Origin of the sequence: Phycicoccus endophyticus, assembly GCF_011326735.1 — a bacterium.
In the GTDB taxonomy this organism is placed as follows: domain Bacteria; phylum Actinomycetota; class Actinomycetes; order Actinomycetales; family Dermatophilaceae; genus Phycicoccus; species Phycicoccus endophyticus.
This window is the reverse complement of sequence record NZ_JAANCN010000006.1, coordinates 1-56177: the sequence shown is the minus strand read 5'-3', so window position 1 is coordinate 56177 and position 56177 is coordinate 1. Positions and strand designations below refer to the sequence as shown.

The 56177-nt window shown below is 74.4% G+C and carries 53 protein-coding genes, 1 tRNA gene and 1 pseudogene (1 of these 55 running past the window's edge); 32 read left to right on the top strand and 23 right to left on the bottom strand.

Features of this window, described 5'->3' with window-relative positions; translation table 11 throughout:
• The 3 genes in view from G8D98_RS08365 to G8D98_RS08355 are tightly spaced (at most 3 nt apart) and all read left to right on the top strand, a layout consistent with a single transcriptional unit that may run on beyond the window.
• Nucleotides 1-536 carry the 3' portion of an ABC transporter ATP-binding protein gene (locus tag G8D98_RS08365; protein WP_308788816.1) on the top strand. It extends 178 nt beyond the left edge of the window, so only the last 536 of its 714 coding nucleotides appear in the window; its start codon lies off the left edge, out of view; its stop codon occupies nucleotides 534-536.
• Complete coding sequence (locus G8D98_RS08360; protein ID WP_166101633.1) at nucleotides 533-1759, top strand: ABC transporter permease; 1227 nt, start codon at nucleotides 533-535, stop codon at nucleotides 1757-1759. The genes G8D98_RS08365 and G8D98_RS08360 overlap by 4 nt, the downstream gene beginning before the upstream one ends.
• Nucleotides 1760-1762: 3 nt before the next feature.
• On the top strand, nucleotides 1763-2689 hold the full coding sequence (locus tag G8D98_RS08355) for a DUF5666 domain-containing protein (protein WP_166101630.1): 927 nt from the start codon (nucleotides 1763-1765) through the stop codon (nucleotides 2687-2689).
• 69 nt (nucleotides 2690-2758) lie between these two features.
• Here G8D98_RS08355 and G8D98_RS15715 read toward each other — a convergent pair whose 3' ends face one another.
• Nucleotides 2759-3910 carry a hypothetical protein gene (locus G8D98_RS15715; protein WP_229661840.1) on the bottom strand — a complete coding sequence of 384 codons (1152 nt, stop codon included), beginning with the start codon at nucleotides 3908-3910 and terminating at the stop codon, nucleotides 2759-2761.
• Here G8D98_RS15715 and G8D98_RS15450 point away from each other — a divergent pair.
• Entirely contained in the window at nucleotides 3885-4946 is a 1062-nt protein-coding gene (locus G8D98_RS15450) for an efflux RND transporter periplasmic adaptor subunit (RefSeq protein ID WP_229661841.1), read from the top strand. The genes G8D98_RS15715 and G8D98_RS15450 overlap by 26 nt on opposite strands.
• A 10-nt stretch (nucleotides 4947-4956) precedes the next feature.
• On the opposite strand, the gene G8D98_RS08345 is transcribed toward G8D98_RS15450, so the two are convergent.
• The 6 genes from G8D98_RS08345 to G8D98_RS08320 form a co-directional block, all read right to left on the bottom strand.
• The gene (locus G8D98_RS08345; protein WP_166101625.1) at nucleotides 4957-5694 is read right to left on the bottom strand and encodes a hypothetical protein; all 738 of its coding nucleotides are present in this window, start codon (nucleotides 5692-5694) and stop codon (nucleotides 4957-4959) included.
• Nucleotides 5695-5737: 43 nt separating this feature from the next.
• Nucleotides 5738-7660 (bottom strand): FtsX-like permease family protein, encoded by a 1923-nt coding sequence (locus G8D98_RS08340; RefSeq protein WP_166101623.1) that lies wholly within the window; start codon nucleotides 7658-7660, stop codon nucleotides 5738-5740.
• Complete coding sequence (locus G8D98_RS08335) at nucleotides 7657-8409, bottom strand: ABC transporter ATP-binding protein (protein ID WP_166101619.1); 753 nt, start codon at nucleotides 8407-8409, stop codon at nucleotides 7657-7659. The genes G8D98_RS08340 and G8D98_RS08335 overlap by 4 nt, the downstream gene beginning before the upstream one ends.
• A gap of 92 nt (nucleotides 8410-8501) precedes the next feature.
• The gene (locus tag G8D98_RS08330) at nucleotides 8502-9200 is read right to left on the bottom strand and encodes a response regulator (protein ID WP_166101615.1); all 699 of its coding nucleotides are present in this window, start codon (nucleotides 9198-9200) and stop codon (nucleotides 8502-8504) included.
• Complete coding sequence (locus tag G8D98_RS08325) at nucleotides 9197-10450, bottom strand: sensor histidine kinase (RefSeq protein ID WP_166101612.1); 1254 nt, start codon at nucleotides 10448-10450, stop codon at nucleotides 9197-9199. Before G8D98_RS08325 ends, G8D98_RS08330 begins: the two co-directional genes overlap by 4 nt.
• Entirely contained in the window at nucleotides 10447-11184 is a 738-nt protein-coding gene (locus G8D98_RS08320; protein WP_229661842.1) for a GntR family transcriptional regulator, read from the bottom strand. Before G8D98_RS08320 ends, G8D98_RS08325 begins: the two co-directional genes overlap by 4 nt.
• Before the next feature lie 80 nt (nucleotides 11185-11264).
• Between G8D98_RS08320 and G8D98_RS08315 the strand changes: the two genes are divergently transcribed.
• Genes G8D98_RS08315 through G8D98_RS08295 form a run of 5 tightly spaced genes read left to right on the top strand, consistent with a single transcriptional unit; the run spans nucleotide 11265 to nucleotide 15546 of the window.
• Complete coding sequence (locus tag G8D98_RS08315; protein WP_166101603.1) at nucleotides 11265-12500, top strand: NRAMP family divalent metal transporter; 1236 nt, start codon at nucleotides 11265-11267, stop codon at nucleotides 12498-12500.
• Nucleotides 12497-13264, top strand: coding sequence for a LamB/YcsF family protein (locus tag G8D98_RS08310; RefSeq protein ID WP_166101600.1), 768 nt, complete (start codon nucleotides 12497-12499; stop codon nucleotides 13262-13264). The genes G8D98_RS08315 and G8D98_RS08310 overlap by 4 nt, the downstream gene beginning before the upstream one ends.
• 10 nt (nucleotides 13265-13274) lie before the next feature.
• Nucleotides 13275-13892 carry a 5-oxoprolinase subunit B family protein gene (locus G8D98_RS08305; RefSeq protein WP_166101597.1) on the top strand — a complete coding sequence of 206 codons (618 nt, stop codon included), beginning with the start codon at nucleotides 13275-13277 and terminating at the stop codon, nucleotides 13890-13892.
• A complete protein-coding gene (locus G8D98_RS08300; RefSeq protein WP_188744896.1) occupies nucleotides 13889-14752 on the top strand; it encodes a 5-oxoprolinase subunit C family protein in 864 nt (287 codons plus the stop codon). The genes G8D98_RS08305 and G8D98_RS08300 overlap by 4 nt, the downstream gene beginning before the upstream one ends.
• The gene (locus G8D98_RS08295) at nucleotides 14749-15546 is read left to right on the top strand and encodes a putative hydro-lyase (protein WP_166101594.1); all 798 of its coding nucleotides are present in this window, start codon (nucleotides 14749-14751) and stop codon (nucleotides 15544-15546) included. Before G8D98_RS08300 ends, G8D98_RS08295 begins: the two co-directional genes overlap by 4 nt.
• On the opposite strand, the gene G8D98_RS08290 is transcribed toward G8D98_RS08295, so the two are convergent.
• The 3 genes from G8D98_RS08290 to G8D98_RS08280 form a co-directional block, all read right to left on the bottom strand.
• Entirely contained in the window at nucleotides 15531-16607 is a 1077-nt protein-coding gene (locus G8D98_RS08290) for an FAD-dependent oxidoreductase (RefSeq protein WP_166101591.1), read from the bottom strand. The genes G8D98_RS08295 and G8D98_RS08290 overlap by 16 nt on opposite strands.
• A gap of 107 nt (nucleotides 16608-16714) precedes the next feature.
• A complete protein-coding gene (locus G8D98_RS08285) occupies nucleotides 16715-17563 on the bottom strand; it encodes an aldo/keto reductase (protein WP_166101588.1) in 849 nt (282 codons plus the stop codon).
• Between the two features lie 105 nt (nucleotides 17564-17668).
• Nucleotides 17669-18064 carry a (R)-mandelonitrile lyase gene (locus G8D98_RS08280; RefSeq protein ID WP_166101586.1) on the bottom strand — a complete coding sequence of 132 codons (396 nt, stop codon included), beginning with the start codon at nucleotides 18062-18064 and terminating at the stop codon, nucleotides 17669-17671.
• Between the two features lie 166 nt (nucleotides 18065-18230).
• On the opposite strand from G8D98_RS08280, the gene G8D98_RS08275 reads away from it, so the two are divergent.
• Nucleotides 18231-18896 carry a TetR/AcrR family transcriptional regulator gene (locus tag G8D98_RS08275; RefSeq protein WP_166101583.1) on the top strand — a complete coding sequence of 222 codons (666 nt, stop codon included), beginning with the start codon at nucleotides 18231-18233 and terminating at the stop codon, nucleotides 18894-18896.
• Nucleotides 18897-18941: 45 nt separating this feature from the next.
• Here G8D98_RS08275 and G8D98_RS08270 read toward each other — a convergent pair whose 3' ends face one another.
• The 3 genes from G8D98_RS08270 to G8D98_RS08260 all read right to left on the bottom strand — a co-directional run bounded on the left by G8D98_RS08270 (nucleotide 18942) and on the right by G8D98_RS08260 (nucleotide 21449).
• The gene (locus G8D98_RS08270; protein WP_166101581.1) at nucleotides 18942-20489 is read right to left on the bottom strand and encodes a xylulokinase; all 1548 of its coding nucleotides are present in this window, start codon (nucleotides 20487-20489) and stop codon (nucleotides 18942-18944) included.
• Nucleotides 20490-20594: 105 nt separating this feature from the next.
• Nucleotides 20595-20813: a DeoR/GlpR family DNA-binding transcription regulator gene (locus tag G8D98_RS08265; RefSeq protein ID WP_229661843.1), complete on the bottom strand. Its 219-nt coding sequence runs from the start codon at nucleotides 20811-20813 to the stop codon at nucleotides 20595-20597.
• Between the two features lie 27 nt (nucleotides 20814-20840).
• Nucleotides 20841-21449 carry a TetR/AcrR family transcriptional regulator gene (locus G8D98_RS08260; protein WP_187566719.1) on the bottom strand — a complete coding sequence of 203 codons (609 nt, stop codon included), beginning with the start codon at nucleotides 21447-21449 and terminating at the stop codon, nucleotides 20841-20843.
• Between the two features lie 81 nt (nucleotides 21450-21530).
• Between G8D98_RS08260 and G8D98_RS08255 the strand changes: the two genes are divergently transcribed.
• Nucleotides 21531-23051 (top strand): MDR family MFS transporter, encoded by a 1521-nt coding sequence (locus tag G8D98_RS08255; RefSeq protein ID WP_229661844.1) that lies wholly within the window; start codon nucleotides 21531-21533, stop codon nucleotides 23049-23051.
• Here the strand turns inward: G8D98_RS08255 and G8D98_RS15445 are convergent.
• Nucleotides 23034-23921: pseudogene (locus tag G8D98_RS15445) on the bottom strand (ROK family protein); the annotation flags it as partial. The gene G8D98_RS08255 and the pseudogene G8D98_RS15445 sit on opposite strands and share 18 nt — an antisense overlap.
• Before the next feature lie 293 nt (nucleotides 23922-24214).
• Here G8D98_RS15445 and G8D98_RS08250 point away from each other — a divergent pair.
• From G8D98_RS08250 to G8D98_RS08220, 7 genes are all read left to right on the top strand, one after another.
• The gene (locus tag G8D98_RS08250; protein WP_166101578.1) at nucleotides 24215-25252 is read left to right on the top strand and encodes a sugar ABC transporter substrate-binding protein; all 1038 of its coding nucleotides are present in this window, start codon (nucleotides 24215-24217) and stop codon (nucleotides 25250-25252) included.
• A gap of 104 nt (nucleotides 25253-25356) precedes the next feature.
• A complete protein-coding gene (locus G8D98_RS08245; RefSeq protein ID WP_166101575.1) occupies nucleotides 25357-26379 on the top strand; it encodes a zinc-dependent alcohol dehydrogenase family protein in 1023 nt (340 codons plus the stop codon).
• Complete coding sequence (locus G8D98_RS08240) at nucleotides 26373-27467, top strand: zinc-dependent alcohol dehydrogenase (RefSeq protein WP_166101572.1); 1095 nt, start codon at nucleotides 26373-26375, stop codon at nucleotides 27465-27467. Before G8D98_RS08245 ends, G8D98_RS08240 begins: the two co-directional genes overlap by 7 nt.
• Before the next feature lie 80 nt (nucleotides 27468-27547).
• Nucleotides 27548-28528 (top strand): ABC transporter permease, encoded by a 981-nt coding sequence (locus G8D98_RS08235; RefSeq protein ID WP_205859734.1) that lies wholly within the window; start codon nucleotides 27548-27550, stop codon nucleotides 28526-28528.
• Complete coding sequence (locus tag G8D98_RS08230) at nucleotides 28525-29295, top strand: ATP-binding cassette domain-containing protein (protein ID WP_166101567.1); 771 nt, start codon at nucleotides 28525-28527, stop codon at nucleotides 29293-29295. The genes G8D98_RS08235 and G8D98_RS08230 overlap by 4 nt, the downstream gene beginning before the upstream one ends.
• Nucleotides 29296-29326: 31 nt before the next feature.
• Nucleotides 29327-30193: a sugar phosphate isomerase/epimerase family protein gene (locus tag G8D98_RS08225; RefSeq protein WP_166101564.1), complete on the top strand. Its 867-nt coding sequence runs from the start codon at nucleotides 29327-29329 to the stop codon at nucleotides 30191-30193.
• Nucleotides 30190-30891, top strand: coding sequence for a nucleoside/nucleotide kinase family protein (locus G8D98_RS08220; RefSeq protein ID WP_166101562.1), 702 nt, complete (start codon nucleotides 30190-30192; stop codon nucleotides 30889-30891). Before G8D98_RS08225 ends, G8D98_RS08220 begins: the two co-directional genes overlap by 4 nt.
• 56 nt (nucleotides 30892-30947) lie before the next feature.
• Here the strand turns inward: G8D98_RS08220 and G8D98_RS08215 are convergent.
• Nucleotides 30948-31019 (bottom strand) — tRNA-Arg (locus tag G8D98_RS08215).
• Between the two features lie 93 nt (nucleotides 31020-31112).
• On the opposite strand from G8D98_RS08215, the gene G8D98_RS08210 reads away from it, so the two are divergent.
• Genes G8D98_RS08210 through G8D98_RS08200 form a run of 3 tightly spaced genes read left to right on the top strand, consistent with a single transcriptional unit; the run spans nucleotide 31113 to nucleotide 36534 of the window.
• Entirely contained in the window at nucleotides 31113-32414 is a 1302-nt protein-coding gene (locus G8D98_RS08210; RefSeq protein WP_229661845.1) for an MFS transporter, read from the top strand.
• A gap of 60 nt (nucleotides 32415-32474) precedes the next feature.
• Complete coding sequence (locus G8D98_RS08205) at nucleotides 32475-36359, top strand: DNA helicase (RefSeq protein ID WP_166101559.1); 3885 nt, start codon at nucleotides 32475-32477, stop codon at nucleotides 36357-36359.
• Nucleotides 36352-36534 carry a hypothetical protein gene (locus tag G8D98_RS08200; protein ID WP_166101557.1) on the top strand — a complete coding sequence of 61 codons (183 nt, stop codon included), beginning with the start codon at nucleotides 36352-36354 and terminating at the stop codon, nucleotides 36532-36534. The genes G8D98_RS08205 and G8D98_RS08200 overlap by 8 nt, the downstream gene beginning before the upstream one ends.
• Before the next feature lie 84 nt (nucleotides 36535-36618).
• On the opposite strand, the gene mscL is transcribed toward G8D98_RS08200, so the two are convergent.
• From mscL to G8D98_RS08185, 3 genes are all read right to left on the bottom strand, one after another.
• Complete coding sequence (mscL, locus tag G8D98_RS08195) at nucleotides 36619-36987, bottom strand: large conductance mechanosensitive channel protein MscL (RefSeq protein WP_166101554.1); 369 nt, start codon at nucleotides 36985-36987, stop codon at nucleotides 36619-36621.
• A gap of 106 nt (nucleotides 36988-37093) precedes the next feature.
• Nucleotides 37094-37762 carry an SAF domain-containing protein gene (locus tag G8D98_RS08190; protein ID WP_166101551.1) on the bottom strand — a complete coding sequence of 223 codons (669 nt, stop codon included), beginning with the start codon at nucleotides 37760-37762 and terminating at the stop codon, nucleotides 37094-37096.
• Nucleotides 37763-37800: 38 nt separating this feature from the next.
• On the bottom strand, nucleotides 37801-38154 hold the full coding sequence (locus tag G8D98_RS08185) for an FmdB family zinc ribbon protein (protein WP_166101548.1): 354 nt from the start codon (nucleotides 38152-38154) through the stop codon (nucleotides 37801-37803).
• Nucleotides 38155-38468: 314 nt separating this feature from the next.
• On the opposite strand from G8D98_RS08185, the gene G8D98_RS08180 reads away from it, so the two are divergent.
• The 3 genes from G8D98_RS08180 (at nucleotide 38469) to G8D98_RS08170 (ending at nucleotide 42866) form a co-directional block, all read left to right on the top strand.
• Entirely contained in the window at nucleotides 38469-39950 is a 1482-nt protein-coding gene (locus tag G8D98_RS08180; protein ID WP_166101545.1) for a glycosyl hydrolase family 18 protein, read from the top strand.
• Nucleotides 39951-40032: 82 nt separating this feature from the next.
• The gene (locus G8D98_RS08175) at nucleotides 40033-41646 is read left to right on the top strand and encodes a beta-1,3-glucanase family protein (protein WP_166101543.1); all 1614 of its coding nucleotides are present in this window, start codon (nucleotides 40033-40035) and stop codon (nucleotides 41644-41646) included.
• A gap of 11 nt (nucleotides 41647-41657) precedes the next feature.
• Nucleotides 41658-42866 carry a carbohydrate-binding protein gene (locus G8D98_RS08170; RefSeq protein ID WP_205859733.1) on the top strand — a complete coding sequence of 403 codons (1209 nt, stop codon included), beginning with the start codon at nucleotides 41658-41660 and terminating at the stop codon, nucleotides 42864-42866.
• Nucleotides 42867-42939: 73 nt separating this feature from the next.
• Here the strand turns inward: G8D98_RS08170 and G8D98_RS08165 are convergent, their stop codons facing one another.
• The gene (locus G8D98_RS08165; protein WP_166101540.1) at nucleotides 42940-43509 is read right to left on the bottom strand and encodes a TetR/AcrR family transcriptional regulator; all 570 of its coding nucleotides are present in this window, start codon (nucleotides 43507-43509) and stop codon (nucleotides 42940-42942) included.
• 84 nt (nucleotides 43510-43593) lie between these two features.
• On the opposite strand from G8D98_RS08165, the gene G8D98_RS08160 reads away from it, so the two are divergent.
• Complete coding sequence (locus G8D98_RS08160) at nucleotides 43594-44484, top strand: SDR family oxidoreductase (RefSeq protein WP_166101538.1); 891 nt, start codon at nucleotides 43594-43596, stop codon at nucleotides 44482-44484.
• A 55-nt stretch (nucleotides 44485-44539) separates the two neighbouring features.
• Here the strand turns inward: G8D98_RS08160 and G8D98_RS08155 are convergent, their stop codons facing one another.
• The 3 genes from G8D98_RS08155 to G8D98_RS08145 form a co-directional block, all read right to left on the bottom strand.
• Nucleotides 44540-45358, bottom strand: a complete 819-nt coding sequence (locus G8D98_RS08155) for an ABC transporter permease (protein WP_166101536.1) — start codon at nucleotides 45356-45358, stop codon at nucleotides 44540-44542.
• Nucleotides 45355-46254: an ABC transporter ATP-binding protein gene (locus tag G8D98_RS08150; RefSeq protein ID WP_187566720.1), complete on the bottom strand. Its 900-nt coding sequence runs from the start codon at nucleotides 46252-46254 to the stop codon at nucleotides 45355-45357. Before G8D98_RS08150 ends, G8D98_RS08155 begins: the two co-directional genes overlap by 4 nt.
• 96 nt (nucleotides 46255-46350) lie before the next feature.
• Nucleotides 46351-47895: a potassium/proton antiporter gene (locus tag G8D98_RS08145; protein WP_229661846.1), complete on the bottom strand. Its 1545-nt coding sequence runs from the start codon at nucleotides 47893-47895 to the stop codon at nucleotides 46351-46353.
• 46 nt (nucleotides 47896-47941) lie between these two features.
• Here G8D98_RS08145 and G8D98_RS08140 point away from each other — a divergent pair, with 46 nt between their 5' ends.
• Nucleotides 47942-50623: a penicillin acylase family protein gene (locus G8D98_RS08140; RefSeq protein WP_166101530.1), complete on the top strand. Its 2682-nt coding sequence runs from the start codon at nucleotides 47942-47944 to the stop codon at nucleotides 50621-50623.
• A gap of 31 nt (nucleotides 50624-50654) precedes the next feature.
• On the opposite strand, the gene G8D98_RS08135 is transcribed toward G8D98_RS08140, so the two are convergent.
• Entirely contained in the window at nucleotides 50655-51227 is a 573-nt protein-coding gene (locus tag G8D98_RS08135) for a 5-formyltetrahydrofolate cyclo-ligase (RefSeq protein WP_166101529.1), read from the bottom strand.
• A 23-nt stretch (nucleotides 51228-51250) separates the two neighbouring features.
• On the opposite strand from G8D98_RS08135, the gene G8D98_RS08130 reads away from it, so the two are divergent.
• From G8D98_RS08130 to G8D98_RS08105, 6 genes are all read left to right on the top strand, one after another.
• The gene (locus tag G8D98_RS08130) at nucleotides 51251-52636 is read left to right on the top strand and encodes a UTP--glucose-1-phosphate uridylyltransferase (RefSeq protein ID WP_166101526.1); all 1386 of its coding nucleotides are present in this window, start codon (nucleotides 51251-51253) and stop codon (nucleotides 52634-52636) included.
• Nucleotides 52633-53853, top strand: coding sequence for a molybdopterin molybdotransferase MoeA (locus G8D98_RS08125; protein ID WP_166101523.1), 1221 nt, complete (start codon nucleotides 52633-52635; stop codon nucleotides 53851-53853). Before G8D98_RS08130 ends, G8D98_RS08125 begins: the two co-directional genes overlap by 4 nt.
• Nucleotides 53846-54340 (top strand): cyclic pyranopterin monophosphate synthase MoaC, encoded by a 495-nt coding sequence (gene moaC / locus G8D98_RS08120; protein WP_268238615.1) that lies wholly within the window; start codon nucleotides 53846-53848, stop codon nucleotides 54338-54340. The genes G8D98_RS08125 and moaC overlap by 8 nt, the downstream gene beginning before the upstream one ends.
• Complete coding sequence (locus G8D98_RS08115; protein ID WP_166101521.1) at nucleotides 54337-54834, top strand: MogA/MoaB family molybdenum cofactor biosynthesis protein; 498 nt, start codon at nucleotides 54337-54339, stop codon at nucleotides 54832-54834. The genes moaC and G8D98_RS08115 overlap by 4 nt, the downstream gene beginning before the upstream one ends.
• Nucleotides 54834-55559, top strand: a complete 726-nt coding sequence (locus tag G8D98_RS08110) for a GNAT family N-acetyltransferase (RefSeq protein ID WP_166101518.1) — start codon at nucleotides 54834-54836, stop codon at nucleotides 55557-55559. Before G8D98_RS08115 ends, G8D98_RS08110 begins: the two co-directional genes overlap by 1 nt.
• Before the next feature lie 19 nt (nucleotides 55560-55578).
• A partial coding sequence (locus tag G8D98_RS08105) for a hypothetical protein (protein ID WP_205859732.1) occupies nucleotides 55579-56177 on the top strand: 599 nt, incomplete at its 3' end.

The following is a 56177-nucleotide window of genomic DNA, read 5'->3' as shown; positions in this document are numbered from 1 at the left end:
TCATCGGCTGTCTCGACATCCCGACGGTGGGTCAGTACCTGCTCGCCGGCGAGGACGTGAGCGCGATGACCGAGGCGCAGCTGGCCGACGTCCGCAACCGCCGGATCGGCTTCGTCTTCCAGCAGTTCAACCTCCTGCCCGCGCTGTCGGCGTGGCGCAACGTCGAGCTCCCCCTGGTCTACGCCGGGGTGCCCCGGGCCGAGCGGCGCCGGCGGGCGGTGTCCGCCCTGGAGCGCGTCGGGCTCGCCGAGCGCGTGGACCACCGCCCGAGCGAGCTCTCGGGTGGCCAGCAGCAGCGGGTCTCGGTGGCCCGGGCCCTCGTGACCGACCCGCAGCTGATCCTCGCCGACGAGCCCACCGGCAACCTGGACTCGGTCGCCACGGCCGACGTCCTCGCCCTCTTCGACGACCTGCACGACCAGGGCCGCACCATCGTCCTGATCACCCACGAGCACGACGTCGCCGAGCGCGCCGGGCGCACGGTCCACATGCACGACGGACGGCTGCTCGACGCGGCCCCGATGGGGGCCCGGTGACCTGGTCGGAGACGCTGCGGACCGCACTCGAGGCCATCCGCACCCGGCGGATGCGCTCCGCGCTGACGGTGCTCGGCATCCTCATCGGGATCGGTGCCGTCATGCTCACCGTCGGGCTCGGGCAGGGGGCGCAGCAGGAGGTGGCCGACCAGATCGACAAGCTCGGCTCCAACCTGCTCATCGTCTCGCCGGGCTCGAGCACCAGCCTCAGCGGCGTCCGGGGCGGCCGTGGCTCGGCGACGACGCTCACCGCGACCGACGCCACGACGCTCGCCGACCCCGAGGTGGCGCCGGACATCAGCGGGGTGGCGCCGGTCTCGACGACCCAGGCCTCGCTCACCGCCAACGGGACGAACTGGACGACGAACGTCATCGGGACGACGGCGCAGTGGCCGGACGTGCGAGCCCGCACCCTGGAGTCCGGGCGGTTCTTCACCGAGGACGAGCTCGTCAGCGCCCAGGCCGAGGTCGTCCTCGGGGCGACGACGGCCGAGGAGCTGTTCGGGGTGGAGGACCCCGTCGGCTCGAGCGTCACCATCGGGTCGCAGCCGTTCACGGTCATCGGCGTGCTTGCGAGCGTCGGCTCGACGGTCGGCGGCGACGAGGACGACCAGGCGGTCGTGCCCTCGACGACGTTCGCGACCTCGGTCTCCCCGGACACGGGCACGAGCATCGGGACGATCTATCTCGAGGCGCAGGACGGCGAGAGCCTCTCGGCGGCCTACCAGGAGGCGACGAACGCGCTGCTCACCGCGCACGGCGTCACCGCCTCGGACGCGGACTTCTCGGTGAGCAGCCAGGAGTCCATCGTCGAGACGGCGACGAGCACGACCCGCACCCTCACCGTCCTGCTCGGGGGCATCGCCGCGATCTCGCTGCTCGTCGGCGGCATCGGGGTCATGAACATCATGCTCGTCTCGGTCACCGAGCGGGTCCGTGAGATCGGCCTGCGCAAGGCACTCGGGGCGACACCGCGGGTCATCCTGCGGCAGTTCCTCACCGAGGCCAGCCTGCTCGGGCTCACCGGTGGCACGCTCGGCCTCCTCCTCGGGGTGGCCGGCGCCGCGGTCCTGCCGGCCCTCCTCGACCAACCGGTCACCGTCTCGGCGGCCGCTGCCGTGCTGGCCCTCGGCATCTCCCTGCTCATCGGCGTCGTCGCGGGGGTCTACCCGGCGAGCCGCGCCGCCCGACTGTCCCCGATCGACGCCCTGCGAAACGAGTGATCCGTGCGCGCTTCCCGTCCCACCAGCCCCTCCGCCCTCCTCGGCCTCGTCGTCGCGGCCGGCGCCGTCCTGGCCGTGACCGGCTGCGGCAGCGACAGCGACGCCGGGGCGACTCAGGCCTCGACCTCGGGCGCGGCCACGAGCCCCTCCGCGCCGGGGGGCCAGGGCGGGGTGCCGGGCGTCAGCGGTCTCGTCGCCGCGGTGGACGGGCGCACCCTCCAGGTCCAGAGCGAGACCGAGCAGACCGCCGTGACGGTCACGAACGACACGACCATCACGACCCAGAAGGAGGCCTCGGCCTCCGCACTGGCGGTCGGGGACTGCGTCAGCGCCCGGTCCGCGAGCTCGTTGTCGGACGCCAACGGCACGGCGACCCCGTCGGCGTCGTCGTCGGAGGCCGGCGGGCTCCCGACGTCGGTGGACGCCGCGTCGGTGTCCATCCTCAGCACCGACGGGTCCGGGTGCTCGCAGGTCTCGGCCGGTGGGTTCGGCGGAGGTGGCGGGGGCTTCCCCGGTGCCGGCGACATGCCCAGCGGGGCGCCCTCCGACCTGCCGAGCGGCGCCCCCTCGGGGATGCCGAGCGGCGGCACGCCCGGTGGGGGGCGAGGATTCGGGGGCTTCGGCGCCATGGGGGAGGTGACGGCACTCGGTGACGGCTCGTTCACGCTCGCCTCGTCGCTGGCCCAGCCCGGCACCGGCGCGAGTGCGGACTCGTCCACCTCCTCCTCGGCCGACACCGAGGAGGTCACCGTCTCCTTCGACGACTCGACGACCTTCACGACGACGGCCACCGCGAAGGCATCGGCGATCCGCGTCGGGCGCTGCGTGCGGGCTACCGGCGAGACCGACGACACCGGTGCCCTCACGGCGACATCGGTCGCGCTGAGCCAGGCAGTCGACGGCTCGTGCTCGGAGGTGCGTGGTGGCTGAGCGTCACACGCCGCGCTGGGTGCGCTGGGTCGCCGTCGGATGCGGTGTCGCCGTCGTCGGCGCCGGCACCTACCTCGCGGTCGACCTGTCCTCGAGCGCGGCGGCCGACGGGCTGCGGACCGCCCGGGTCTCCTCGGGGTCCGTGACGCAGTCGGTCGACCTCTCGGGGTCCGTCGAACGGGTCGACCAGGTGGCCGCCGCCTTCCGGACGGCCGGCACCGTGACGTCGGTGCGGGTCGAGGTCGGTGACACGGTCTCCAGCGGCCAGGTCCTCGCGACGATCGACGCGGCCGCGCTGAGGCGCGCGGTCAGGGTCGCCCAGGCCGACCTCGTCGCCGCCCAGGCGGACCTGGACGCGGCGGAGTCGGGGACCTCCACGACCTCGGAGTCGGGGACCTCCACCACCTCGCAGTCGGCGTCCGGCGGGTCGGGGAGTGGGTCGACCACCGCGTCGTCGGCCGCACCCTCCGCCTCCGCTCCCTCCTCCTCGGGCACGTCGGGTACCGCAGGCTCGAGCTCCGAGGGTGCCGGCCAGCGGTCCTCCGGAGGCTCCTCCGGCTCCGGCACGGGCGCTCCTGGTGGGACGAGCGGGCAGGGTGGTGCCTCGGGCGTGGACATCGGCGCGCTCGACGCGGCGACCAGCGAGACCGAGCGGCTCCTCGCGGCCGCGAGGACGGCGTGCGAGCCGGTCGTCGGGGAGACCTCCGAGGACAGCGGGTCGTCGGCCTCACCGACGCCGACCGCGACGGCCACACCCACGCCGACGCCGACGCCGACCGAGTCGGCCACCGCGACGCCGACGCCGACCGAGACGGCCACCTCGACACCCACCGAGACCGCGACGCCGACGCCGACCGAGACGGCCACCTCGACACCCACCGAGACCGCGACGCCGACGCCGACCGAGTCGGCCACCGCGACGCCGACGCCGACCGAGACGGCGACCGCGACGCCGACGCCGACGCCAACCGTGACGGCCACCGCGACGCCGACGCCGACCGAGACGGCGACCGCGACGCCGACGCCGACGCCAACCGTGACGGCCACCGCGACGCCGACGCCGACGCCAACCGTGACGCCGACGCCGACGGAGACCACGACGCCGACCCCGACCGACTCGAGCAGCCCGACGTCCTCGCCGTCACCCACGCCGACCTCGAGCGACCCCACGTCGAGCGAGCCCACAGCCAGCCAGGTGAGCGACTGCGTCGCGGCCCTCACCGCGGTGCTCTCGGCCACCGACCGCGCCGGCTCCACCCTCGACCGGCTCGCGGACATGCTCGCCGCCGCGAGCACGGCCCTGCAGGAGCAGCAGTCCACCGCGGCCCTGCAGGAGACGCCGACGACCGGCGCCGGCACCTCCGGCACCTCCGCAGGCCCGGCCGCCTCCGGAGGCACGACCGGCTCCACCGGCGTGACGCCGAGCACGCCCGGTGACACGACCGGCTCCGCGGGCGACACGAGCACCGGCGGGGTCGGCGCGACGACCGGCTCCGGGGCCGCGACCACCGCGGGCTCGACCGCGGAGCTCGAGGTCAAGGTCCTCGAGGCCACCCAGGAGCTGGCCTCCGCGCAGCAGGACCTCGACGGCGCGACCCTGCGCGCCCCCATCTCCGGTCGGGTCGCGTCGCTCGACTTCGTCGTCGGCGAGCAGGCCTCGACCTCCGCCCAGGCGGTCATCGTCGGTCAGGGGGCGGCGCTGGTCACGGTCGATGTCCCGCTCGCCCAGCTGGGGATGGTCCGGGTCGCCCAGCCGGTCGAGGTGACGCCCGCGGGAACGACGAGCACGGTGGACGGTGCCGTCCAGAGCATCGGGGTGCTGCCGACCTCGACGACGGCCTCGACGCCGACCTACCCGGTGACCGTTGCCGTCTCACGCGCCCCGGTGACGCTGGCCACCGGGTCCACCGCCTCGGCGGGCATCACCCTGGCGGAGGCCGAGGGCGTCCTCACCGTCCCGGTCTCCGCGTTGAGTGGCCTGAGCAGCGGTGAGGGCAGTGTCCAGGTCGTCGACGGCGACGCCGTGAGCACGACCCGGGTGAGTGTCGGCGCGGTCGGCCAGGGGCGGGCCGAGGTCTCGGAGGGGCTCTCCTCCGGCCAGGTCGTCGTCCTCGCAGACCCCTCGCAGGAGCTCCCCAGCTCGGACAGCAGCAGCAGCGGGTTCGGTGGCGGCTCCGGCCTCGGCGGCGGCGCGCCGAGCGGTTTCGGCGGTGGCACCAGCGGGTTCGGCGGACCGGGCGGCGGCTTCGGCGGCTGAGGCCGTGCGCTCAGTGCCCGTCGCCGGCCCGTACCCCCGCGGGTGACCTGTCCGCCGGTTGCTCGGCGAGGGCCGCCAGCCGCAGTAGCCGGCGTCCGGCGAGGAGGCACAGGGCGCTCCACGGGACCAGCGAGGCGAGGGCGAAGGCCATCCCCACCCGGCCGAAGGTCGAGGGTACGAGCATGAGCAGGCCCGCGGCGAGCGCCCAGCCGAAGGTGGGCGTGCCGAACTCCGGTGAGCGGGCAAGGAGAACGGCCACCAGCAGCAGCACCGCGGCTCCGAGCAGGTAGTAGACGAGGAAGGCGGTGCCCTTCCACGAGGTGAGCAGCGCCTCGCCGGCTGCCCGGTAGACGAAGCGCTCCTGCGAGTCGGTCGTGCCGGCCTCACGGCGGGCGAGCAGCAGCATCTCCACGGCGGGGTTGGAGGCGTAGTACGCGGCCATCTGGAGGACGCCGAGCGTCACGACGACGGCCACCCCGGAGCGCGAGACCGGCCACAGGACCACCGCCAGCCCCAGATAGAACGCCAGCACGAGCGCGTTGTTCACGAGGTAGAGCGCGTCGAGCGAGACGAGCCCGACGAGCGGCGATCGCCCCATGAGGTCGAAGACCTCGGGCACCGTGTGGACCGGGGGCCAGAGGGCGAAGAGGACCACTTGGAGGACGAGCAGCCCGACGGACCCGAAGGCGGCCAGGCCCGAGAGGCGCAGGAGCCCCCGCCACTGCGTGTGGTGACGACCGACGTCCATGCGCGCCTCCCGGACGCCACGCTACTCGCGCGGGGTGGGCGGCTCAGGTGGCCAGCCGGGTGACCGCCCGGATGGTCCGCATCCCGGCGGGCACCGACGCGCCCAGGGTGAGGGCCAGGGCCCCGATGCTCAACGTCAGGTAGACGGGCACGTCCAGCACCGGCAGCGCGGTCCCGAGGAGGCCCCCGGCGACCCCGAGGAGGGCGGGCAGGACGGCAACCGTGCCGACGGCCCAGGCGGTGGCCCCCGTCGCGAGTGCCTCGAGGACGGTCATGACGACCAGCTGGCGTGGCGTCGCTCCGGTCCGGTGCAGCAGGGCCAGCTCTCGGCGCCGGCCGACCGTCGTGAGCACGAGCGCGTCGGTGGCTCCGAGGGCGACGAAGACGAGGAGCATGAGCAGCAGCACGGTCTCCAGACGCTGCGAGGCATCCTCGGCAGAGCCTGCCTCCCCGGCGTAGGCCCCGGGCGTCGTGACGCTCAGCCCCGCCGCGGCGGCACGGTCCCTGACCCGGGCCGAGACGCCCGGGTCGTCGGCCGCGACGAGAAGGGCCTCGATCGTGGTCGGTGCCCGGTGGGCCGCCGGGGTGGACCGGCCGATCAGGTAGCCGCCGAGACCCACGCCGCGGTCGTAGACGGCGACGACCCGGGCAGCGAACCTCTCCTGGCCCAGACGCATCATCAGCTCGTCGCCGACGCCCGCTCCCGTCTCCAGGGCGGAGTCGGTGCTGACCGCCACCGTTCCCGCGCGGGAGAGCGCGGCGAGCGAGCCTGCCGTGACCCCGGGGTCCAGCAGGGTGGCCGGCGTCCCGGGGTCGAGGACCCGCACCGAGACCGTCTCCCAGGACAGCCCGCCGAGGTCGTCCTCGTCGGTGCGCACCTCGGCGACGCTCGTCGCCATCGGGGCGCTCGCGCGCACCCCGGGGAGCCCCGCGACGGAGTCGGCGACCTCCGGCGGCACGCCCTGGCCGCCGGTGACCACGAGGTCACCGCCGAGTGCCGCGTCGAGCTGGGCGCGGGCGGCCCTGCTCACCGCCGCGTCGGTGCTCGTCTGGACGGCGCCCACCGCGACGACGAGGGCGAGAGGCACCACGACCGCGGTGAGCCGCCGCGAGAAGCCTTGGAGGTTGTCCGCGGCGAGCCGGACCGGGGCGTGTCGGGTGCCTCGCAGCAGCGGGGCGCAGCGCTCGACGCCCCAGGCGAGCAGGAGCGGACCGGCGAGGGCGGCGGCCACCACGAGCAGGAGTGCCGAGGACGCCGCGGCTGCGCTGCCGACGAGGCCGGGCACGACGAGCGGCGTCCCTGCCGCCGCCAGGCCGAGCACCGCCGTGACGGCCGCGGCCACCGACCGCCGGCGGCCCAGCGCCGGCTGCTCGACCTCGGCCTCCCGGACCGCTGCCGTGGGGGGCGGCCGCAGGGTCTCCCGGGCGGCCAGCCACCCGGCGGCGAGTGCCGTCGGGAGCAGGACGAGCACGGCGCCGAGCACGGGCAGCGGGGAGAGCACCGGGTCGGCATCGGGCGCGACGAGCGCCGCGTCCCGCAGTAGGGGAGTCATGGCCCGGGCGAGCAGGAGCCCCGGCACGGCGCCGAGCGGCGCCGCGACGAGACCCACCTGCAGGACCTCGCTCGCGACGATCCGCCGCACCTGGCCGCGGGTCGCCCCGACCGCCCGCAAAAGGGCCAGCTCCTCCCGGCGCCGGCGCAGCGCGAGCGAGACGGTCGTCGCGACGACGAGGACGACGACGACGAGCGCGGTCCCGGCGAAGGACGAGGCGAGGGTCGTCAGCTGGGCGCCGGCCACCGCCCGGGACGACAGGGGCGCGGCACTGGCCGCCCGCAGGCCCGTCTCGAGCAGCACTCCCGTGACGGTGAGCAGCGTCGAGGCGAGCCCCAGCGCGAGCGCCGGGCCGACGAGCCCACCTCGGTGGGCCCGAGCACCGGCCGTCGCGAGGCGCCACACGGCGCTCATCGCCCGGTCTCCAACAGGCGAGCGGTGACCCGCTCGGGGGTCATGTCCTCCTCGTCGTGGACGACGAGTCCGTCCGCGAGGAAGAGCACCCGCTGGGCGGCGGCCGCGACGTGCGCGTCGTGGGTGACCACGACCACCGTCTGTCCGAACCGGTGGGCGGCGACCCGGAGCAGCTCCAGGACGGAGGCGCCCGTGTGCGAGTCGAGGGCGCCGGTCGGCTCGTCCGCGAAGACCACCGCGGGCCGGGCCACGAGCGCGCGCGCGATCGCCACCCGCTGTGACTGGCCGCCAGAGAGCTCCCCGGGGCGGCGCTGCTCGAGGCCGGCGAGACCGAGCGCGTCGAGGAGCTCGCCGATCCAGACCTCGTCGGCGGCCCGCCCGGCGAGAACGAGCGGGAGTCGGATGTTGTCGACGACGCTGAGGTGGGGGATGAGGTTGTAGGCCTGGAAGACGAAGCCGACGTGCTCCCGGCGGAAGCGGGTCAGCTGGTCCGGGGAGAGCCCGGTCGTGTCGCGCCCGCCGACCACCACCCGCCCCGACGTGGGGAGGTCGAGGCCGGCGGCGACGTTGAGCAGGGTCGACTTGCCGGACCCGGACTGACCCACGACGGCGGTCAGCGAGCCGGTGTCGAGCGAGAGGGAGACCCCGCGCAGGGCGGCCACGGGCTGGGCCCCGCCGGGGTAGGTCTTGTGGACGTCGACGAGACGGACGGCCGTCGCGGTCGTGGTGTCCGGTGGGGCGATGGTCATGGTGCTGCTCCTGGTCGGGGTGTCGTGTCCACCGACGACGCTACGAAGCCCGGCGGGAGCGCTCGAGATGCCGAGGATGCAACCGCAGCGGTTCATCCTTTCGATGCAGGCCCGTCCTGCGGTGGGCGGTCGGCGACCGTCACGACGCCGCTCTGGTAGGCCCACACCACGGCCTGCAGCCGGGAGGAGACGCCGAGCTTGGGCATCATCCGCGCCAGGTGGGACTTCACCGTCGAGACCTCGAGGACGAGGGTGCGTGCGATCTCCTCGTTGGAGAGCCCCTCGGCGAGCAGCAGGAGGATCTCGGTCTCGCGGGGGGTCAGCAGCTGCGCGGCGCGGGCCGCGGTGACCGGCTGGGTGCGCCGCCGCCCGACGAGCTCGCCGATGACCCGCTGCGTCAGCCCGTCGGCGATGGTCCCGTGGCCGGCGGCGACGGCTCGGACGGCCGCGACGATCTGCTCCGGCTCGGCGTCCTTGAGGAGGAAGCCCGAGGCGCCCGCCTCGAGCGCACCGAAGAGGTGGTCGTCGCTGTCGAAGGTCGTCAGGACGAGGACGGCCACCCGCGGTGAGGCGCCCGGACCGGCCAGGGCGCGGGTGGCGGCGATGCCGTCGAGCCGGGGCATGCGGATGTCGAGGCAGGCCACCTCCGGGGCGAGCGAGCGGGCCTGCTCGACCGCCTCGACACCGTCGGCCACGGTCGCCACGACCTCGATGTCCGGCTCGGCGGCGAGCAGCGCCGTGAGGCCCGCTCGGACCAGGGGCTCGTCGTCGGCCACGAGGACGCGGATCACGGCCCGGCTCCCGGGGCGCGTACGGCGGCGTCCTGCGGGGTCGGCAGCACCAGCCGGACCGCCCAGCCCCCCTCGTCGGTCGGCCCGTAGGAGAGGTCGGCCCCGGTGAGACCGGCGCGCTCGCGCATGCCGACGAGCCCGTACCCGGTGCCGCTCGCCGCGGGCCGCTCGGCCGTGCCGGTCGGTGGGGCGTTGACCACCGCGACCCGGGTCATCGCGGGGTCGCGGGAGTCGAGGACCACGTCACACCGCGCGCCCGGGGCGTGGCGGGCGGCGTTGCTCAGGGCTTCCTGCACCGTGCGGTACGCCCCGAACTGGGCGAGGGCGCCGACGCGGGAGTCCAGGACCTCGCCCGGGCCGGGCCCGAGGACCGTGAGCCCGACGTCGGCGCCGGCCCGGCGGGCACTCTCGACGAGCGCTGGCACCGAGGCGAGGGTCTCCGGCGCGGTGCCCTCCGGCCCGTCCTCGCGCAGCAGGGTGACCAGACTGCGCAGGTCGCGCAGCATCGCCGTGCTCTGCTGTCGGACCTGGGCGACCGCCTCCTTGGCGGCCTCGGGGTCGGTGTCGATCTGGCGTCCCAGCGCCCCGGTCATCACCGTGATGCCGGACAGGTGGTGCGCCGCGATGTCGTGCAGCTCGCGGGCGGTCGCGGTGCGCTCGCGCGCCACGGCCACCTGGACGAGGGCGTCGTGCTCCCGGACGAGGGCGCGGGAGCGCTCCTCGCGGGCGAGGCCGGCCTCCCGGCGGGCGGCGACGACGGCCGCGGCAGCGAGGGGCACACCGACGGTTCCCGCTCCCTGCACGGCGCCCGCACCCAGCGCGGCCAGCAGCCCGGCACCCGTCCCGAGCTGGACGAGCACCTGCGCCGCCCCGACGAGCACTCCGGCGAGGCCGACGGCGGGCAGCGAGCGGTTCACGCCGAGGTCGAGGACCGCGGCGGCCGTGGCGACGAGGACCGCGACCGAGGTGACGCCCACCGCGGCCGAGGCGCCGGCGAGGGCGCTCACCGGGGCGAACGCGGCGACGACGACGAGGACGGGCGCCGGGGCGGAGCGCCGCCACAGCACGAGGACGGCTTGGCCGGTCACCGTGGCGGCCACGGTCCACCAGGCCGCCTCGCCGGCGGTCGGCAGCTCGGCGGCGGGGTCGGTCTCGGTGAGGAGGGGCAGGGCCACGAGCAGACCCACGGCGACCACCCACGTGCCGCCGGCCACGAGCGCGTCCCGTGCACCCGGGTGCCGCCTGGTCACCGCGCGTCGCTCCCGGGATCGTCCGCCGTCGTCCGGGAGCCGGGGGCGCTCAGGAGGTGGTCGCGGGCGCGGGCGAGGTAGCCGGCCAGATGCCGGGCCGCCCCCTCGCGGTCGTCGGCCTCGAGGAGGTCGCAGATGCGCGCGTTCTCCTCGAGGTACGGGGTGTGGAAGGCGGCCGGGTCGCCCATCGAGTGGAAGACGAGGCGCATCTCGGCGAGCAGCAGGTCCATGAGGGCGTCGAGCCGGGGGCTGCCGGCGAGGGCGACGACGGCACGGTGGAAGTGCTGGTTGGCGCTGCCGACTCCCTCGAGGTCCCCGGCGGCGAGCGCCGCGCGCCCCTCGTCGACCGCGGCGCGCAGCCCTTCGACCCGCCGGTCGCTCAGGCCCGACCCGTGGGCGAGCGCGGCCGGTTCGACGAGCATCCGGACGGCGTACAGGTCGCGGATGTCCTCGGGCCCCGGGGTCGCGACGACGACGCCGCGGTGTGGCACCCGCACGAGGATGCGCTCGGCGACCAGCTGGCTGAGTGCCTCGCGAAGGGTGTTGCGGGAGACGCCGATCGCCGCGGCGAGGCGCTCCTCGGGCAGCCGGGTCCCCGAACGCAGCCGGCCCTCGACGACCTCCTCGCGGACCTGGCGGGCGGCCCGCTCGGCGGACGTGCTCATGACCGCCCGTCGGGCGCGACGCTCGGCGTCGAGCGTCGCGAGGACGTCGTCGAACCCCGATGTCGCCACGGGGGAGAGCGTAGTTGCCTCCCCGGAAGTTCCGGACACCCTATTGCCGGATTGTTCAACAACTGCCATGCTCGCTCGCCATGGCAGACCAGACCACCACCGGCTCCACGGAGCAGCGCACCGGGAAGACCGTCAAGGACGCCGTGGGTCGCTCCGCGGTCCTCGGCGCCGTCTTCCTCATGGCCACGAGCGCCATCGGCCCCGGGTTCCTCACTCAGACGGCCACCTTCACCTCCGAGCTCGGCGCGGCCTTCGCCTGTGCCATCGTCATCTCCATCGTCGTCGACATCGCCGTCCAGATGAACGTGTGGCGCGTAATCGGCGTCTCGGGGTTGCGGGCGCACGAGATCGGCAACCGGGTCCTGCCCGGTGCCGGCTACGTGCTCGCCGGCCTCGTCGTGCTCGGGGGCTTCATCTTCAACATCGGCAACGTCGCGGGCTCCGGCCTCGGGACCAACGCCCTGCTCGGCCTCGAGCCCCGGCTCGGCGGCGCGCTGTCGGCGCTCGTCGCGATCGGGATCTTCCTCTCCCGCCGGGCCGGGGTCGCCCTCGACCGGGTCGTCGTCGTGCTCGGGCTCGTCATGGTGCTCGCGGCGCTCGTCATCACCGTCACCTCCAGCCCCCCGGTGGGTGAGGCGCTGCGCAGCACGGTGGCGCCGGACACCTTCTCGTTCGTCGCGACGACGACGATCATCGGGGGGACCGTCGGCGGGTACATCACCTACGCGGGAGCGCACCGGCTGCTCGACTCCGGGCGGACCGGCGTCGAGCACGTGCGCGAGGTGGCCCGCTCCTCGGTCGTCAGCATCCTCGTCACCGGCCTGATGCGGGTGCTGCTCTTCCTCGCGATCCTCGGCGTCGTCGCCGGTGGCGCGTCCCTGGCGGCCGACAACCCGGCCGGGTCGGCGTTCGAGCAGGCCGCGGGCGAGGCCGGGCTGCGGGTCTTCGGGGTCATCCTGTGGGCCGCCGCGCTGACCTCGGTGATCGGGGCGGCGTACACCTCGGTGTCGTTCCTCACGACGAGCCGCACGGCGCCGCGCACCCGCAACCTGCTCACCGTCGCCTTCATCGCGGTGAGCGCGCTGACCTTCGTCGTCATCGAGCAGGCCCCGGCCCAGCTGCTCGTCTTCGCCGGGACGTTCAACGGGCTCATCCTGCCCATCGGGTTCTCGGTGCTGCTGTGGGCGGCATGGCGCCGGCGCGACCTGCTCCAGGGCTACCGCTACCCCGGGTGGCTGCTCGGCGTGGGGGTCCTGGCCTGGCTGCTCACCCTCTACCTCGGGTACAACGCGGTCCGCGGGCTGGGTTCGCTGTGAGCGCCGCCCCCGTCGTCGACCTCAACAGCGACGTCGGCGAGTCCTTCGGCCGCTGGCGGCTCGGGGACGACGAGGCCGTGCTCGCCCTGGTGACGAGCGCCAACGTCGCCTGCGGCTTCCACGCCGGCGACCCCTCGACCCTGCGGCGCTGCTGCGAGCTGGCCGCGGAGCGGGGTGTCACCGTCGGTGCCCAGGTGGGCTACCGCGACCTGCCCGGCTTCGGGCGCAGGTTCGTCGACTGCAGCGTCCCCGAGCTCGTCGACGACGTCATCTACCAGGTGGGTGCGCTCGACGCGATGGCGCGGACGGCCGGCACCCGGGTGGCCTACGTCAAGCCGCACGGGGCGCTCTACCACGCCACGGTCGAGCACGTCGGCCACGCTCGGGCCGTCGTCGAGGCCACCGTCGCCTACGACCGGTCCCTGCCGGTCGTCGGGCTCCCCGGCTCGCAGCTGCTGGCACTGGCCGAGGCGGCCGGGCTGCGGCCGGTCCGCGAGGCGTTCGCCGACCGCGGGTACCGCCCGGACGGCACCCTCGTGCCGCGCTCGCAGCCGGGAGCCCTCCTCGAGGACCCGGCCGAGGTCGCCGAGCGGGTCCTGCGGCTCGTGACGACCGGCGAGCTGGAGGCGGTGGACGGGTCGGCCGTCACCGTCGGGGCCGAGTCGGTGTGCCTGCACGGCGACACCCCCGACGCCGTCGCGATGGGGCGGGCGGTGCGGGCCGCCCTCGGGGACGCGGGTGTCGAGGTCCGGGCGTTCGTGTGAGGATCCGACGATGAGGCTCCTGCCGTACGGCGACCGTGCCGTCCTCGCCGAGCTCGCCGACGGCGAGGAGGCCATGGCGCTCGCCGCCGCCGTCCGTGAGGCGGCGGCGCCGTGCGTCGGCGCGCTCGTCCCGGCGGCGCGCACCGTGCTCGTCGTCGCCGCCGACGGGACCGCGGTCGAGGAGGTCACGCGGCTGCTGGGCTCGCTGCGTCCCGTGCCGCTGGACCCGGCGGACGAGGGCGCCGAGCTCGTCGAGGTCCCGGTGCGCTACGACGGCGAGGACCTCGAGGACGTCGCCCGGCTCACCGGCCTCTCGGTGGCCGAGGTCGTCGCGGCGCACACCGGCCAGACGTGGCGGGTCGCCTTCGGCGGCTTCGCTCCCGGGTTCGGCTACCTCGTCGGGGAGGACGAGCGCCTCCACGTCCCCCGACGGGAGGAGTCGCGCACCCGGGTCCCGGCCGGCGCGGTGGGTCTCGCGGGGGAGTACGCCGGTGTCTACCCCCGGGAGTCGCCCGGCGGCTGGCAGCTGCTCGGCCACACCGACCTCGCCCTGTGGGACCTCGACCGGGACCCGCCGGCCCTGCTGCGTCCGGGCGTCCGGGTGCGCTTCGTCGAGGCCGGCCGGTGAGCGCCACCCTGACGGTGCGCGCCACCGGGCCGCTCGCGCTCGTCGAGGACCTCGGCCGGCCGGGCCTCGCGGGGATCGGCGTGGGGCGCTCCGGAGCGGCCGACCGGGCCTCCCTCCGCCTGGCCAACCGGGTCCTCGGCAACGAGGAGGGGGCCGCGGCCGTCGAGGTGACCGCCGGGGGTCTCGTGGTCGAGGTCGGCGGCGAGGAGCTGACCTTCTGCGTCACGGGTGCCCGCTGCCCGGTCACGGTGGACGGCCGGGACGTCGGTACGCACGACCCGGTCCGGGTCGCCGTCGGCTCCCGGGTGCGCCTCGCGGCCCCCACCCACGGGCTGCGGTCCTACCTGGCCGTGCGCGGTGGGCTCGACGTCCCTGCGGTGCTCGGCGCGCGCAGCCACGACGTCCTGGCCCACCTCGGGCCGGCGCCGCTGCGCGAGGGCGACGTCCTGCCGGTGCGCGCCGTCGAGCGTCCGCTGCCGGGCGTCGACCACGTGCCCTGGCCGCGGTGGGACCCGGACGTCGTCCTGCGGGCCGTGCGTGGACCGCGCGCGGACTGGGCCCGGGACGTCGACGTGCTGACGACCACGGTCTGGACCGCCAGCGACCGCAGCAACCGGGTCGGGATGCGCCTCGCCGGAGGGCGGGTCGAGCACGCTCGCGAGGAGCAGCTGCCGAGCGAGGGGATCTGGCGCGGGGCCGTCCAGGTCCCGCCGAGTGGTGAGCCGGTCCTCTTCCTCGCCGACCACCCGGTCACCGGGGGCTATCCCGTCGTGGCCGTCGTCGTCGGCGAGGACGTCGACCGGGCCGCGCAGGTCGGTCCGGGTGAGCGGCTCACCTTCCGCTGGGTGGAGGCACCGTGAGCGCCCGGCCACCGGAGCATCCCGCGGGTCTGGCCCCGCGCGAGGCGCGGGCGCTCTTCCGCGGCGGGTTGGTCACCCCGACCGCCGGCTGGTGCACCGGGTGGACGCAGGCCAACCTCCTCGCCGTGCCGCGTGAGCTCGCCTACGACGTGCTGCTCTTCGCGCAGCGCAACCCCACGCCGTGCCCCATCCTCGACGTTCTCGACCCGGGGGAGGTCTCCGGCCCGCTGCTCGACGGCGACGTGCGGACCGACCTGCCGGCCTACCGGGTGTACGTCGAGGGCGAGCTCGTCGAGGAGACACCGGAGGTCACCCGGTGGTGGCGGCCGGACCTCGTGGCCTTCCTCGTCGGCTGCTCCTTCACCTTCGAGGCGGCGCTCGCCGAGGGTGGGGTGCCGGTGCGGCACGTCGAGCAGGGGCGCAACGTCCCGATGTACGTCACCGACCGCCGGTGCCGCTCCGCAGGGTCGATGAGCGGGCCGCTCGTGGTCTCGATGCGACCGGTCCCCGCAGACCGGGTGGCCGACGCGGTCAGCATCACGGCGCGCTACCCCGCCGTGCACGGGGCGCCGGTGCACGTCGGTGACCCCGCGGCGCTCGGCATCGCCGACCTGGACCGACCCGACTTCGGTGAGCCGGTGCGGCTCAGCGACGGGGACGTGCCGGTCTTCTGGGGGTGCGGGGTCACCCCCCAGGCCGCGGTCATGGAGTCCCGGCCCACGCTCGCGATCGCGCACGCCCCCGGACACATGCTCGTCACGGACGCGCGGGACGCGGACTACCTCCTGCCCTGAGGGTCACCCCCACGGTCAGCGCGTAGGAGGTCGCGGACGGCGAGGGCGGCGGCGCGGCCCGCGCGGTTGGCGCCGATGGTGCTCGCCGAGGGCCCGTACCCGACGAGCTGCACCCGGGGGTCGGCCACCGCGGTGGTACCGTCGAGCTCGATGCCGCCCTCCCGGGTGCGCAGCCCGAGGGCGGCCAGGTGGCGCAGGGCCGGCCGGAACCCCGTGGCCCACAGGATCGTGTCCGCCGGCCACCGAGTCCCGTCCGGGAGGAGCACGCCACCGGGGGTCACCCGATTGAACATCGGCCGCCGCTCGTAGGCGCCGAGCCGCGCGGCCGCCTGCTCCTGGGCGCGCAGCCGCAGGCCGGTCACGCTGACGACGCTCGCGGGTGGCCGGCCCTGCCGCACGCGCTCCTCGACGAGGGCGACGGCTGCCCGGCCGCGCTGCGGGGTCAGCTCGTCGGTGACCCATCGCGGTTCCCGCCGGGTGACCCAGAGGGTGTCCGCCGCGACCGGTGCGATCTCGGCGAGGAGCTGGATCGCGGAGGTTCCCCCGCCGACGACGACGACCCGTTCCCCGGCGAACGACGCGGGCCCCGGGTAGTCGTGGGTGTGCAGCTGGCGGCCGGCGAACGTGGCCGTGCCCGGGTAGCTCGGGACGAAGGGGTGGGTCCAGGTTCCCGTGGCGTTGACGAGTGTCGGTGTCCTCCAGGCGCGCCCGTCGGCCGCGACGGCCTCGACGGCCAGCGAGCCGTCACCGAGGTCGCGGACGCGGTCCACGGGCACCGGGCGGAGCACCGGCAGCCGGTGCTCGGTCTCGTAGTCGGCGAAGTAGCGGGGGACGGCGAGGTTGGCCCGCTGCGACGAGGTCGTGGGCGGGGCCGACCCGGGCAGCGCCGCGACCCCGTGGACGTCGCGCATCGTCAGCGAGTCCCACCGGTGCTGCCAGGCGCCGCCCGGCGTCGGGTTCGCGTCGAGGACGACGTGCTCGACACCGAGCCGGGCCAGGTGGAAGGAGGTCGAGAGCCCGGCCTGCCCCGCGCCGATGACCACGGACCCCACGTTCTGCACAGCAGGTGAACGCCGCAGCCACCCGCCGTAGTCCGGTCCGGTTCCCCGGGCTCCCCCGCGCCGGGACGGCCCGTCGGATGCGGTCCGCGGCCGTCCCGGCGGGCGGTTCAGCTCCCGCTGTAGACCGGGAAGAAGCTGTGCTCGCCGTAGTCCCGCATCCGCATGCCGCGCAGCGCCTCCATGTCGTCGTCCGCGATGGTGAAGTCGACCGCGGCGTTGCTGCGCATGTGCTCGGGGTTGGCCGTCTTCGGCAGGGACACGGTGCCCAGCTGCAGGGTGTAGCGGATGCACAGCTGCGGGACGGTGACGCCGTACCTCTCGGCCATGGTCGCGAGGTCCTCGTTCCCGAGCATCTGTCCGTGGGCGATGGGCGAGTACGCCTCGACGAGGATGTCGTGGCTCTCGCAGAACGCGATGAGCTCCTCGGGGGTGTTGCCCACGTGCACGAGCAGCTGGTTGACCTGCGGTGCGACCCGGGCGTGCTCGAGGATGTTCTCGAGGTCACGCTCCTGGAAGTTGGAGACACCGATGGCTCGCAGCTTGCCGGCCTCGTAGGCGTCCTCCAGGGCGCGCCAGGCCTCCCGGTTGCCCTCGGCGTAGTCCCCGCCCCGGAAGTCGTCCCACGGCTGCGGGCTGTGGATGAGCATGAGGTCGAGGTGGTCCAGGCCCATCGTCTCCAGCGACCGGTCGATCGCGGCGAGCGCGCCGTCGTAGTCCTTGATCTCCGCGGCGAGCTTGCTCGAGACGAAGATCTCCTCGCGCGGGACGGTGCTGGTGCGGACGCCCTCGCCGACACCTCGCTCGTTGCCGTAGGCCTGCGCTGTGTCGATGTTGCGGTACCCGGCCGCGACGGCGTCCCTCACGGCCTGGGCCGCCACGTCGTCGTCGATGAACCAGGTGCCGAGCCCGAGGGCGGGGATCGGCACGCCGGTGGAGAGGGTGTAGGTGTCGGTCATCGTGATGCTCCTTGGTCAAAGGTGGGTCGTGGGACGGGAGTGGTTCGGGCGAGAGGCCGGCTCGTCGGCCATGGGGGAAACGGGGGCAGGGGCAGGGCCGGGTGCCTACGCGGTGTAGTCGGCGTCGCTGACGTGCTCGAGCCAGGTGACGACCTGCCCGTCCTCGTCGGCCTCCTGGATGGCGACGTGGGACATGAACCGCTCGGGGGTGGCGCCGTGCCAGTGCTCCTCGCCGGGCTCGATGTAGACGACGTCCCCGGGCCTGATCTGCTCGACCTCACCGCCACGACGGGCGACGAGCCCGATGCCGTCGGTGACGTAGAGCGTCTGGCCCTTGGGGTGGTGGTGCCACGCGGTCCGGGCGCCGGGGGCGAACCGGACGTGGGCACAGCCGACGGCGGACTGCTCGTCGGGGGTGCGGATGCCGTCGACGAAGACGGTGCCGGTGAAGGTCTGTTCCGGACCGAGGGCGGTCCGGGCGCCGCTGGGCGTGTATCGCATGGTGTCCTCTCGGGACCCGTGACGCGGCGGAGCCGGTCAGCGAGGTCTGGCGTGGGCCCCGGTGTGCACGGGGCCCGTCGGTCAAGCGGATATTTGCTATCCGGTTAGTGGAACGCTAGCAGACTAAGCGGATATTCCGAATCCGCTTGCCTGCTACGGTGCTCTCGTGCCCGGACCCGACGCCGCGCGTGCCCTGCGCAAGGACGCCGCCGCCAACCGTGAGCGGCTGCTGCGGGCGGCGAGCGAGCTGTTCGCCCAGCGCGGCCTCGACGTGACCCTCAACGACATCGCGCGCTACGCCGGCGTCGGTGTCGGGACGGCCTACCGCCGGTTCGCGAACAAGGAGGAGGTCATCGACGCGCTCTTCGAGGAGCGGATGACGCAGGTGGAGCAGGTCGCCCGGGAGGCCGCGGAGGACCCCGACAGCTGGAGCGGGCTGCTGCACTTCCTCGAGGGAGCCCTCGACCTCCAGCACGGCGACCGCGGTCTGACCCAGATGATGAACAACCCGGTGCTCGGGGACGCCCGCGTCGCCGAGGTGCGCGACCGGATCGCCCCCCTCGTCACGGTGCTCGTGGAGCGGGCGAAGGCCGAGGGAGTCGTGCGACCCGACCTCGACCAGACCGACCTCATCTTCGTCCAGCTCGCCCTCTCGGCGGTCATGGACCGCACCCGCGGGCTCGCTCCCGACCTCTACCGGCGCTACCTCACGGTCTTCCTCGACGGCATCCGCACCGACCGGGGGACCTTCACCCCTCTCCCGGTGCCTCCGCTCACCGCGTACGAGACGCACGAGGCCATGACCCGGGCCTCCAGGCGCCGGCCGGGCTGACCTCGGCGGCGCGGCTCGAGGCGGGCCCCGGCTCCCGCGAGCCGGTCACGGGATCTGCGCCACCGGCGGGTGGACGCCCGAGGGCTCCTGGGCCCCTCCGCGCCCGCGCAGGCGGGAGAGTGCTGCGCCGAGGGGCGCGAGGGCGGGGCGGAGCTCCGCGTGCACGGCGGCGGCCTCGTCGTAGAGGGTGCGCGTGGCGGGGTCGGGCTCGACGGTGGACCGCGTGCCGGTCATCGCGCCGACGGCGTCGGCGAGGTTCGGGTAGAGGCCGACCGGGGGGCCGGCGGCGGCGACGACCGCGGCACCGAGGGCCGTCGACTCCCGCTCGCGTGCCACGGACACGGGACGTCCGAGGGCGTCGGCGACGGTCTGGACGACGAGCGGTGACTGCGCGAGTCCACCGGTCATGACGACCTCCTCGACGCCATGGCCGATGGCCTCCTCCAGGCGGGCCAGGCCGCGTCGCTGCTCCAGTGCCAGGCCCTCGACCACGGCGCGGTACATCGCCCCGACTCCGTGCTCGGTCCCGAGCCCGACGAAGGCACCGCGTGCGAGGGGGTCGCGCCGGGGGCTGTCGGTCCCCGTGAGGTAGGGCAGGAACAGGGCGCCGTGGCGCACCGCGGGTACCTCGGACGCCGCCCGTTCGACCTGGTCGATGGATGCGCCTCTCGCGACGTGCTCACGGAACCAGGCGAGCGAGAGACCCCCTGCCGCCGTCAGCGACTCGAGGACGTAGGACGAGTGCACCGGGCCCGCGAAGGTGCGGTAGGACGGGTCCCACGAGTACCGGCCCGTGGCGATGCCGAGGGCGAAGCTCGTGCCTGCGTTGAGGGCGGCGCGCCCGTCCTGCAGCGCACCCGTCCCGACCATGCCGGCCTGCCCGTCCCCGAGACCCGCGACGACGGGAAGCCCCACGGGCAGGCTGGTGCGGGTCGCGGCGTCGCGCGAGACGAGGCCGAGGACGTCTCCCGGGGCCGCCAGCTCCGGAAGGAGCTCGGGGTCGAGCATGACGTCGCGGGCCAGGCCGAGGTCCCAGGCGCCGCTCACGATGTCGAGCAGGCCCGTGGAGTCGGCGCTCGCGCTGCTCGTTCGACGCTCGCCGGTCAGGCGCAGGGCGAGGAAGCCCTGGACGTCGGTCACGGTGCGGGCCCGAGCCAGCGTCTCGGGTTCGTTCTCCGCGAGCCAGGCCAGCTTGTACGACGAGGGGGCCGACGACGGGGGCTTGCCGGTCAGGCGATGGACCCGTGCGCTGCCGAGACGAGCGATCTGGTCGGTCGCGCGGGCGTCCAGCCACAGCAGGGCCGGCCGCAGGGGAGCCCCGGACGCGTCGAGGCAGGCGAAGGTCTCGCGCTGGTTGGTCAGGGCGAGGGCGAGCACCTCGTCGTCCGAGGAGAGCATCGCGGCGACAGCGGCGAGGGCGTCGGCGCTCGCCTCCCACCACTGCCACGGGTTCTGCTCGTACCACCCGGGCGCGGGGGTGGAGGTCGTGTGGGGCTGGCGGGTCTCCGCGATGACCGTGCCGTCGGCGTCGACAGCGATGGCCTTGCTCGCGGTGGTCGAGCAGTCGAGCGCCAAGAGGATGGATCGGGCCATGTGCTGCCTTCGGCGTGCGGCACCCTCGGTGGTGCGACCTCTCGGGGGACGAGGCACAGGCTAGCCGTCTAAAGGCCACCGCCGGGGCGGGTTGACCGGTGGGTCTCAGGTGTTGTCCGGCCCGGCCACGACCAGGTCGATGCCGGCCCGCCGCAGGCGGTCGAGATGTTCGTCAGGAGTACCGGCGTCGACGATGACGGTGTCGAAGTCACTCAGCGGCAGGAGGGCGTGCAGCGCCCGTGCCTCGAACTTGCTGTGGTCGACGTAGAGGACCCGGCGCCGGGCAGCGGCGAACATGGCCCGCTTGACGAGGACCGTGGTCAACGGCGCCGACCTCGTCGTCGACGGCGGCTACACCGTCCGCTGAGCCCGTCCGCCGGTGGCCAGGGGCAGGAAGATCGTGTCGACGATCTCGACGAGCACCGCGTCGTCGACCTCCCGTGCGCCGAGGAGCAGCTCCATGCGCAGCAGGTCGGTCGGCAGGCGCATGATCCGCTCGCTGACGCGTCCCTGCTCGACCTCTCCGCGCCGGACGGCCCGCTCGACGACGGCGACCATCGCGCTGGGGCCCCCGGTCGAGGCGGAGTCGCGCAGGGTTCCCAGGTCGGTCCCGGTGTCGCGGTAGAAGTCGCCGAGGTTCGCCACGAGCGCGGCGGCCACCCCCACCCGGCGCTCGTTGACCCGCCGGAGCAGCCCGAGGACGTCGTCGCGCAGCCGCCCGGTGTCCGGGGCGACCACCGGGTCGGCGGCCAGTAGGTGCGCGATGGCGGCGCGCGCCAGCTCGGGTTTGTCCGGCCAGCGTCGGTAGAGGACGGCCTTGCTCGTCCCTGCCCTGGCCGCGACCGCGTCGACGGTGAAGCCGGTGTAGCCCCGCTCGGCGATCTCCTCCCAGGCGGCGTCGAGGATCGCGGCCTCCAGGGTGGCTCCCCGCCGACGGTGGCGGACCGGGTGGGTGCTCACAAGAAACTCCTCGTTCCCTGGATGTGGTGGCGATGGTGGGTGACGTATAAGATACTCATCGTTCCCTATTAAGGAGGCGACATGGCCACCGAGCCGATGGCTCCCGAGCTGAGACGGACCGCGACCGCGGTCGTCGTCGGCGCACTCGCCGTGGTGTTCGACACGACGATCGTCAGCATCTCGCTGCCCACCCTCGTCGAGGAGCTGCACGCCCCGGTCCACGTCATCCAGTGGGTGAGCACCGGGTACCTCCTGGCCCTCGGGGTCGCGATCCCGCTCGTCGGCTGGCTACAGGCCCGGCTCGGGGGCAGGCGGCTGTGGATGGCGGCCCTCCTCGTCTTCCTCGGCGCGTCCGTCCTGTGCGCGAGCGCCTGGGACGCGACGTCGCTCATCGTCTTCCGGGTCCTCCAGGGGCTCGGCGGCGGGATCATGCTCCCACTCATGGCGACCCTCGTCGTCCAGGCCGCCGGAGGGCGCAACCTCGGGCGGGTCATGGCGACGATGAGCCTGCCCGCCGTGCTGGGGCGGATCCTCGGCCCCGTGCTCGGTGGGCTCATCCTCGAGGTCGCCGACTGGCGCTGGATGTTCCTCGTCAACGTGCCGTTCTGCACCGTGGGGCTGGTCCTGGCCTGGCGGATGCTGCCGGCGGACCGGCCCCGCACGAGCCGCCCTCCGCTCGACGTCGTCGGGCTGCTCCTGCTCTCGCCCGCTGTCGCCGGCATGCTCGTCGGCCTCTCCCGCCTGGCGGAGGATGGTGGCGCCGGCCGGTCGGAGGTCCTCCTCCCCCTGCTCGGGGGAGTGGTCCTGCTCGTCGCGTTCGTCGGGTGGGCGGTCCGCCGCGGCGAGGCCGCCCTGGTCGACGTGCGCCTGCTGCGGCACCGGGCGCTCCTGACCTCGACGACCCTGCTCTTCCTCTCGGGAGTCGCCCTCTACGGCGCCATGCTCGTCCTGCCGCTGTTCTGGCAGCAGGCCCGTGGCGTCGACGTGCTCGGCGCCGGCCTCCTCCTGGCGCCCCAGGGCGTCGGGACCCTGCTCAGCCGTTCGGTGGCCGGCGGGCTCGTCGACCGGATCGGTGCCCGTTGGGTCTGCCTCGGTGGTTTCGCCGTCGTCGCGGCCGGGACCGTGCCCTTCGCGCTGGCCGGGACCTCCGGCCGGCTCCCGCTACTGCTCGCGGCGCTCGTCGTGCGTGGTGTCGGGCTGGGGGCGGTGACCATCCCGCTGATGTCCACCGCCTACCTCGGGCTCGACGGCCACGACGTGGCGCATGCGAGCGTCTTCACCCGGATCGCCTCCCAGGTCGGTGGGGCCTTCGGCGTCGCCGTGCTCGCGGTCATCCTCGCCGGCTCCGCCACACCGGGGACCACAGACGGGTTCGACGGGGCGTTCTGGTGGGCCACCGCCTTCGCGGCCGCAGGCGTCCCGCTCTCGGTCGTCCTCCCCTCACAGCGGCGGCGCGGGGGGCGGCCCGACGCGGTTCAGGGCAGCGGCGAGCTGGGAGGGCCCGAGGATCCACGTGCTCGTGGCGTCGGCCATGCCGGTGATCCCGGCCTCGTGCGGTCGGTCGCTCAGCCGAATGCGCAGGTCGCGGGTCGCGAGGGGTAGCGCCCGCGCCGCCACGTGCTCTCGGATGCCGGAGAGCAGGTGCTCACCGGCCACTGCCGCGACCTGACCCCCGACGACGATCTCGGCGGGGTTGAGCAGGCTGACGGCGTGTGCGAGCGCCCCACCGAGGACCCGGCCGGCGTCGCGCACCAGACGGACCGCGTGCGGGTTGCCCTGCGCGATCAGCCGGAGGACCTCGGGCGTGGACCCAACGTCCTGCCCTGCGGCGCGCAGGTCCCGCTCGATGGCCCAGGCGCCGGCGTACGCCTCCACGCAGCCGGTCTTGCCGCACCGGCACAGGGGCTGCTCCCCGCCATGTGGGGGTTCGCCGCGGGTGTGCCCGAGGTCTCCGGCGGCTCCGTGGGCACCCCGGACGAGACGGCCTCCTGTGACGAAGCCGGCCCCTACCCCGGTGCCCACCTTGACGAAGATCAGCTCGTCGGCCGGTGGTTCGGCGGTGACGTGCTCACCCCATGCCATCGCGTTGGAGTCGTTCTCGACTAGCACCGGTGCGCCGAGAGCCGGCTCCACCACCTCCGGGACGGCCAGCCCGTCCCACCCGGTCATGATGGGCGGCGACACCACGCGGCCCTCACGCGAGTCGATCGGCCCGGGCAGGCTGATGCCGACCCCCCAGACGGGAGCCGGCGCCGCATCGCGAATTCTCGAGAGTCGTTCGCAGATCAGACCGAGGACGGCGTCCGGCCCGTCGCCGATCCACAGGGGCACGGACTCGTGCTCGGCCACGGCTCCGGCCAGGTCCGCGCGGGCGAGTCGAGCACTGGAGGCCCCCACGTCGGCCACGAGTAGGGCACCGCGTGACGGTTCGAGGGTGAAACGCGAGGCCGGTCGACCGCGGGCCCCGTTCATCGGCTCGGCCGACCGCACCAGGCCCGCCGTGAGCAGCTCCTCGAGGCGGCTGTTGACCGTGGTGCGAGCCCAGCCCGTGGAGTCGCCGAGCTCGGTGCGGGTCATCGGCGGCATCTGTCGCAGCACCCTGACGAGCTCGCCCGCCCCTTCGCTCAGCATTGCCCGTTCTCCTCGCCGCGATGTCGCGAGGCCCACCCTATAGGTCCACAAGCCCTCATACCAACCTGTTTTATGTGGTTGACAGACTAAAGAAGCACTCTTATTGTCTTCTTCATCCATATACAGGAGGCGCAATGAAGCGTGTACTTCCCCGCGGTGCGGCCGTTGCACTCGCGATCAGTCCGTTGTTCCTGGTCGCCGCGTGCGGCTCCGACACGAGTGGCTCGGGCAGCAGCGCAGAAGACACCGGCGGTGGCACCACGAAGGTGGCGGCGGTCATCAAGGGTCTCGACAACCAGTTCTTCCAGACGATGCGCGACGGCATCCTCGATGAGGCGAAGAGCTCGGGGGTCGATGTCGAGGTGCAGGCGGCGCAGTCGATCACCGACACCACCGGTCAGGCCGAGAAGCTCTCGGCGCTGGCCCAACAGGACTATGGCTGCTACGTCGTCAACCCGATCACCGGCAACAACCTGGTGCAGGGTCTGGCGCAGATCGCGGCCAAGGACGTGCCCATCGTCAACATCGACCGCCCCGTCGATGCCGACGCGGCCGACGCGGCAGGGCTGACCCTCACGACGTACATCGGCACGGACAACGTGGCCGCCGCGGAGCTGGACGGCAAGGAGATGGTCAAGCAGCTCGGCGGCACAGGCACGGTGGCCATCATCGGCGGCGTCGCCGGTGACGTGACCAGCAACGACCGCGTCGAGGGCTTCACCAACGCGACCAAGGGCACGCTGACGTTGCTCCCGGTGGTCGCGGCGGACTGGGACCGGCAGAAGGCGCTCACCGCTGCGACCGACCTCATGCAGGCACACCCGGACCTCGTCGGGATCTTCGCGGCCAACGACGACATGGGCCTCGGCGCGGCCAAGGCTGTGACGGACGCCGGCAAGACGGGTGACATCAAGGTCATGAGCCTGGATGGCAACACCGACGCCATCGAGGCCGTCCAGTCCGGGCAGCTCGCCGCCACCGTGGCGCAGTATCCGTACGCAGTGGGTCAGCTCGGCGTCCAGGCGTGCGAGGCCGCCATTGCCGGCCGCTCGGTACCTGAGGACATCAAGGCTCCCGTGGCGCTCATCACCCAGGACGAGGCCGCCGACGCGCTGGCGAAGTTCCCGGCCCCGTTCAAGGAGTTCGACAACCCCCTGCCAGACCTCGGCTGACCACCGGGTTGGTCTGCCCGGTGGCTGCCAGCCGGCGGCTGCCGGGGGGCCGAACAGCTGCCCAGGGGCGAGACGCCCATCTACGAGTCCGAAGGGAAGAACACGTGCGTGCAGTGGTGTACGACGCGCCGCGCCAATGGAGCGTCCGGGAGGTGCCGGACCCGGTTCCGGCCGACGACGAGGTGCTGGTCCAGGTGCTTCAAACCGGTGTCTGCGGGACCGACCTGCACATCCATGAGGGCGGCTTCTATGCCGAGTTCCCACTCATCCCCGGTCACGAGGTGGTCGGGGTGGTGGCCGGCCTTGGTGGGGAGGTCACCAGCCTCGAGCTCGGCGAGCGGGTGACGGTGAACCCCAACGTGCCCTGCCATCGATGCGACTACTGTCGCCGTGGTCAGACCCTCGTCTGCCCGAACCTCAAGGGCGTCGGGACCAACTTCCCCGGGACGTTCGCCGAGTACCTGACCATGCCGCACCAGTTCGTCTACTCCACCGAGGGCATCGACGATGACGTCGCCGTCTTCGCCGAGCCCGTCTCGTGCGTTGTCCACGGCGTCGGCCTGCTGGCGCCGCGCCCCGGCAGTACCGCTTTGGTCTTCGGCGCCGGTCCCACCGGGTTGCTGTTCGCGCAGCTGCTCCAGAGGTCCGGCGCCGCGCACGTCACAGTGGCGGCCTCCTCGAAGTTCAAGCTCGACCGTGCGCTCGCGATGGGTATCGACGCGGTCCACCTCATGGATCGCGCTGACCCGACCGGGACCGCGACGTCCTTGATGGCCGAGAGTGGCGGCTACGACCTGGTCGTGGAGGCCACCGGGTCCACCGAGGTCGCCGACCTCTGCGTCCCCCTGACCCGTAGCCAGGGGACTGTCCTCGTCTACGGGGTCACCGACGCCGAGGACCGGATGACCATCAGCCCCTACGACGTCTTCCGGCGCGAGATCTCCGTCCGAGGGTCGTTTGCGCAGGTCGACGACTTCCCGGGGGCCGTCGTCTCGCTGCGTACCGGCCGGGTCGACCCGGCCGGGTTGATCACCCACCGCTTCGCTCTCGAGGACTACGGGCAGGCGCTCGAGGCGCTGCAGCACGACCGGAGCGTCCACAAGATCGTCCTGGCCCCGTCATGGTGACCACGACGTGGGTCCGGGCCACGAGTCAGGGGCTGCGCCTGGAGACTGGTGTCCTACCCGCTCTGCGGCCCGGTGAGGCGCGCATCCGCAGCGTCTATGTCGGCATCTGTGGCTCGGACCTGCATGCCGTGGCCGGGGAGCACCCGTTCGTGCCGTTGCCCTACCGGCCGGGACATGAGGTAGTCGCCGTCGTCGAGGCTCTCGCGGGAGAGGACGGCGAGGTCCAGGAGCTGCTCAGCGCTGACGCCGCGTGGGGCACGGGGCCCGACCACGTCCGTGTCGGGGACCGTGTGGTCGTCGAGCCGGATCTGTACTGCGGCGCGTGCAAGCAGTGCTCCAGCGGTCGGACCAACCTGTGCGAGCGGCTGGACTTCTACGGCTGCGGTGGCGACCAGGGCGGAATGGCCGAGCGCTCCGTGATCCGGGCCGACCGGCTGCACCGTGTTCCCGACGAGATGACCGACCTCGAGGCCGCGCTCGTGGAGCCCTTGGCGACGCCGGTCCACGCTGTCCGGCTTGCGGCCGGTGCTCGCACCGGGGAGTCGCCGTCGCTGGTGGGCCGCACGGTCGTCGTCATCGGCGCCGGGACGATCGGGCTGCTCGTCGTGGCCGCCGCGCGTTGGGCGGGCGCACGGCGGATCGTCGTCACCGATGTGCTCGAGGCCAAGCGGGAGCGTGCGCTCCGGATCGGAGCGGACGCTGCCGTCGACGCCACGGCCGAGGACTGCGTCGAGCGCGTACGTGCCCAGCTCGGGGAGAGCGCGGACGTCGTCTTCGACTGCGTGTCAGTCCAGCAGACGATGGACCAGGCCGTCCGGATGGCCCTCAAGGGAGGGACGGTGGTCGTCGTCGGCGTGCCGGTATCCCCGGTGACCGTGGACCTGCCGACGATCCAGGACCAGCAGGTGCGGGTACAGGGGACCATCACCTACCTCGCCGAGGACTACGCGACGGCCTTCAGGATCATCGGCGACGGTGGTGCTCGTCCGGACGACCTGGTGACGCTCACCGTGCCCCTGACGCAGGTCGACCGCGCGTTCTCCGCCGCCCGCAGTGGTGAGCACGTCAAGGTGCTGGTCCACCCATGAACCCCAGCGACACCCGCCCGCGCACGGTAGGAGGACGCGACATGGCCTCACCCCCACCTCTCAGTCCCGACCGACCTGACGTGTCGCCCGACCCGGTCCTCGACCAGCCTGGCCGTCGCCCCGCTCGGCTCGCGCGGGTCACGGACGTCAGCCTCTGGGCCGAGTGGGCCGCGCCCGTGGGCCTCGTCATCCTTGCTGTCGTCTTCCAGCTGATGAACAGCACGTTCCTGTCCCTGGGCAACGTCAAGGCAATGCTCGTGGCGGCAGCCATCCTCGTCGTGCTCTCGGTCGGCCAGACCTTCGCCGTGGCGACCGGCGGCATCGACCTGTCCGTGGCTTCGACGATGACCTTCGGCGCGATCGTCTTCGGTCTCGCCTACGCCAAGGGAGCTCCCCTGCCGGTGTGTTGCCTGCTCGCGCTGGCCGCGGGCCTGCTCGTCGGGCTGGTCCAAGGGCTCGTCGTGGGCCGCGGGAGGATCACCGACTTCATCGTCACGCTCGGTGGACTGTCGGTGGCGAGCGGCCTTGCTCTCGTGGTGTCCGACGGCAAGCCGACGACGGTGATCAGCCCGTTCCTCCTGCGGCTGTCGACCCAGGGCGTCGGTCCGGTTGGCTACACCGTCATCCTCGCGCTCGCGGTGGCCCTGCTGGCCCATGTGTTGCTGTTCCACACCCGCTTCGGAACGCACGTGCTCGCGGCCGGCGGGTCGCCCGAGGCGGCCACTGCCACGGGCATCAGCCTCGCGAACATCAAGACCGCGGTCTACGCGATCAGCGGGCTGCTCTCCGGCCTGGCAGCGATCCTGCTCGTCGCGCGCGTCGGGGCGTCGGAGCCGGCGGCCAACATGCAGTTCCTGCTCAACTCGGTCGCGGCGGTGGTGCTCGGGGGCGTCAGCCTCATGGGAGGCCGGGCCACGATCGCCGGCCCCGTCGCCGGCGCGCTGCTCCTCACCGGGCTGACCAACGGCCTGACCCTGCTCGGCGTCTCGCAGTACTACCAACCCGTCGCGGTCGGTGCCGTCGTGGTGCTCGCCGCCTTCCTCACGAGGTTCCAGAGATGACCCGGACCCAGCCCGATGCCGACCGCCCGGTCCTGGTGGAGGCCCGCGGCGTGAGCCTGGCTTTCGGCAGCGTCAAGGCGTTGACCGACGTCGACCTGTCGCTTCGCGCGGGTGAGATCACCGCGATCGTCGGTGACAACGGTGCCGGCAAGTCCACGTTCGTGCGGTGTCTGAGCGGCATCCACCGACCGGACGCGGGTGTGATGACACTCGACGGCGCCGACATCGACTTCCGCTCGCCCGAGGACGCCCGCGAGGCCGGCATCGAGACAGTCCACCAGAACCTGGCGCTCGTCGAGGACCTCACCGTGTGGCAGAACCTCTTCCTCAACCGGGAGATCGTGCGGGGGCTGGGGCCGGCCAGCCTGTTGAACCGGCGGGCCATGCAGCGTCAGGCCCGCGAGATGGTCGCTTCACTCGCGGTCAACGTGCCCGCGGTGACCTCACGGGTGCGCAGACTCTCGGGCGGGCAGCGCCAGGCCGTCGCGATCTGTCGGGCGGCCGGCTTCAGCTCTCGCCTGGTCATCATGGACGAGCCGACCGCAGCCCTCGGGGTGCAGGAGACGGCTCGGGTCGAGGCCCTCATCCGGCGGCTGCGCGACGACGGACGCGCCGTGCTCCTCGTCAGCCACAACTTCGAACAGGTGATGCGCCTGTCCGACGCTGTCTGGGTGATGCGCTCCGGGCGATGCGTCGCCGGGCGTCGGACCGCCCAGACCACCGGTCAGGAGATCGTCGCCCTCGTCACGGGCGCACAGGCCGCCTGACATCCCGCCACCCACCTTCCCAAGGAACCCCATGAACAACCTTCTCGGCGTCCACGCCCTCGTTTGGGTCGGCGACACCGGCCCGGAGTCCGTCTCCACCGCCATCGCGCAGACCCGGGCGGCGGGTTTCGGGTTGCTGGAGTTCTCCCTGCACGACGCGGTGAGCTTCGACCTGGACCGCACCCGGGCAGAGCTGGCCACGGCCGGGCTGGCCGCTGCGGCGTCGCGCGGGCTCTCGCCGGATGCCGACGTGTCGAGCGAGGACCCCCACGTCGTGCGACGCGGGGAAGAGCTCCTCCACGAGTCGCTGCGCGTCACCGCCGGCTTCGGTGGCACCTGGCTCACAGGGGCGCTCTACTCTGCGTTCGGCCACGCCCGCGGGCCCCTGAGCGAGGCCGGCCGGCGGAACATCGTCTCGGTGCTGCGCGACCTCGCCAAGGACGCTGAGGAGCTGGGCGTCACGCTGGGGCTCGAGGTGTGCAACAGGTACGAGACCAACGTGGTCAACACCGCACGGGACGCTCTGCGGCTCGCGGACGACATCGGAGCCGACAACGTGCGCATCCATCTGGACACCTATCACATGAACATCGAGGAGGACGACCTCGTACGCCCCGTGCACGACGTCGGTGACCGGCTCGGGTACGTCCATGTCGGGGAGAACCACCGCGGCTACCTCGGCTCGGGTCACCTCGACTTCACCGGCTTCTTTCATGCCCTCGCGGACATCGGGTACGACGGACCGGTCACCTTCGAGTCCTTCAGCAGCTCAGTCATCGCTCCCGGCCTGTCGACCGATCTCGCGATCTGGCGCAACCTGTGGGACGACGGGTTTGACCTGGCGTCCCACGCGCGCGACTTCCTCGACCGGGGTCTCCAGGCCGCACGGCGACGATGACCGGCGCGGACATTCCTCGGGCTCCCGGGTTCGCGGCGCTCGCCGAGCGCGCGCACCGGCTGGCGGCACGCGGCGACCGCGTGGTCGTCGGCATTGCCGGCACGCCAGGCTCCGGCAAGAGCACTGTCGCGGCCGCGCTGGTGGCGGCGCTGGCCGAGACGGCACCGGAACGGGTCGCCCACGTGCCGATGGACGGCTTCCACCTAGCCGATGTCGAGCTCGACCGTCTCGGTCGTCTGGACCGCAAGGGGGCGCCGGACACCTACGACCCCGCGGGCTTCGGCGCCCTGCTCCGCCGGATCCACGAGGAACGTGAGCACACGGTCTACGCGCCGTCCTTCGACCGGGAGATCGAGCAGCCTGTGGCCGGCGCGGTGCCGGTCCCACCGTCGACCAGCCTGGTGGTCACGGAGGGGAACTACCTGCTGCTGGACCGCGGCGCATGGCGTCGAGCGCGGGCGGAGCTGGACGAGGTCTGGTGGTGCGACGTGGGTCCCGAGGAGCGGCGTCGCAGGCTTGTCGCTCGTCACAGGCAGTTCGGCAAGAGCGCTGCGGCAGCCGCGCGCTGGGTGGCATCCGTCGACGAGCCGAACGCGGAGGCGGTCTCACACGACGTCGCCAGAGCCGACCTGGTCCTCCCGCCAACCGTGGTGACCGAGGCGCTTGCGCGCCTGGAGGACCGGCAAGGACAGCCCTGACGCCCGGGGGGCGGACGGGTGGGCCGGGTGCCGCGAGGAGCCGTCCACGCACCGAGTGCCCCCGGCAGGAATCGAACCTGCGACACCTTCTTTAGGAGAGAAGTGCTCTTCCCCTGAGCTACGAGGGCGGGAAGACCGCGAACCAGCGTACGGGACGCAGCGCTCGGCGACCGAGCCCACCGCCTGCCGACGCTCGGTACGCCGGGGGGCATACTTCGGGCGTGACGACCGCCCCGACGCCGGCCGCCGACCGGCGCGCCCTGCTGCAGCGCCGGACCCTCGGCACGCTCGTCGGCTCGCAGATGCTCGGGGGAGTGGGGCTCTCGGCCGGGGTCGCCGTCGGTGCGCTGCTCGCCGAGGAGGTCTCCGGGTCGGCGGAGCTCGCCGGCCTCGGAGGGACCTTCCAGGTGCTCGGTGCCGCGGTCATCGCGGTGCCGATGGCGCGGGTCATGGCCGCCCGCGGCCGGCGCCCGGGGCTCGTCCTCGGGTATGTGCTCGCCGCCGTCGGAGCCGTGGGCCTCGTCGTCGCCGGCGTCGTCGGCAGCTTCCCGCTGCTGCTCGTCTCGAGCCTGCTCTTCGGCGGTGCCACCGCCTCCAACAGCCAGGCCCGGTACGCGGCGGCGGACCTCGCGCTTCCTGCCCGGCGGGCCCGCGACCTGAGCATCGTCGTGTGGTCGACGACCGTGGGCAGCGTCGTCGGGCCGAACCTCGTCGGGCCCAGCGCGCCCGTCGCGCGAGCCTTCGGCCTTCCCCGCCTCACCGGCCCCTTCGTCTTCTCCCTGGTCGGGCTCGTGCTCGCCATCGTCGTCGTCGCCGTCCTGCTGCGCCCCGACCCGCTCGCCGAGGCCCGCCGGCTGGCGGTCGACGAGGGCGACGAGCCCGGCGAGCCGACCCACGGGTCGGTCGTGCGGGGCCTGCGGGTGGCGCTCACCCACCCCGTCGCGCGGCTCGGCGTCCTCACCCTCGCACTCGGGCACGGGGTCATGGTGAGCGTCATGGTGATGACGCCCCTGCACATGGCCCACGGCGACGCACAGCTGTCGGTCATCGGCCTCGTCATCAGCATCCACATCCTCGGGATGTACGCCCTCTCCCCGCTCACCGGGTGGGCGGTCGACCGCCTCGGCGGCCGGGTCGTCGCCCTGCTCGGGTCGGTCGTCCTCGTGCTGGCCACGCTCCTCGCGGCGCTCTCCCCGATGGGCGAGTCCGGCCGGCTCGTCGCGGGGCTCTTCCTGCTCGGGGTCGGCTGGTCGTGCACCCTCGTCGCCGGGTCGGCCCTGGTCACCGGCGCCGTCGCCGCCGCCGAGCGCCCCGGGGTGCAGGGAGCCTCCGACCTGGTCATGGGCCTCGCTGCGGGCGGTGGGGGCGCGGTCGCGGGGGTCATCGTCGACCGGGTCGACTTCCACGCCCTCGCCCTCACCTCCCTCGGGGTCGCCCTCGTCATCGGGCTGGCCGCCGTCGGGACTCGCGCACCCGCGACACCCGAACCGGTGCCCGAACCGGCTCCGCGATCGCCCCTGTGAACCCGCGACCCGCGTCCTCGCCTCCCCGACGCGGCGGCCTCGCGTTGTTAGCCTGCTGCGGTGAGTGCGAGCGGCCCCGCGCGCGACGCCCGGCCCCGCGGGAGGTCCGGTGCCGGCTCCGCCGTGCCCGAGGACCCGCAGCGACCGGGGCATCTCAGCCTCGCCCCCGACCTCGCCACGGTCCGCGCCGAGCGGGTGGCCGAGGCCCGCCGCGAGTGGACCCGCCACCTCGTCGAGCTCGGCGGCCCCAACACCCTGCTGTGGTACCGCGACCTGCCGGCGGGCACCCTCGACCTGTCCACGGCGCACCTGGGTGCCCGCAGCAGCCTGCTCGCCGGGCAGCCCGTGCGCCTGTCCGACCTCGTCCGCGAGAGCACGGCCCTCGAGGAGGCGCGGGCGCGCATCGCCCGCGTCCACGACACGGCGACCGAGATCGAGCGCGAGCACGGTGTGCGCACCTGCTTCCTCGGGATCGGGATGGCGTCCTGGACGCTCGTGCGGGAGGACGGGCGCGTTCTCCCGCGCAAGCCGGGCGCCCCGGTGCTGCTGCGGGCGTGCACGACCCGCCCGGTCGACGCGCGGCGGTCGGACTGGCTGCTCGAGCCGGGGGCCGAGGTCGAGGTCAACCCCGCCCTCGTCGACTACCTCGCTGCCGAGCACGCCATCGCACTGGACACCGACCGGCTCGAGCGTCTGGCCACGACCGCCTCGGCCTTCGACCCCTACCCGGTCTACGCCGCCCTCGCCGAGGCCTGCCACGCCGTGCGCGACCTCTACGTCGACCCGCGGGTCGTGCTCAGCACCTTCCCGTACCACAAGGCCCCCCTCGTGGCCGACCTCGCCCGGCAGGGCGACGCCCTGGCCGGGCACGACGTCGTCGCGGCGCTGGCCGGCTTCGGCGACGCCCTCTCCCCGGTGACCGTCGGCCCCGACACCGACGAGCGCGACGGCCGCCCCGTCGAGGACTTCCTCGTCCTCGACGCCGACGCCAGCCAGCGCGAAGCCGTCGAGGCCGTCCGCGGCGGGTCGCACCTGTTCCTCCACGCGCCACCGGGGACCGGCGCCTCGCAGACCGTGGCCAACCTCGCCGCCGCGCTCGCCGGTGACGGGCGCAGCGTCCTCGTCGTCTCCCCGAAGCGGGCCGCGCTCGAGGCCGTGCGCGAGCGGCTCGCCGGCGCCGGCCTCGGCGACCTCGTCCTCGACCTGCCGGACGGCGGCCACGGTCGGCGGCAGGCAGTCCGCGAGCTCGTCGCCGCCCTCGACCGCCTCCCGCCGCCGGCGGCTGCCCCGAAGGGCTCGTCCCGCTCCCGGGGCAAGGACAAGGACAAGGTCAGGGGCAAGGACAAGGGGCAGGACCACGCGCTCGACCCCACCCCGGACGACCGCCACGACCGGGCCCGGGCCGCCGGGCTGCTCGACACCCACCTGCGGGCGCTCCACGGGCGCCGCGAGCCGTGGGGGGTGACCCTCCACGAGGTCCAGGAGGAGGTCAGCCGGCACGCCAGGGCGCAGACGCCACCGCGCTCGCGGGTGCGTCTCGAGGGCGCGGTGCTCGCCCGGCTCGACCCGGAGACGCTCACCGAGGCCACCTCGACGTTGACGCGCCTGGCCGAGCTGGCGGCGTGGGACGGCGACGGCGTCGACGACCCCTGGTTCGGCGCCCAGCTGCGGACCGCCGAGGAGGCCGCCGAGGCCCGGGAGCGCACCGAGCGGTTGGCGGGCGGCCTCGTCGACGGGACCCGCCGCACCCTCGCGGACGTCTTCCGCGGCATCCAGCTGCCGGCTGCGCCCACGGTCCTGGACTGGGACCGCGTGCTGGCGACCGTCGGGCAGGTCCGGGACACCCTCGAGGTCTTCCGCCCGGAGGTCTTCGACATCCCGCTCGAGGACCTCGTCGACGCGACCGCCTCCCGGGCCGAGCGGCGCGCGGGCACCAGCGACCTCGGGGCGGTGGAGCGGTGGCGGATCCGGCGGCAGGCGCGCAGTCTGCTCCGGCCGGGTCGCCCGCCCGCCGACCTGCACACCGCGCTGCGCGAGGCGCAGATGCAGCGCTTCGCCTGGCGTGAGCTCGCCGGCTCCGGCGGTCGGCCGGAGATCCCCGTCGAGCTCGACCGCGCCCGGGTCGCGCACGACGACCTCGTCGACGACGTCTCCTGGGTCGACGACCGCCTCCCCCACGACGAGGACGACCTCGACCTCGTCGAGCTGGACCTCCTCGAGCTGGCCGCGCGGGCGGCCGCACTGCACGACGCCGCTCGGCGGCTCGAGCCGGCCCCCGAGATCAGGCTCGCACTCGACCGGCTGGACCGTTTCGGCCTCAGCCCGCTCGTCGAGGACCTGCGCGCCCGCCGGGTACCCGCCGACCGGGTGGCCACCGAGCTGGCCTGGGTCTGGTCGTGCTCGATCGCCGACGAGGTCGCGGCCCACGACCGCTACCTCACCGGGTTCGACCCCGCGGCGCTGAGCGATGCGGTCGCGACGCTCGTCGCCTCCGACCGGGATGCCCTCGAGGGCCAGGTACCCCGCGTGCTCGCCGCCGTTGCCGAGCGGGTGGCCGCCGTGCGCCGGGGCCGCCCGCAGGCCGAGGCGCGGCTGCGCACCGAGGCGACCCGCTCGCCCCGGCCCGGCCCGCTGCCCGAGCTGCTCGCCGAGGTGGGCCCGCTGGCCACCGCCGTGCGGCCCTGTTGGCTGCTCAGCCCGCTCGCCGTGCCCTCGGTCCTCCCGCCGGGGGAGGTCCTCGACGTCGTCGTCCTCGACGAGGCCTCCCTCGTCGCGCCCGCCGAGGCGGTCGCCGCCGTCTCGCGCGCCCGCCAGGTCGTCGTCGTCGGCGACACCCGGGCGCTGCCCCCGGTGCCCTTCGTCGTCTCCGCCGGCGTCGACGTCCCGGACGAGACCGACGCCGTGTCGGTGCTCGACCTCCTCGAGGGCGTGCTGCCCGAGCGCCGCCTGAGCTGGCAGTACGGCGCGCTCGACGAGCGGCTCGTCGAGTTCGTCGACACCGCCCTCTACGACGGGGACCTCGTCACCTTCCCGGGCACCTCGACCGCCCCGGTCGTGCGGCACGAGCTCGTCGAGGGGCACGGCGTGGTCGCGCAGGGCGAGGCCGCGGTCGAGTCCACCTCCGCGGAGGTCGCGCGCGTCGTCGAGCTCGTCCTCGAGCACGCCCGCACCCGCCCCGACCGCTCGCTCGTCGTCATCGCGCTCGGTGAGGGCCATCGGCGGCTCGTCGAGGCGGCGCTGCGACGCAGCCTGGACTCGCTCGACCCGCGCACCCTCGCCTTCTTCGCCGAGGACCGTGCCGAGGCGTTCGCCGTGCGCGACGCCGACCACGTCCAGGGCGAGAGCTGGGACGACGTCGTGCTCACCGTCGGCTTCGGGAAGACCCCGCACGGCCGCGTCCTGCACCGCTTCGGCCCGATCGGGACCGACACCGGTCACCGGCGCCTCGGGGTCGCCCTGACCCGGGCCCGCCGTTCGCTCACGGTCGTCTCGACGATCCTCGCCGAGGAGCTCGACCCGGACCGGCTGCGGACCCCGGGGGCGAGGATGCTGCGCTCGCTGCTCGAGTACGTCGAGGGGCTGGGGTCCGCGGGGCCGACCACCGACCCCGAGGCCGGCTCGGTCGTCCTCGGGGAGCTGGCCCGTCGGCTGCGCGAGCACGGGCTCGTGGTCCACGAGCGGCTCGGGAGCTCGCCGGTGCCCGTCGAGCTCGCCGTCGAGGACCCGACCGAGCCCGGACGCCTGCTGCTGGCGGTCGAGGGCGACGGGCCGGCCTACGCCGCCGTGCCCTCCGGCCGCGACCGCGACCTCGTGCGCGTGCTCGAGCTCGAGCGACGCGGCTGGCGGCACCTGCGGGTCTGGTCCACGGAGGTCTTCCGTGACCCCGCCCGGGTCGTCTCCCGGGTGCTGGACGCCGTCGGTGTCCGTCAGGCGCCCGGTGGCTGACCGGGCCGAGGAGCCCGCCCGTCGGCGGCGCCGCCCGCGGCGCGCGGTGCGCCCCGCGACCAACCCCCGTACCGACGACGCGCCCGACCTCGCCGCACCGCGCGAGGAGCCCGACCCCGCCGAGCCCGCGCGTGACCGGTGGCTGCGTGAGCAGCGGCCGCCGCACTGGGGCTAGCCCCGCTGCCGACCCCTGGACGTCGCACGGGGCGGCGACCCGGTCGGGTCGCCGCCCCGTGCGGCTGGTCGTGCTGCGGTGGGGTCAGACTCCGCGGCCCGCGCGCAGCTCGTCGCGGATCTCCTTGAGCAGCTCGGTGTTCGGGTCGACCGTCTCGGCCTCCGGCTCCTTGGGGAAGAAGCGCTCGTAGGCCGCCGTGTACGGCTTGACGACGAAGAAGTACACGACGAAGGCGATGATGAGGAAGGAGATGAGGGCGGTGATGAACACGCCGACGTGGACGCCGCCGGGCGCCCAGTTCGAGAAGTCGGGCGTGCCGCCGAGCTTTCCCAGGACGTCCATGAACATGGTGGTGAACGCCTCGACGACGGTGGCGAACGCGGCGCCGATGACGAACGCGACGGCAAGCTCGATGAGGTTGCCCCGCATGACGAAGTCCTTGAACCCCTTCATGGCAGTTCCTTCCGTAGGTGGGTGACGAGGGACACCGTATTGGCAACCGCGTGTGTCCGCGACGCAGGCAGGGTCGGTGGGGCATGGCGTGCCGAAGGTTCCCGGCTCAGCCGCCTCGGGCGGTGACCGAGACCGAGACCGAGCCGTCGAGCCCGCCGTGGCCGGCGAGCACCCGCTCGGCCGACCCGTCGGGGAGCTCGAGGACCACCCCGCGGGCTGCGGACCCGCCGCCGGTGAGCGCGAGGGCGACCTCGTCCGCCGGTGGGTCCACCGCGAGGACGACGCCGTCGCGAGCGAGCGCGGCACCCCCCGTGGCCGGGTAGACCGCGACCGGCTGCCCGGGTGCCAGCACCTCGGCCGCCGCCGGGTCGGCGAGCGTCACGTGCAGCGCCACGTGCCCCGCCGGGAGCCCCTCGGCCGGGGTGCGCGGGACGAGGCGGGCCCGGGTGAGGGCCTCACCGGGGGCGAGCGCGGCGGCCAGCCGCCGCCCGAGTGCCGGGCGTGGGCGTGCCAGGGCCGCGGGCTGCCGCGCGGTGGAGGGCACGGAACGCACGGCGAGGTCGCCCGCGGTGAGCACCGACCCCGCGGGCACCGCTCGTGCCGCCACGACGACCTCGACCATCGGTGGCTCGGGCGGGCGCAGCGTGTGCAGGCCGGCGAGGACGGCCCCGCCGAGGCAGGCCGCGGCGAGCAGCCTCCGCGCGACGACCCGCCGCCAGCGCGCGCGGCGGCCGGGACCGGTCAGCCCGGGGACCGGGCGGGGGAGGGGCGCCATCCCGCGACGCTAGGCCGCGGCGCGCGGGCGTGGTCGGGTCAGGCGGCGCCTGTGGACGACGCGCCACCGGAGGTGCCCCCTGTGGAGGACGCCGCCGGCGTCGAGCCGGAGCCCTCCGACGAGCCCGACCCCGACGAGCCGGAGCCGGAGGAGCGCTCGGCCGAGGACCCGGCCGAGCCCGTCGAGGACCCGCCGGCGGTGGACCCCGAGGAGGCGGACCGGGAGTCGGTGCGGTAGAAGCCGCCCCCCTTGAAGACGATGCCCACGGCGTTGAAGACCTTGCGCAGGCGGCCGCCGCACTCCGGGCACTCGGTCAGGGCGTCGTCGCTGAAGGACTGCACGACCTCGAAGCGGTGGTCGCACGCGGTGCACGCATAGGCGTACGTCGGCACGGTGGTCCTCCTCGGACAGCTCGGGCGCCGCCGTTCCCGGCACGGCAGTGGCGGGTCTCGCGGCGGCGCGTCGCCCCCAGGATACGGGAGCCCCGCGCCCCACCGGACCGGGCGCGGGCCTCGGGGCACCCCCCGGCGCCCCGAGGCCCCTCGAGCGGGGGTGGGTCAACCGGGGGTCAGTGGGGCGTCATGGGTGCCTCAAATGTCGGTAAGGATCGCCGTCCATGCCTTGCCAGGGGTCTCGGGGCGCGGCAAGACTGACGATGGTCGTTTAGTTAACCATCCTAACTAATTCACCGAGGAACGAGGCCCCGATGACCCCCTCCGCCACGTCGCCCCGCCGCCCGAGGGCCCGCGTCCTCGGGCTGCTCGCCGTCCTCGTCCTCGGGGGCCTCGGGCTGCTCGTCCCGCCCCTGGCCGCGGTGCCGGCCCGGGCCGCGGTCGGCTGCCCGGCGGCGACGTGGTCGGCCGCGGCCGTGTACACCCAGGGAGACCGGGTCGCGGCCGGGGGGCACGCCTACACCGCCAAGTGGTGGACCCAGAACGAGGACCCCGCGACGCACAGCGGCCAGTGGGACGTCTGGGTGGACGACGGCGCGTGCTCGGGCGGCGGCTCGACACCGACGCCCACCCCGACGGCGACGAGCCCGACGCCCACGCCCACCCCGACGAGCACGCCGCCGGGCACCGGGGGCGAGAAGGTCGTCGGCTACTTCGCCGAGTGGGGCGTCTACGGGCGCGACTACCACGTCAAGGACATCGACACCTCGGGCTCGGCCGCGCGGCTGACGCACATCGTCTACGCGTTCGGCAACGTCCAGAACGGCCGCTGCACCGTCGGCGACTCCTACGCCGACTACGACAAGTACTACGCCGCCGCCGACAGCGTCGACGGCCAGGCCGACACGTGGGACGCCGGCGCGCTGCGCGGCAGCTTCAACCAGCTGAAGAAGCTCAAGGCGAAGTACCCCCACCTGAAGGTGCTCTGGTCCTTCGGGGGATGGACGTGGAGCAGCGGCTTCGGCCAGGCCGCGCAGAGCCCCACCACGTTCGCCGACAGCTGCTACGCCCTGGTGCACGACCCGCGCTGGGACGGTGTCTTCGACGGCATCGACATCGACTGGGAGTACCCCAACGCCTGCGGCAACACCTGCGACGCGAGCGGCGCCGGCGCCTACCCGGCGCTGATGTCGGCCCTACGGCAGCGCTTCGGCGGAGAGCTCGTCACCTCGGCGATCACCGCCGACGGCACCCCCGGAGGGAAGATCGACGCCGGCGGCTACGACGCCGCGGCGGCGTCGGTCGACTGGTACATGGTCATGAGCTACGACTACTTCGGCGCCTTCGACCCCGACGGACCCACCGCCCCGCACGCCCCGCTCACCTCCTTCGCCGGCCAGCCGGTCGCGGGGTTCGACGCCGAGACCGCGCTCGGACGGCTCACCGGGAAGGGCGTGCCGGCAGCCAAGCTGCTCCTCGGCGTGCCGTTCTACGGCCGCGGCTGGAGCGGGGTCACCCAGGACGCGCCCGGGGGCAGCGCCTCGGGGGCCGCCCCCGGCACGTACGAGGCGGGCATCGACGACTACCAGGTGCTCGAGGCCACCTGCCCGGTGACCGGCACCGTCGCCGGGACCGCATACGCCCACTGCGGCGAGGAGTGGTGGAGCTACGACACCCCGTCCACCCTCGCGGGCAAGGCCGCCTGGGCTCGCGCGCACGGGCTCGGCGGAACCTTCTTCTGGGAGCTGTCCGGCGACACCGCCGACGGCGAGCTCATCCGCGGTCTGACCAGCTGACGGCCCCCGCCGGGCCGCGACGCGGGCCCGGCGGGTACCTCGACCCCACCCCGGCCACCCTCCCTCGAACGAAGGAGCCCCGATGTCCCGCCGATGGGTGAGCGCGCTGCTCACCGTCCTGTCCACCCTCACCGCCGGTCTCGTCCTGGCGGCGGCGTCCCCCGCTGCCGCCCTCGGTCCCGACCGGCTGCCCCTCACCGTGACCAACGCGACCGGCCGCGGTGAGGCCCTGCACCTCTACGTCATCGGCGTGGACCTGGCCAGCGGCCGGCTAGGGTACGTCGACGCCGGTGGCACCTTCCACGCCTGGCCGGCCGGGTCGAACCCGCCCTCTCCGGCACCGGACGTCTCCGTGGACGGTGCGGGCACCGGGGGTGCGAGCACCCTCCAGCTCCCCCGGGGGTTCTCGGGCCGGGTGTACTTCTCGCTCGGCGACCCGCTGCGCTTCTTCCTCACCCCGGACGGGCTCGTCCAGCCCGCCCCGTGGGCGGCGGGGGACCCCAACCACGACATCCTCTTCGACTGGAGCGAGCTCACCTACGACGACTCGGGTCTGTGGCTCAACAGCAGCCAGGTCGACATGTTCGCCGTCCCGCACGAGGTGTCGGTGACCGGCGCCGACGGTCGGACCTCGAGCACCGGCCTGGTCGTCGACGACGGCCGCCGCCGGGTCATCGATGCCATCGCCGCCGAGCCGGCCTTCGCCGACAGCATCGTGCGGCGTGCCGACGGCACGGTCCTGCGGGTCCTCGCGCCGGGCAAGGCGCTCGGTGCCGGTCTGCTCGACCCGCACTACCTCGACGGCTACATCGACCAGGCGTGGAACGCCTACACCACCCGGACGCTCACCGTGCAGCCCTTCGCGGACCGCCCGCAGGTCCGGTACTACGGGCACACCTCGGGCTCGACGATGACCTTCACCGACGGGTCGGGCGCCCAGATCGCCTCGTTCCACAAGCCGAGCAACGCCAGCGTGTGGGGATGCGACGGCGACCTGCCCTCGCCCAACGACGACGTCGTCGGCCCGATCTCGCGCACCCTGTGCGCCGCCCTGACCCGCGGGACGCTCGGCTCGCTCGACACCCAGCCGAGCACCGACGCCTCGCAGTTCTACCGCGGCTCCGCGCCCGACCACTACGCGCGCGTCATCCACGAGGCGATGGCCGACGGGCGGGCGTATGCCTTCGCCTACGACGACGTCGGCGGCTTCGAGTCCCTCGTCCACGACGGCGACCCGCGAGCGGCCGGCATCACCCTGTCGCCGTTCACCGGCGCGACCGGTGGCGGGTCGGGCGGCGGGACCCCGCCGACGAACGCCACGGCGGTCGTCAGCGACTGGAACGGGCTCTGCCTCGACGTGCCGAACAGCCGCTTCGAGGACGGCCAGCGCGTCCAGATGTGGACGTGCAACGGCACCGAGGCCCAGCGGTGGACCGCCGTGGGCGGGCGGCTCGAGTCCGCCAACGGGATGTGCCTCGACGTCGCCGGGGGCGGCACCGCGGACGGCACCCCGGTCCAGATCGCCCGCTGCAGCGGCAACGCCGCGCAGCAGTGGGTCCTCTCCGGGGCCGGAGACCTCGTCAACCCCCAGGCGGACAAGTGCCTCGACATCACCGACTGGGTCGACGGGCGGGGTGCCGCCCTGCAGATCTGGACCTGCGCCGGTACCGCCAACCAGAAGTGGCACCAGGGATGAGGAGTACAGCGATGACGACGACCAGCCCCTACCGCACCCGGCGGCGCCGACCTCGCGCGCTCGCCGCCGCCGTCGTGGGCGCACTGCTCGCGCTGGCCTTCAGCGCGCTACCCGGCGGCCCGGCCGCGGCCGCCACCGCCTGCGCCGCTGCCTGGTCCTCCAGTGCGGTGTACGTCGGCGGCGACCACGCCTCGTACGCGGGGCACAACTACCGGGCCAAGTGGTGGACCCAGGGCGAGAACCCCGCCCAGCGCAGCGGCCAGTGGGATGTGTGGGCCGACGAGGGCGCCTGCGGCGCAGGTGACCCCGGCGACCCCGGGGACCCGGGCGACCCCCCACCGACCGACCTGGGCCGGGCCGCCGCTGCGCCCTACCTCTACCCGGGGTGGGGTGACCCGCCGAGCCCCTCGGTGGTGATGCAGCAGACCGGCGTCGGCGCGTTCACCATCGCCTTCGTCCTCGCCAACGGGTGCAACCCCGTGTGGGACGGCGAGAGCGGCATCACCGGTGGGGTCCACGAGCGGTACATCAGGGAGATCCAGGCCGCCGGCGGCACGGTCATCCCCTCCTTCGGTGGGTGGTCGGGCACCAAGCTCGGCCCGAGCTGCCCGGACGCGGCCTCCCTCGCGGGCGCCTACCAGAAGGTCATCGACGCCTTCGGCCTCACCGCGATCGACATCGACATCGAGAACTCCGACGAGTTCGAGAACGAGGCCGTCGCGGACCGGATCGTCGGCGCGCTGAAGATCGTCGAGCAGCGCAACCCGCGGATCACGACGATCGTCACCTTCGGCACCTCGCCGTCCGGGCCGACGTACTACGGCAAGCGGCTCATCGCGCAGGCCGAGGCCCTCGGGGCGCCGATCGACGTCTTCACCCAGATGCCGTTCGACTTCGGTGGCGGCGACATGTACGCGGCCACCGTCGGGGCCACCGAGGGGCTGAACGTGCAGCTGCGGTCGGTCTACCGCTGGAGCGAGGCCGAGGCGTACTCGCACATGGGGATCTCCGGCATGAACGGGCTCTCCGACCAGCAGGAGCTCACGACGCCGCAGACCTGGCAGCGCATCCGGGACTGGGCCTCCGCCAGGGGCCTGGCCCGGCTGACCTTCTGGTCGGTCAACCGCGACCGCGGCTGCGCCGGAGGCGGAGTCGTGTCGTCCTGCTCGGGCATCGCCCAGGCCGACTGGGAGTTCACCCGGATCACCGCCGGGTTCTGAGCGGCCGCCGACCACGCGCCCGCCGGCGCCCCGCTCCGGGGCAGCGCCGGCGGGCGCGTGCCGCTGCCGGCGGTCAGGGGGTGCCGGTGACCGCCGCGAGCTCGGCGAGGACGCTGTCGGCGATCTCCCGCAGCGAGCGCTGCTCGCCCTCACCGATCCACAGGCCGAAGGCGATGCCGAACACGGTGGCGCCGGACTCGGCGGCCAGGGTGGCAGCGGGCTCGGTGACCCCCCGCTCTCGCAGCGCGCTCGCGAGGCTCGTCGCGAGACCGGCCATCTTGTGTCGTTCGCGCTCCAGCAGGGGCGGGTTGGCATCGATCACCACCTGTCGCAGCCGGGAGTGGTCACGCCGCTCGTCGACGAACCAGGCCGCACCGGCGCGGACGGCGGCAGCGACGGCGGCCATGGCCGGCGCGTCGGCGGGCACGGCCGCCAGGCCCTCGAGGAAGGCGGCCTCGAACTCGTCCTGACCGCGGAAGAGCACCTCGCGCTTGTCGGCGAAGTGCCGGAAGAACGTGCGCTCGCTCAGCCCGACCGACTGGGCGATCTCCGCGGCGGTGGTGCGCTCGTAGCCCTGGCGTGCGAAGAGCTCGAGGGCGGCATGCTGCAGGCGCTCCGCGGCGGCCGGCTCCCAGCGTCCCATGCGGGGAAGTGTAGTGATGACAGTTGCTGACATTCGGGTGTACGGTTGATGTCAGTCACCGACATCAAGCACCGAGGAGAACCCATGCACGTCTTCGTCACCGGAGCCACCGGCTGGATCGGCAGTGCCGTCGTCGACGAGCTGCTCGCCGCCGGGCATGCCGTCACCGGCCTGGCCCGCTCGGACGCCGCCGCCGCCACGCTGGAGGCCAAGGGGGCCACGGTGCGCCGTGGCGACCTCGACGACCTCGCCGGCCTGCGCGACGGCGCCGCGGAGAGCGACGCGGTCATCCACCTCGCGAACAAGCACGACTTCGCCGACATGGCGGCGTCCAACGCCGCCGAGCGGGGAGCAGTCGAGGCCCTCGGCGAGGCGCTCGCCGGCTCGGGCCGGCCCTTCCTCCTGGCCGCCGGCGTGGCCGCGCTCGCCGACGGCCGCCCCGCGACCGAGAGCGACCTCTCGCCCTTCCACGGCCCGGACAGCCCGCGCGGGGGGAGCGAGAACCTCGCCCTGGAGCTCGTCGACCGTGGTGTGCACACCGTCTCGCTGCGCTTCGCCCCGTCGGTGCACGGGATGCACGACCACGGGTTCGTCGCGGCCCTCACCGCCGCGGCCCGGGCCCGGGGGGTCTCGGGGTACCCCGGCGACGGGACCCACCGCTGGGCCGCCGTGCACCGCTCGGACGCCGCCCGCCTGGCCCGCATGGCCCTCACCGCGGCCCCTGCCGGGGCGCGGCTGCACGCCGTGGCCGAGACGGGCGTGCCCACCCGCGAGATCGCCGAGGCCATCGGCCGCGCCGAGGGGCTGCCCGTGGCGCCGGTCGAGCCCGAGGGTGTCGTGGAGCACTTCGGCTGGATCGGCGCCTTCTTCGCGATGGACCTCGCGGCGACGAGCGAGACCACCCGCGACCTGCTCGGCTGGACCCCGACCGGCCCGACCCTCCTCGAGGACATCGACGCCGGGGCCTACCGCTGAGGCGCCCGCGCCGTGCCGGCGGCCCGTCGCCGTGGGCCGTCGGCACGGCGCGGCGCTACTTCACCTCCGCCCGGGTGATCCACCACATCCCGACCGCGAGCGGTAGGACCACCCACAGCCCCACCGAGGTGCCGAGCCGGGCCCACTGCTCGGCGCTCAGCGAGCCCGAGAACAGCGGCTCCATCGTCCGGTTGAGGTCGAGCCACTCGCCGACCGAGGCGGCCCGGGCCCACAACGAGCCGAGGATCGACCACCCGGTCGGGAGCGCGTAGTAGAGGACGACGGCAGCGGGGGTGTTGCGCAGCAGCATCCCGAAGCCGAGCCCCTGGAGCAGGCCGAGCAGGACGTAGCCGGCGGCCCCCAGCCAGACGGTGCCCGCCAGGTTCCAGTCGCCGGTGGCCCCGCGCAGGGCGATCGCGCTGCCGTGCGCGGCGACGGCGAGGGCGAACGACACGGCGACGGCACCCACGCCGACGAGCAGCGAGGCCGCGACCTTCGCCCAGGCCACGCGGGCACGCCGGGGCTCGAGGGTGAACGTCACCAGGGCCGTCCGCTGGGACCACTCCGAGGTCACGGCCAGGATCCCGACGACCGGCAGCAGGAGGGCCGTCGGGAGGGTCGTGGCCTGGAGGTAGTCACCGAGCGGGTGCTCGCCGCCGTCCTGCACGAGGAGGATGGCCAGGGCACCGACGACGAGCACACCGATCGCGACGAGCAGCCACCGACCGGCCCGGGTGTCGAGCATCTTGCGCAGCTCGACGTGCACGAGGCGGGGCATCGGGATGGTGCGCACCGGCCGTTCCCGGTCACCGGCGGTGGCCGGTGCGGGCGGCGCCGGGGCGGTGACCGGGGCCGACCCGGTCGCCGCGCTCACGCGGCCACCCCCTCGCGGGCCGAGCTCGCGGTGAGCTCGAGGAACATCTCCTCGAGACCGCGCTCGTCGCCGCCGCGCAGCTCGCGCAGCGCGACGCCGGCCCGCAGGGCGAGGCGCCCGACGGTGTCCGGGTCGGTGTCGGCGCGCAGGCCACCGGTGGCCAGGGGTGCCACCGTCACGCCGTCGGCCTCCAGGGCCGCTGCCAGCGCGGAGTCGTCGACCGAGGCCACGCGGGTGCCGGCGCCGGCGAGCAGCTCGGTCGTCGTGCCCTGGGCCACGACCCGTCCGTTGCCGATGACGATGATGTCGTCGGCGACCCGCTCGATCTCGTTGAGCAGGTGCGAGCTGAGCAGGACCGTGCCGCCGCGCGCGGCGAACCCGGCGAGCAGGTCGCGCATCCACCGGATGCCGGCCGGGTCCAGCCCGTTGGCCGGCTCGTCGAGGACGAGCACCTCCGGGTCGGGCAGGAGGGCCTGGGCGATGCCGAGCCGCTGGCGCATCCCGAGGGAGTAGTTGCGCACCCGCCGGGCGGCCTCCTTCTCGGTGAGCCCGACGAGCTCGAGCATGGCGTCGACCCGGCGCCGGTCGACCCCGGTGAGGATCGCCGCGAGCGTCAGCACCTCGCGGCCGGTCCGGCCGGCGTGCTGGGCGGAGGCGTCGAGGAGGACGCCGACGTGCCGGCCCGGGTTGGGCAGGGTCGCGTACGGACGACCGAGGACGGTCGCGGTGCCCGCGCTCGCCGGGGTGAGCCCGGTGACCACACGCATGGCCGTCGTCTTGCCCGCGCCGTTCGGGCCGAGGAAGCCGGTGACCCGGCCGGGGCGGGACTCGAAGGAGACGTCGTCGAGGGCGGTGAACGCGCCGTAGCGCTTCGTGAGGTGCTCCACGGTGATCATGACGAGCACTCTGCTGCCCGGCCGGGGACCCGCACCATGAGGGTTGGTCCTGACCCGACCCCGAGCCGACCCTGGCGGGGTCAGGGGCGGGGTGCCTCAGCCGTCGGACCAGTCGGCGAGCCGGCCGCCCCTGCTCACCTGGTACAGGCGCCGCTCGACGGCGGCCCGCACGTCGCTCGGCACGACGAGCAGCAGCTGGTCGCCGTGTCGGAGGACGTCGGACTCCCGGGGCACGAACGAGGCCCCCTCGCGCACGACGAGGCTGACGTTGGTCCCCGGCGGCAGCCGCAGCTCGAAGACCCGCACCCCGGCGATCCTCGAGCGGGGGCCGATGTCGATCTCGAGCAGCTCGGCCCCGAGGTCGGCCAGGGGCGTCGTCTCGACCGCGAGGTCGACCCGGTGGTGCGGGGCGTCGACCCCGAGACGGTGGGCGACCCACGGCAGCACCGGTGCCTGGATCAGCGTGAAGACGACGACGAGCACGAACACGAGGTCGAACATCCAGTCGACCCCCGGAGTACCCGCCGTGACGGGGACCGTCGCCAGGACGACCGGGACGGCGCCGCGCAGCCCGGCCCACGACAGGAAGACCTGTGTGCGCCACGGGATACGGAAGGGCGTGCAGGAGACCAGGACCGACAGGGGCCGGGCGAGGACGAGCACCGCCGCGCCGATGACGAGCGCCGGAAGCAGCTGGTCGGCGAAGCCCGACGGCGTGGCGAGCAGGCCGAGGAGGACGAACAGGCCGATCTGGGCCAGCCAGCCGATGGCCGTCGCGAACCCGAGGACGGCCGGCCGGTGCGGCAGGTGAAGGTTTCCCAGGACGAGGGCGGCGAGGTAGCAGGCGAGGAACCCCGAGGTCTGCAGCGAGGCGGCGGCGGCGTAGGCGAGGACGGCCACCGCGAGGACCCCGATGGCGAACAGCGCCGAGGAGGCGGTCGCGACCACCTGGAGCAGCCGCGCCCCGAGCCACCCCACGGCGAGCCCGACGAGCGCGCCCCCCACGAGCTGGACGAGGGCGACGAGGAGCAGCCGCCACCACGGGTCCGGCTCGCCACCGGGGGCGAGCTGCGCCGACAGCGCGGTGACGAGGAGGACGACGGGCGCGTCGTTGAACCCCGACTCGGCCTCGAGCATCCCCGAGACCCGCCGTGGCAGGGGCACCCGCCGCAGGACGGAGAACACCGCGGCGGCGTCGGTCGAGGCGAGCACCGCCCCGATGAGCAGCGAGACCTCCCACGACCAGCCGAGGGCGGCCCGCGCGACGACGGCCACGACGAGGACGCTCACCCCGACCCCGACGGTCGAGAGGGCCGCCGCCGGCGCGACCGCCCGCCGGATGCCCGACCACTGCGTCGAGATCCCACCCTCGATGAGGATGAGGACCAGTGCCGCGTACCCGAGGACCTGGGTGAGCTCCTCGGAGTCGTAGTGGATGCCGATCCCGCTCTCGCCGAGCGCCAGCCCGATGGCCAGGTAGATGAGCAGGGTGGGCAGACCGGAGCGCAGCGAGAGCCGGACCGCGACGACGGCGACGACGAGGACGAGGGCACCGACGAGCAGCACGGAGGACAGGTCGTCCAGGGTGAACCCCGCCGTCGCGGCGCCGTCCGCCGCCGGCACCGCCCATGCGTGTGTCACCGGGACCGTCCTCGTCTGCTCGGGTGAGGTGTCCTAGTCTCGCAGGGTGAGCCGCCTCGTCCTCGCCCGCCGTGTCGTCGTGGGGGTCCTCGCGGTGGTCCTCGTGGCCGCCGTCGTCGCGGGTGTGGTCGTCGTGACCGCCGTCCGCGACTCGCTGCCGCGGCACACCGGCGAGGCGACGCTGCCGGGGCTCTCCGCGAGCGTGACCGTCAAGCGCGACGACAGTGGCGTGCCGCACATCTACGGCGACTCGGTCACCGACATCGCCCGGGCGCAGGGGTACGTCCACGCCCAGGAGCGCTTCTTCCAGATGGACCTGCGGCGGCACATCACCGCCGGACGCCTCTCGGAGCTTGTCGGGTCGGCCGGCCTCGAGACCGACAAGGTCATCCGGACGATGGGCTGGCGGCGGGTCGCCGAGGCCGAGCTGCCGCAGCTGGAGCCGGAGACCCGTCAGGTCCTCCAGGCCTACGCCGACGGAGTCAACCGCTACCTGCGCGGCCGCAGCCCGGGCGAGGTGTCGGCGGAGTACACGGTCCTCGGCCTCCAGCTCCCGCTCGGCGAGATCGAGGAGTGGACGCCGCTGGACTCCCTGACCTGGCTCAAGGCCATGGCGTGGGACCTGCGCGGCGACGAGACCGACGAGCTCGCACGCGCCCGGCTGACCGGTCGCCTGACGCGCGCGCAGATCGAGGCGATCTACCCCTCCTACGACGAGGACGCCCACCCGCCGATCCTCTCGGCCGACGAGTGGCAGCCCGGGGACGACTACCCGGGCGCCTCGACCTCCTCGACCTCCTCGGCCTCCTCGGCGGTGCCGGAGGCCCTCACCGCGGGGAGCGGCGCCGACGACGCCGCCGCCGGCACGGGTGCCGTGACGAGCGCCGGCGCCCGCGCTGCGTACGCGGCCGTCGAGGACGCCCTCGAGGCGGTACCCCAGCTCGTCGGTCGCGGCGAGGGCGTGGGCTCGAACTCGTGGGTCGTCTCGGGCGAGCACACCGCGAGCGGGAAGCCGCTCCTGGCCAACGACCCCCACCTGGGCGTGGAGCAGCCGGGGGTGTGGATCCAGAACAGCCTGCACTGCCGCACCGTCGACGCCGACTGCCCGCTCGACGTCTCGGGGTTCTCCTTCGCGGGGGTGCCGGGCGTCATCATCGGCCACAACGCGGACATCGCCTGGGGCTTCACCAACCTCGGGCCGGACGTGTCCGACTACTACCTCGAACGCGTCGTCGGCGACACCTACCTGCGCGACGGGTCGTGGAAGCCGGTGCAGTCGCGCACCGAGACGATCAAGGTGGCCGGCAAGGCCGACCAGCGCATCACCGTCCGCTCGACGACGCACGGCCCGATCATGTCCGACGTCCTGCAGTCGGTCCGTGAGGGCGGCGCCCGCGCACCGACCAGCGGCGACGGCGGGACGGCGCAGGACTACGCGGTCTCCCTGGCCTGGACCGGCCTCCAGCCCGGCCGGACGGCCGACGCCATCCTCCAGATCGACACGGCGAGCACGTTCGAGGAGTTCCGGCAGGCGGCCAGCTCGTTCGCCGTCCCGGCCCAGAACCTCGTGTACGCCGACCGCGAGGGCCACATCGGCTACCAGGCCCCCGGGCAGGTGCCCGTCCGCCGCTCCGCGTTCGCCAAGAGCCCGCCGGGCTACTGGCCCGCACCGGGGTGGGACTCCTCCTACGACTGGACCGGCTACGTCCCCTTCGAGGACCTCCCGTGGACCCTCGACCCCAAGGACGGGGTCATCGTCGCCGCGAACCAGGAGGTCACCGACAGCCTCACCCCCTTCCTCACGAGCGAGTGGGACGCCGGGTGGCGCTCGACCCGCATCGGCCAGCGCCTCGACGGGCTGGAGGACGCCACCGCCGCGGACATGGCCCGGATCCAGACCGACGACCGCGACCTCTTCGCGCGCACCCTCGTGCCCGCGCTGCTCGCGGTGCCGCTCGAGGCGCCCGAGGGGGAGTCCGACCAGCAGGACCTGCTCGACTTCACCGAGGAGGCGCGCAACCTGCTGCGCGGGTGGGACGGGAGCACACCGGCCTCGGACTCCGACGCCTCCGCGGCGGCGGCCTACTACAACACCGTGTGGAGCAACCTGTGCGACCTGCTCTTCGACGACGAGCTGCCGGTCGACATGAAGGCCGACGGTGGTGAGCGCTGGCGGGCCGCGGTGCAGCGGCTGCTCACCGACCCCGAGAACGACTGGTGGGACAACAAGCTGACGCCGAACGTCACCGAGGGGCGGGACGAGATCCTGCGTCAGGCGCTCGTGCAGGCCCGGCTCGAGCTGACCAAGGAGATCGGCAAGGACCCGCAGCAGTGGGACTGGGGCAAGCTGCACCGGCTGACGCTGCGCCACCAGGTGCTCGGCGGCGACTCGACGCCGGGCATCGTGCGGTGGCTGTTCGACGCCGGTACCTACGAGATGCCCGGCGGGTCGGCCATCGTCAACGCCAACGGCTGGGACGCCTCACAGGGGTACGACGTGAGCTGGGCGCCCTCAATGCGGATGGTCGTCGACCTCGACGACCTCGACGGCTCGACCTGGGTCGACCAGAGCGGGGTCAGCGGGCACGTGACCGACGACCACTACGCCGACCAGGTCGACGACTGGGTCGCCGGCCGGCAGCGCGCCTGGCCGTTCACCGCGCGCGCTGTCGACGCGACCGACCCGGACGTCATGACCCTGCGCCCGGACGCCGAGCCGGCCTCGTAGGGGAGCGTGCCCGGGGTCCGCCGGCCCGGCGCTACCGGCCGCGGCCGCCGAGGTCGGTCGGCCCGTCGGCGGTGAGCACGGCGTCGACGGGCACGTCGTGCGAGGCCCGCGGGAGCGGCTCCTCGTCCGCGGCCAGCAGCTCGCCGGGGTGGAGCAGGACGACGACGGGAACGCCGGGGCGGCGACGCGGCAGCGCGCGGTCGTAGCAGCCGCCACCCTGGCCCATCCGGGTGCCCGTCGGGTCCACCGCCAGCCCGGGCGCGAGGACGAGGTCGGCGAGCGCGACCGCGCCCCGCCCGAGGAGCGCCCGTGCCGGGTCGGAGAGGTCGGTCCACTCCAGGTCGAGGTCGGGCAGGGTCACCGGCACGAGGACCCGGGCTCCGGCGGCGACGAGCGCCGCGTTGAGCGGCCCGGTGGGCGGCTCGCCCGGGAGCGACTCGTAGGAGAGCAGAACCGCCCCGGCGCCCAGGCCGTGGTCGGCGGCGAGGGCGAGCGCGCCCGACGCCAGCGCGGCGGCGTCGGCCGCCTCGTCCCGGGCCGCGACGAGGGCCTGCCGGCGCGCGCGCAGCGCCTGCCGCCGCGCGGCCTTGGGAGGAGTCGCCATGCGGGCATCGTAGGGTGGCGCCCATGGTGAGCGAGGCGCTGCAGGCGGCGACCGGTCGGATGCGGGAGGCGGGGGTCGACGAGCTCGCGGTGCGGGTGTTCGCGCACTACCACGAGCAGCTCGCCGCGGACGTCACGGGGACCATCCCCGAGGGCAGCGTCGACCCGCTCCCCGACCCGCCCTCGCTCGAGGACGTCCGCCCGGGCGAGGACGCGGTCCGCGAGGCGCTCGCCGGCACGGTGGTCGTCAAGCTCAACGGCGGCCTCGGGACGAGCATGGGGGTCTCCGGCCCGAAGTCGGCCCTCGAGGTGCGCGAGGGGCGCACCTTCCTCGACGTCATCGCCGAGCAGGTTCTCGCGCTGCGCCACCGTCACGAGGTCGAGGTGCCGCTGCTGGTCATGAACTCCTTCCGGACCCGGGAGGCCTCGCTCGAGATCCTCCGCCGGCACGCCGGTCTCGAGGTCGACGGCCTGCCGCTGGACTTCCTCCAGAGCAAGGAGCCCAAGCTGCGTGCCGACGACCTCTTCCCGGTCGAGCACCCGCGGGACCCCGAGCTCGAGTGGTGCCCCCCGGGGCACGGCGACGTCTTCGTCGCGCTGCGCACCTCGGGGCTGCTCGCGCAGCTGCGCGAGCGCGGCTACCGCTACCTGTTCCTCTCCAACGCCGACAACCTCGGAGCCACCTGCGAGGGCGCCATCCCGGCGTGGATGGCCGCCGAGGGCATCCCCTACGTCGCCGAGATGAGCGCCCGGACGGTCAACGACCGCAAGGGCGGCCAGCTCGTCGTCCGGCACGCCGACGGGCGGCTCGTGCTGCGCGACACCGCCGCCGTCGTGCCGGGCGAGGAGCACTACTTCCAGGACCTCGAGCGGCACCGCTGGTTCCACACGAACAACCTCTGGGTCGATCTCGAGGTGCTCTCCGCGACGCTGGACGCGCGGGACGGCGTGCTCGGCCTGCCGGTCATCGTCAACCGCAAGACCGTCGACCCCACCGATCCGGGCTCGACGCCGGTCATCCAGCTGGAGACGGCGATGGGCTCGGCCGTCGAGGTCTTCGACGGGGCGCGGGCGCTGGCCGTCGGCCGGGAGCGGTTCCGCCCGGTGAAGACGACCAACGAGCTGCTCCTGCTGCGCAGCGACCTCTACCGGGTCGCCGAGGACGGCACCGTCGAGGCGAGCACCGACCGGCCCGACCCGCTCGTCCAGCTCGGGTCGGCGTACACGCTGCTCGACGGCTTCGAGGCCCGCTTCCCGCACGGCGTGCCCTCGCTGCGCGAGTGTTCGAGCCTGCGGGTCGAGGCCGACGTCACCTTCGGCGCCGATGTCGTGTGTGTCGGCGACGTGCACCTGACGGGCGAGGCGCGCACCGTCCCCGACGGGGCCCGCCTCGAGGGCGCCGGCGGATGAGGAGCGTCGCGCAGCACCGCGCGGCGGTGCTCGCGCTCGTCGCGCCGCTCGCGCCGGTGAGGGTCGGGGTCGGTGCGGCCCGGGGGCTGGTCCTCGCCGAGGACGTCGTGGCCGCCGTGGACCTGCCGGGGTTCGACAACTCCGCGATGGACGGCTACGCCGTGCGCGCGGCCGACTGCGCGGGCGCGAGCGACGAGGCGCCGGTCCGCCTGCCCGTCGACGGCGACATCCCCGCGGGGGACACCCGCCGGCACGTCCTGGGCCCGGGCCGCGCGCTGCGGATCATGACAGGCGCCCCGCTGCCCGAGGGCTGTGACGCCGTCGTCCCCGTCGAGCTGACCGACGGCGGGCAGGCGCGCGTCGCGCTGCGGCTGTGCCCCGAGGTGGGCCGGCACGTCCGCCGCCGTGGCGAGGACGTGCAGCGCGGCCGGACCGTGCTGCGGGAGGGGGTGGCGCTGGGCCCGGGGCACGTGGCCCTCGCGGCCGCGGCGAACGTCGCGCAGGTGAGTGTGCGCCGACGCCCGCGGGTCACCGTCGTCTCGACCGGCGACGAGCTCGTGCCCGTCGGCCACGCCCTCGAGCACGGGCAGATCGTCGACTCCAACCACCTCATGCTGTGCGCGCTCGTCGAGGCCGCCGGCGCCGAGGTCGCCGCAGGCGTGCACCTGCCCGACGACGCCGACGCCGTACGAGCCTTCCTCGCCGCGCCGGACGGCGACCCGGACCTCGTCATCACGAGCGGCGGGGTGTCGATGGGCGTGTACGACACCGTCAAGGAGGTGCTCGCCGCCGACGGTGGCGTCGAGTTCGTCAAGGTCGCGATGCGCCCGGGGATGCCGCAGGGGTGCGGCACCCTCGCCGCGTCCGGGGTCCCGGTCCTCACCCTGCCGGGCAACCCGGTCAGCTCCTACGTGTCCTTCCACGTGTTCGTCCTGCCGGCGCTGCGCCGCCTGGCCGGACGAGACCCCGAGGCCGACGGGTCGTTCACCGCGGTCGCCGGCGCCGCGTGGCCCACGGCCCCCGGGCGGGCGGAGATGACCCGGGTGGTCGAGGACGGCGACCGGGTCCGCCCCTCCGGCGGGCAGGGCTCGCACGTGCTCGGCGCCCTGGCCGAGGCGACCGCGCTCGCGATGGTCCCTGCGGACGTGGAGTCGGTCGAGGCGGGCATGAGCCTCCGCTGCCTGCCGCTCCTGGGGCATCATCGGGGCTGTGGCTGAGCGACCCGGGCCCGCGAGCGGGCTGACGCACGTGCGTGCCGACGGCACGGCCCACATGGTCGACGTGTCGGCCAAGGCGGTGACGGCCCGGCGCGCCGAGGCCCGCGGCCGGGTCCTGCTCTCCCCGGCGGCGGTCGCCGCGCTGCGCGACGGCACCGTGCCCAAGGGGGACGCCCTCGCGGTGGCCCGGATCGCGGGCATCCAGGCGGTCAAGCGCACCCCAGAGCTCGTGCCGCTCGCCCACCCCGTCGCGGTGCACGGGGTCGAGATGGACCTCGCCGTGGTCGACGACGGCGTCGAGCTGCGCGCCGAGGTGCTCACCGCCGACCGCACCGGCATCGAGATGGAGGCGCTGACCGCCGTGGCCGTCGCCGCCCTCGGCCTCGTCGACATGGTCAAGGCGGTCGACCGGCACGCCCGGGTCACCGACATCCGGGTCACGGCCAAGTCCGGCGGTCGCTCGGGCGACTGGCGGGAGGACGGGTGAGCGCCACGGTGGACCTGCGCGGCCGCCGGGCCGCCGTCGTCACCTGCTCGACGCGGGCCGCGGCGGGCGTCTACCCCGACCGAGGTGGCGCGCTCCTCGCCGAGACGCTGCGCGAGTGGGGCGCCGAGGTGGCCGACCCGGTCGTCGTCGCCGACGGACCCGCGGTGGGGGAGGCGCTCGCCGCGGCGCTCGCCGAGGGCCCTGACCTCCTCCTGACGACCGGGGGCACCGGGCTCACCCCCACCGACGGCACGCCCGAGGCCACCCGCCCGCTGCTCGAGCGCGAGGTGCCGGGGCTGGCCGAGGCGCTGCGGGCCCGTGGAGTCGCCCAGGGTGTCCCGACGGCGGTCCTCTCCCGCGGGCTGGCCGGGGTGGCCGGGCGGACCCTCGTGGTCAACCTGCCCGGGTCGAGCGGAGGGGTCCGCGACGCGCTCGCCGTCCTCGCCGAGGTCCTCGGCCACGCGCTCGACCAGGTCCACGGGGGCGACCACTGATGTGGCGTCGGCTGCGGGCCGGGGCCGCCGGGGCGGACGCCGCGCGCGAGGAGAGCTGGGTGTGGCCGTTGCGGCTGAGCGGCCGGACACCGGCCGGGGTCGACATCGTCCTGCGGCCGCTCGAGCTCGCCGACGAGCCGGTGTTCCAGTCGGTGCGCCGGGCGAACGCTGCCTGGCTCGAGCCGTGGGACGCCACCTCGCCTCTGCCGCAGGCGCGTCCGCGCACGTTCGGCGACCTCCTGGCGCAGTACGAGGCCGACGGGGCGTCCGGGAGGGGGCTGCCGCTGGCGGTCGAGGTCCGGGGGCGGCTCGTCGGGCAGGTGAACGTGGGGACGGTCGTTCTCGGGTCGTTCCGCTCCTGCACGGTCGGGTACTGGGTGAGCCGCTCGCTCGCCGGGCGGATGGTGGTGCCCACCGCGGTGGCTCTCGTGGCCGACCATCTCTTCGGGCGCGTCGGGCTGCACCGGATGGAGGTGAACATCCGCCCGGAGAACACCTCCAGCCTCGCGGTCGTGCGCAAGCTCGGCTTCCGCGCCGAGGGGCTGCGCCCCCGGTACCTCCACATCGACGGTGCCTGGCGGGACCACCTGTCGTTCGCGCTGACCACCGAGGACCTCGAGGGCGAGACGGTGCTGGAGCGTCTCGTCCGTCGGACGGGCGAGGAACAGCCGTCACACGAGTCACTTGCGCGACACACCGAGGCGGGTGCCGGTCCGGGCGGCTGAGCGCGCCTACCGTCGGAGCGTGCAGTCCCCGTCGAGCCTGATCTTCCTCGTCCTCCTCGGGGTCTGGGCTGCCTACTTCGTCCAGTACTGGGTGCGCCGGCGCGACCACCTGGCGACCGCCCGGTCCGTGGAGCAGTTCAGCGCCGCCATGCGCGTTCTCGAACGACGTCCCCCAGTCCCGCGCACCGACCTGTCGGACCCGGCGCCGCGGTCCTGGGCCGTGCACCCCGCCCGCGCCGCGCGCCCTGAGGTCGTCGTCAAGCGTGCGGTGCTCGACGACGAGACTCCGGCCCGCGTCCAGCGCACGGCCGCCGCGTCGGTGAGCCGTCCGCCCGCTCCGGGACGTCCGCCCTCGGTGCGCCCGGTGCGCCGTCCCACTCCGGCGGCGTTGCGCAGGGTGCGTGGGGCGGCGCTGCTCGTCTCGCTGGTCGGCCTCGTCGTCGTCGGCCTCCTCGCGGCGTTCTCGGTGCTGCAGCCCTGGGCGCCGGTCATTCCGGCCGTCGCGCTCCTCGCCTCCTTCGCGTGGGTCCGGGCCGGCGTGCGCGCCGAGCGTGCTGCCCGGCTCGCCCGCCGCCGCCGCGCGCGGGAGGTGGCTCGCCGCCGGGCTGCGGCGGCCCC

Bases quoted from the DNA above. Each gene is read 5' to 3' on its own strand.
- G8D98_RS08225 (WP_166101564.1), top strand. From the start codon at position 29,327: ATGAACAACCTTCTCGGCGTCCACGCCCTCGTTTGGGTCGGCGACACC.
- G8D98_RS08220 (WP_166101562.1), top strand. From the start codon at position 30,190: ATGACCGGCGCGGACATTCCTCGGGCTCCCGGGTTCGCGGCGCTCGCC.
- G8D98_RS08345 (WP_166101625.1), bottom strand. From the start codon at position 5,694: ATGGACGTCGGTCGTCACCACACGCAGTGGCGGGGGCTCCTGCGCCTC.
- G8D98_RS08135 (WP_166101529.1), bottom strand. From the start codon at position 51,227: ATGGCGACTCCTCCCAAGGCCGCGCGGCGGCAGGCGCTGCGCGCGCGC.
- G8D98_RS08280 (WP_166101586.1), bottom strand. From the start codon at position 18,064: ATGCGATACACGCCCAGCGGCGCCCGGACCGCCCTCGGTCCGGAACAG.
- G8D98_RS08230 (WP_166101567.1), top strand. From the start codon at position 28,525: ATGACCCGGACCCAGCCCGATGCCGACCGCCCGGTCCTGGTGGAGGCC.
- G8D98_RS08335 (WP_166101619.1), bottom strand. From the start codon at position 8,409: ATGACCATCGCCCCACCGGACACCACGACCGCGACGGCCGTCCGTCTC.
- G8D98_RS08190 (WP_166101551.1), bottom strand. From the start codon at position 37,762: ATGGCGCCCCTCCCCCGCCCGGTCCCCGGGCTGACCGGTCCCGGCCGC.
- G8D98_RS08180 (WP_166101545.1), top strand. From the start codon at position 38,469: ATGACCCCCTCCGCCACGTCGCCCCGCCGCCCGAGGGCCCGCGTCCTC.
- G8D98_RS08170 (WP_205859733.1), top strand. From the start codon at position 41,658: ATGACGACGACCAGCCCCTACCGCACCCGGCGGCGCCGACCTCGCGCG.
- G8D98_RS08130 (WP_166101526.1), top strand. From the start codon at position 51,251: ATGGTGAGCGAGGCGCTGCAGGCGGCGACCGGTCGGATGCGGGAGGCG.
- G8D98_RS08125 (WP_166101523.1), top strand. From the start codon at position 52,633: ATGAGGAGCGTCGCGCAGCACCGCGCGGCGGTGCTCGCGCTCGTCGCG.
- G8D98_RS08150 (WP_187566720.1), bottom strand. From the start codon at position 46,254: ATGATCACCGTGGAGCACCTCACGAAGCGCTACGGCGCGTTCACCGCC.
- G8D98_RS08160 (WP_166101538.1), top strand. From the start codon at position 43,594: ATGCACGTCTTCGTCACCGGAGCCACCGGCTGGATCGGCAGTGCCGTC.
- G8D98_RS08255 (WP_229661844.1), top strand. From the start codon at position 21,531: ATGGCCACCGAGCCGATGGCTCCCGAGCTGAGACGGACCGCGACCGCG.
- G8D98_RS08305 (WP_166101597.1), top strand. From the start codon at position 13,275: ATGAGGCTCCTGCCGTACGGCGACCGTGCCGTCCTCGCCGAGCTCGCC.
- G8D98_RS08270 (WP_166101581.1), bottom strand. From the start codon at position 20,489: ATGGCCCGATCCATCCTCTTGGCGCTCGACTGCTCGACCACCGCGAGC.
- G8D98_RS08285 (WP_166101588.1), bottom strand. From the start codon at position 17,563: ATGACCGACACCTACACCCTCTCCACCGGCGTGCCGATCCCCGCCCTC.
- G8D98_RS08165 (WP_166101540.1), bottom strand. From the start codon at position 43,509: ATGGGACGCTGGGAGCCGGCCGCCGCGGAGCGCCTGCAGCATGCCGCC.
- G8D98_RS08110 (WP_166101518.1), top strand. From the start codon at position 54,834: ATGTGGCGTCGGCTGCGGGCCGGGGCCGCCGGGGCGGACGCCGCGCGC.
- G8D98_RS08315 (WP_166101603.1), top strand. From the start codon at position 11,265: ATGGCAGACCAGACCACCACCGGCTCCACGGAGCAGCGCACCGGGAAG.
- G8D98_RS08340 (WP_166101623.1), bottom strand. From the start codon at position 7,660: ATGAGCGCCGTGTGGCGCCTCGCGACGGCCGGTGCTCGGGCCCACCGA.
- G8D98_RS08250 (WP_166101578.1), top strand. From the start codon at position 24,215: ATGAAGCGTGTACTTCCCCGCGGTGCGGCCGTTGCACTCGCGATCAGT.
- G8D98_RS08240 (WP_166101572.1), top strand. From the start codon at position 26,373: ATGGTGACCACGACGTGGGTCCGGGCCACGAGTCAGGGGCTGCGCCTG.
- G8D98_RS08175 (WP_166101543.1), top strand. From the start codon at position 40,033: ATGTCCCGCCGATGGGTGAGCGCGCTGCTCACCGTCCTGTCCACCCTC.
- mscL (WP_166101554.1), bottom strand. From the start codon at position 36,987: ATGAAGGGGTTCAAGGACTTCGTCATGCGGGGCAACCTCATCGAGCTT.